The organism is Microcystis sp. M061S2 (assembly GCF_020245605.1).
In the GTDB taxonomy this organism is placed as follows: Bacteria; Cyanobacteriota; Cyanobacteriia; order Cyanobacteriales; family Microcystaceae; genus Microcystis.
Genome location: NZ_JADBUP010000023.1, coordinates 1 through 57,671, shown reverse-complemented (window position 1 = coordinate 57,671; position 57,671 = coordinate 1). Strand labels below are relative to the sequence as shown.

Genomic DNA, 57,671 nt, shown 5'->3' with positions numbered 1-57,671 from the left:
CTATTTATAATCTAGAGCGAGAATTGATCGGCGAAGCTTGGGGATATATGATGACACCGGCAAAAATAGCTTTTCATGGCGGTGTTTGGCTGCCTTCCGGTTGGTGGACCAGTAGCGATCGAGAATAGGGATGAGGGGGCCGATTCTGTTAAGATATACAAATTAAAAGCTTAATCGTGAAAAAATTATGTATCTACTCCTAGAAGTGGCCAGTGGCAAATTCCCCGTTTATTTCGTGGCAGTTTATGTGGTCGGTTTTCTCGCTGCTGTCACCATCGGTTCGATCGCTTGGTACAATTCTAAACGTCCGGTTGGTTGGGAAGATGCCCAAAGACCGGATATTATCCCCGAAGTGAAGACAGATGTAGATTCTGATTCTCAATCCTAGAAAAAGGCAGTTATCAGTTATCAGCTTCTGAAGGCAAGGGGCAAGAGGCAAAAGACAGAATCTGGCAATTCTCCTACCTAAAAAGAAGGTTAGAAACTAAGCACATCAAAGCTTTTAGCTTAACGAATTAGGTTTTAGATTCGGACTTTGTTATCAGATGTGGGTTTTCAGTTCACTGATTACTGATTACTATTCACTGACAGAAATCCCCATTCCCTTCCATCTTCCCTATTCTCCATTTTGCTATGAAACTAACAGCGATGTCCTTTAATATTCGCTACGATAAACCCGATCCTGATGAGCGTAATTGGCGAGTAAGAAGGGAAGCAGTCGCGGCTTTAATTGCTCACTATTCTCCCGATATAATTGGTACTCAGGAAGCTCGCGCTAATCAATTATTGGATCTACACCGTTTATTGCCAAAATACCAAAGTTTAGGAAGCGATCGCAGGGGAACAGGATTAGATGAACATTGTGCGATTTTGTATCAACCAAGTCGGTTAAAATGTTTAGAAATTTACGAATTTTGGTTATCAGAAACTCCCGATATTATTGGCAGTATTACCGAAGCTTGGGGTAATCCCTATCCCCGCATGGTAACGGGGGCTAAATTTCGCACTCTTGAGGGGCAAACTTTGCAGTTTTATAACACCCATCTCGATTACTATAGCGACAAAGCTAAGGACTTAGGTGCGAAGTGCATACAGGAGCGTTTTTGTCAACTAGATTTAACAGAAGATTACCTATTTTTAACGGGGGATTTTAATGTTAATTCTCAGCAATTACCCCGTCAGATTTTAACTCAACCTCTGCAGCCAGAAATTAAATTAAAGGACGCTTTGGCCGATTTGGAATTAGCGGAACAAATGAGCTTTAATAATTACACCGATACCCCTTATTTAGCCATCGATACAATTTATTATGATAGCCGTTTGCAGTTAGATTGGGCCAAAGTCGATCCTTCTCGTTGGTTGAATCTTATTCCTTCCGATCATTATCCCGTAATTGCTGCTTTTACCTTGCCCTAAAAATAGATGATTTCTGTATTTAGCAAATATATAGAGGGTGAAAGCTTCAGCAGACTCTGGTGATTCGATGGTTAAATTTGTTCAGTGTTTTCAACAGGAAAAAATTCAATATCTGTTTATTTTCCTACCGGGATTAGTTACCAATCCTCTGTTTATTTGATTAATTCCACCCCATCTTTGCCGTCAATCTCCTGTAGATAAACTCTTACCTGTTCCTCGGCTGCGGTGGGGAGTTTTTTGCCCGTAAAATCTGGGTGAATTGGTAATTCCCGATGACCACGATCAACGAGAACTAATAAGCGGATTTTTTGCGGTCTGCCATACTCAATAATAGCATTAAAAGCGGCGCGGATTGTGCGACCTTTATAGATAACATCATCGACTAAAATCACGGTTTTTCCCGTGACATCTAGGGGCATTTTGGTTTTAGCAGGAGTGCGGGTTTTAATGCGATCGAGATCGTCGCGATAGAAGGTAATATCGATCGCTCCCACGGGAACTTTTACCCCTTCTAAGCTCTCAATTTGACTAGCAATTAAATTAGCTAAAGGCACTCCTCGCGTGTAGATACCGATCAAAATCAAGTTATTTAAATCGCCACTTTTTTCGATAACTTCGGAAGCTAAACGGGTAAGGGTGCGACGAATTTCGTCAGCCGAGAGAATTTCAATTAACTGTGAGGTCATAATTTTCTAAGAAAAGGGGGGATAGGGGATAGGGAAATTTTTACGGCAATGGACTTTTTTTTACTTTTTCTTTTTTCCTTTAAAACCATCTTCCCACTAACGAATATAATTATTTTCACTTACCTATTTTAACTCGATCGCTCATGAGTGATGAATTATTACAAAAATCTGCCCTAGAATTAGCCCAACTGATTCGCACTAAACAAATCTCCCCCCTAGAATTAACCCATTTATACCTCGACAGAATTGAGAAATTTGACTGTCAAATCGGTAGTTTTGTCCATGTCGCCGGGGAAAGCGCCCTAGCAACCGCCAGCGCCCAAACGGAACAATTAAGTCAAATCGCCGCTACTGCCGAATTACCGCCTTTTTTTGGAGTTCCCACCGCCATTAAAGACTTAAATGCCGTCGCCGGAATGCCGGTTAGTTACGGAGTCGCCGCCTTACAGGGAAATATTGCCCAATACGACGAAGGAATCGTCACCAGAATGAAAATGGCGGGTTTTATCCTTCTGGGCAAAACTGCCACTTCCCAGTTAGGTTCCTTTCCCTACACCGAAAATCCGGGTTTTTTGCCGACTCGTAACCCCTTCAACCGCGATTATACCGCAGGCGGTTCCAGTGGCGGTGCGGCGGCGGCGGTAGCGGCGGGTTTCTGCCCGATTGCCCAGGGTTCCGACGGTGGCGGTTCCATTCGTACTCCGGCGGGTTGTTGCGGTTTGGTGGGGATAAAACCCAGTCGCGGGCGCGTTTCCTATGCCCCGGTGGGGGAATTTCAAAGCGGTATCGCCACTAACGGCACTCTTTCTAAGACGGTGGCAGATGGGGCGGCACTGCTTACCGTGATTTCGGGCTATACGACGGGCGATCCCTACTGGCTACCCGATCCGCCCTTTTCTTTCCTAGAAGCCACTCAGAGAGGCGTAAAACCCCTAAGAATCGCTTTTTCTACTTCCGTATCCCCCTTCGGCGAGGCAACTTCCGTTTATAAAAATGCTGTCCTCGCTACGGCTAAAATTTTAGAGGACATGGGGCATCATTTAACCGAGTATTCCCCCGATTTACAGGCTTTAATCGCTCCTTTTCGCCGTATTTGGCAAGCGGGGACGGCAGCGACGGGAATTCCGAAGGAGTTATTAAGTCCCCTTAACCAATGGTTATTAGAGAATTCTGGCAGCGCGGGGGAATACCTGCAAGCAGTGCAGCAGATGCACGTTATTTCGCGGCAAATTGTGGCGATGTTTGATAATTTTGATGTCTTACTTTTGCCAATTTTTCTACATCAACCCCCTGGAATTGGTGAGTGGGAAAATTTACCACCGGAAGCAGCGGTTAATAAGATGATTGGTTGGATTGCACCTTCTCCTATTGCTAATGCGAGTGGTTTACCCGCGATTGCTTTACCCACAGGAGTGGATAGTCAGGGTTTACCCGTGGCAATTCAGTTAGTAGGTAAACCTGCTGATGAAATCACTTTGTTAGGTTTATCGGCACAGTTAGAGGCAGCTAATCCTTTCGGTTTGATGGCTAATTTTAACTAGCAAGACTTTGGGTAAATTGGGGAATGGAAGCGATAAGTTTACGGGTGTAATCGCTTTGGGGAGAGTTGATAATTTCGTTAGCTGTACCGATTTCCTCAATTTTACCTTTATTCATCACCATAATCCGATCACTCATAAATCTGACAACACTTAAATCGTGGGAAATAAAGATATAAGTGAGATTAAATTCCTGCTGTAATTCTTTGAGTAAATTTAAGACTCCCGCTTGTACAGAAACATCTAAAGCAGAGACAGATTCATCACAGATAATAAACTGAGGATTTAAGGCTAAAGCGCGGGCAATACACACCCTTTGTCGTTGTCCTCCTGATAATTGATGGGGATAGCGATCAAACCAATTAGGATCAAGTTTAACTCGTTCTAATAAATATTCTACTCGTTGCCGTCGCTTTTGAGAATTGCCGCCAGTATGATGAATAACCATCGGTTCTAAAATTGCTTTACCGATGGATAAACGGGGATTCAGGGAGTTGTAGGGATTCTGAAAAACTATCTGTAATTCCCGTCGCAGTAGTCTTAATTTTGGATCGCTGGGGTTTAATTTAGCGAGATTTTCTCCTCGGAAATAGATATTTCCAGAAGTGGCAGGAATTAAGCGCAGAATTGTCCTTGCTAAGGTAGATTTTCCGCAGCCAGACTCACCGACTAAACCGAGGGTTTCCCCTTGTTTAACGGCAAAACTGACCTGATCTACGGCATTAAAAAAGGTCTTGACTTGCCCGAAAACTCCCTTAACTGGAAATCTAACCGATAAATTTTCTACTGATAAAATATTCTCGTGATTCTGTAAACCTGCGATTCTGCTTTCTTCTTCTTGGAGAGTAATAAATTTAACTGCTGGTGGAGTAATTTCCTGTAGTTCAATAATCTTACCTTGAGAGTCTTTTTCCACTTGTAAAAAATCGCTGACGGTGGGTAATTTTTCGGGACGAGAGTTTAAGCGGGGACGACAGGCAAGTAAACCTTTTGTGTAGGGATGTTGGGGATAATTTAATACTTCTTCTTTCGGTCCCTGTTCGACAATTTCTCCTTGATACATCACGATAACTTGATCGGCAATTTCGTTGATAACTCCCAGATCGTGGGAGATAAAAACCATTGACATTTCTCGATCGCTTTTACACAAATCGCGTAATAATCTTAATATTTCTGCTTGGACAGTCACATCTAAAGCGGTGGTTGGTTCATCGGCAATTAATAGAGTAGGATTACAAGAAATCGCCATGGCAATCATTACCCTTTGTAATTGTCCCCCCGATAATTCGTGAGGATAACGCTTGAGAATTGCCTCTTTTTGTTCCTGAATATAAGTTCTAATTTTTTCTCTAACATGACCCTTATTTTCTAGGGAAAAAGTTTCTATATACTTCTCCTCTAACTGTTGATCACTGGGTAATAAGCGCACTTCTTGCAGTAGAGAGATTGCTTGATTTTTTGCCTGTTCGGGTGTGACTTTTTGATGCAGTAAAATTGCTTCTGTGAGTTGAAACTCGATGTTATAGACTGGATTAAGAGAACTCATTGGTTCTTGGAAAATCATCGCCATTTCTCCCCCGCGATAATAACGCAATTCTTCCCGGGGAATAGATAATAAATCTACTGCTTGCATTGACTGACCTTTTGCCGGACGAAAGCAAATTTCTCCCCGGGTAATTTTCCCCGGAGAGGGAACCAATCCCATGAGTGCGAGGGAGGTGACGGATTTTCCTGAACCCGACTCCCCCACACAACCGAGAACTTGACCTTTCTGCAAGCTAAAACTAATGTTATTAACGGCGACTGTTGTTCTTTTCTGATTGGAAAATTCAACGGTGAGATTATGAACGTCGAGAACTTTGTTATCCATGGGTCTTTAAATAGAAAGACAGATTCGATTTACTTATAAATATAGCTTTTTCTGTTCCCAGTAGCTGGGTGCAATTAATTCGTAGATAGCTGGGGGAATCTCCCTTGTAAGGGAGAATTTTGCCAGCATTAGTGAATATTTTCGTCTCGCAGCGATCGCCATTTACCGGAGACTGGTGACTTTTTTAAAGAAAAAATTTTCTTTCCTGTCTCCCCTTTTCGATTAAACTGGCAATTGAGAATAATTAGCATTTATTTAAGCGATCGCAAGTCTTAGACAGTTTCAAAACCGTTGACTGAGGCTGATAGTAGTGCAGTTCTCACCCTTTGGCTACTTCAGTAAACTCGATGAGCTATCAAGGAATTATTATCACTCTTGAATGAAAGACCTTCTTTGCCTTTGGAGATAAGAAAAGCATGGACGATAAAATTAGACCTAATGAACCAGAAGAACCAGAAAAATCGCCAAATAAAGCCCAATTTTCTCCTTGGGGTGGTACAGAGGCAGCCTCAGAACGTACTAGCTACATGGATACTGATCTAACAGCCACCTATCCCCTCGCACAAGTGGAAATGGGAAAAACCGTCTGGTTAGTGGGATTTCAGGGGACAGGAGGGATCAATCGACTCCTAGGTATGGGATTAAACCCCGGCATTCAATTACAGGTAATTAGCTCCCAACCGAGGGGATCAGTTTTAATTGCCATTCAAGACAATCGTATCGGTATCGGGGCGCAAATGGCCGAAAAAATCCTCGTTAGTGACAGTCAACCGAAAAAACTGGAACCCAAAAAAGACCTAACTGAAGTAAGAACATTTCTGCGGAAGATACCCATAGGAAAAGCGGGTAAAGTCATCGGTTATGACCGAGCATTGCGCGGATACAAAGGAAAATTGTTATCAATGGGATTAACTCCGGGGACAGAGTTTACCGTTATTCGCGTCGCACCTTTGGGGGATCCCGTCGAGATTCGAGTGCGGGGATTTCATCTCAGTCTGCGTAAACAGGAGGCAGACGCTTTAATCGTCGAAGAAATAGACCCAAAAAGCTAAATTTAATCATCTAAGCTTATTCATCACTCAATATCCTAAATTATGGTCAAACCCATTATCGCCTTAATCGGCAATCCTAACTGTGGCAAAACTACCCTTTTTAATGCTCTCACCCGGTCCAATCAACGGACCGGCAACTGGCCGGGAGTAACAGTTGATCGCAAGGAGGGACAATTTCAAGTTAACGGGGAAGATATCACCCTTGTGGATTTACCCGGAGTCTATTCCCTCGATGTGGAAGAAGGGGAGACGGGAATGGATGAATTAGTCGCTAGGGACTATCTGCTGTCAGGAGAAGCGGATTTAGTGATTAATATCGTCGATGCTGCTAATTTAGAGCGCAATCTCTACCTGACTACCCAAATCATGGAGATGCGTTTACCGATGTTGATTGCCCTGAATATGATGGATGTGGCCAAAACTAGGGGTATTGTGGTTAATCCGCAACTCTTAAGCGATCGCATGGATGCAATTGTCGTGCCGATTAGTGCGGTTAAAGGGGAGGGAATCGGAGAATTAAAGCAAAAAATTGGGGAATTAGTCGACGATATTAACCATACTGCCGCTTATGTGGCTTATCCTGCGGTAATTGAGGAAGCTCTTAACGAGATTGTTGCCTACATTAACGACCATAGCAGTAAAAGGATCGTTGAGCCAAGATGGACCGCTTTAAATCTACTGCAATACGAGGATCGCATCGTCCCAGAATTGCGCTCCCAGGAACTATTAAGCATTATCGTCAAGCATAGACGACAAATACACCAAGTTTTAGGGGAAGACCTTGATATTTTAATTGCTGATACTCGTTATGGCTTTATTCAACAAGTTACCCAGGGAGCCACTCAACGGACTGGACAGATAAATGATACCATGTCCGATAGCCTAGATCGGATTGTTCTCGATCGCTGGTTAGGAATTCCGATATTTTTGGGCGTAATGTACCTAATGTTCTTGTTTACCATCAATGTTAGTGCTGCCTTTATCGATTTCTTCGATTTAACTGCCCAGACTATCTTTGTCGATGGTTTGTCCCAAGTTTTACAAAAAATCCATACCCCCGGTTGGCTAATTGCTCTGCTCGCTGATGGAGCGGGGGGAGGTGTGCAAACCGTCGCCACTTTTATCCCCGTAATTGGCTTTATGTTCCTCTTTTTGTCAATTTTAGAGGATTCCGGCTATATGGCCCGGGCAGCCTTCGTCATGGACCGATTGATGCGTTTGGTGGGATTGCCTGGTAAATCCTTTGTTCCCATGCTAGTGGGATTTGGTTGCAGTGTACCGGCAATTATGGCCACCAGAACCCTAGAAAATTCTCGAGATCGTTTAATGACGATTATGATGAACCCTTTTATGTCCTGTGGGGCCAGATTACCTGTTTATGCCCTATTTGCGGCGGCTTTTTTCCCCATAGGAGGTCAAAATATCGTTTTTGGTCTTTATATCTTAGGAATTCTCGCCGCTATTTTGACGGGATTGGTGATGAAAAAAACCCTACTCAAGGGAGAAGTCAGTCACTTTATTATGGAATTGCCTCCCTATCATCTACCGCGTCTGAAAGGGGTTTTAATTCGCACTTGGGAACGTCTGCAAGCGTTTTTATGGAAAGCTGGACGAGTTATCGTTTTAATGGTGATGATTTTGGGACTACTCAACTCCCTCAGTTTTGATGGTTCTTTTGGTAATCAAGACAGCGAGCGATCGGTTTTAAGTGCTACCAGTAAAGCTGTAACTCCTATTTTCTCACCCATGGGACTAGAACCGGAAAATTGGCCAGCAACGGTGGGAATTTTTACGGGAGTTTTTGCCAAAGAAGCAATGGTAGGGACATTAAACTCGATTTACAGCCAACTAGCAGGGGAAGATAACCCGAATAAGGGGGCAACAGCCGAAAAATTCGACTTTTGGGGGCAAATTCAGGAAGCTATCGCCACTATTCCCGCCAATTTAGCGGAATTACCCAATCAATTACTTGATCCCTTGGGTTTAAATATTGGTGATTTGCAAGATCAAAAAACGGCTGCCGAGAAGCAAGAGGTAGATTTAGGAATCTTTGGCGCAATGGTGAAAAGATTTGATGGTCAAGCGGGTGCTTTTGCCTATCTGTTGTTTGTTCTGCTCTATTTTCCCTGTGTTTCGGCCACATCGGCAGTATATCGCGAAACTAATGCCGGTTGGACTGCTTTTATTGCCCTCTGGACCACAGGAATGGCCTATATTGTTGCTACTTCCTTCTATCAAATCGCCACTTTTTCTCGACATCCGGGATTTTCTCTCTTTTGGATAGTCTTGATGGGTTTAACCGTAGTCGGGGTTTTATTCACCTTAAAAAATCTCCGTCCCCGAAAAATCAATCGTCCGGCAATTTAAAAGTAGGGTGGGTTAGGCGACAAAAAGCTAGGCAACTAACAAATTATTTAGATTCGCCGTAACCCACCGCAATCAAGCAACTTTTCTCGATTTTTTTCGCTTATAAACCATGATTTTAACCGATATACAGGCTTATCTTGCCAAAAATCAGAAAGCATCTCTGTCTGACTTATCTACACACTTTCGGATGTCAGCGGATGCCTTAAGTCCCATGCTCAATCGCTTGCTGAAAAAAGGGCGAATTCGCCTGATTTCCCTAGAAAAATGCGGAGGATGCAGCCGTTGTTCCCCGGAATCTATGGCTTTTTACGAATGGATTGAGGGCAATTCCACAGGGACAAATAGATAAAAGTTTAGTACTACAGAAGTGATCTCACTATCAAGATAACTGCTGTATTACCAGTCGCTTTCAACTGGGATAGTTAATTTCTGGCGAGGAACCAAAGTCACTCAACCCTGTTAGACCTCAGCCCGCAGAACCTCAAGGTTGTATAATTTTTAAGAGTTATTAAGCTTTGTATCAGTTTGCCCGGCAGCATTTAATGAATATACTTTTGCTGACATCATCTTTAGGTTTACTCCTAGCGATCGCTATCGTCGTCTATTTTGTTTCCTCTCGCAAGTACCAATCGTCGGACTCGGTGGCCAACTCCTACGACCAATGGACCCAGGACGGGATTTTAGAATATTATTGGGGCGAACACATCCATTTAGGTCACTACGGTTCCCCACCAGAAAAAAAAGACTTTCTAGCGGCAAAAGCCGACTTTGTGGCGGAAATGGTCTCTTGGGGAGGTTTGGATAAACTACCCACCGGTGCAACTCTCCTCGATGTCGGTTGTGGTATTGGTGGCAGCAGTCGCATTCTGGCCCGCGACTACGGATTTGCCGTTACCGGTGTCACCATTAGTCCCAAACAAGTGGCACGGGCCAAAGAACTAACACCCCCAGATGTAAATGCTCGCTTTTTGGTCGATGATGCCATGGCCCTTTCTTTTCCCGACGAGAGTTTTGATGTGGTCTGGTCAATCGAAGCCGGTCCCCATATGCCGGACAAAGCCGTTTTTGCACAGGAATTACTGCGAGTTCTCAAACCAGGGGGAGTCCTGGTGGTAGCGGACTGGAATCAGCGAGATGACCGTCAAAAACCGCTCAATTTCTGGGAAAGTCCTGTAATGCGCCAACTTTTGGATCAGTGGTCCCACCCCGCTTTTGCCAGTATCGAAGGTTTTGCCGAACAGTTAGCGGCCACAGGATTGGTAGATGGGGAAGTGATGACTGCTGACTGGACAACAGCCACTCTACCCTCTTGGATTGATACCATTTGGCAAGGGGTGATTCGTCCCCAAGGTTGGTGGCAATTTGGTCTGACTGGGTTGGTTAAATCCGTCCGAGAAGTGCCGACAATTCTGCTGATGCGTTTGGCCTTTGGTACGGGTTTATGTCGTTTTGGGATGTTCCGCGCTGTTCGCGCTCAATCCCATCTGCAAGCAAGTCAGCAAGAGTCTCTTACCTCAGTTATCTAGCTGGTTATAATTAAATTGAAGATAAATCCCCCCTTGATCCCCCTTGATAAGGGGGGTGTCTGATAATTTTTAACGCCTACCTACTTAAATTAATCTTGAATATTTAATTAATCTCTGAAAGATTAATAAGGTACGGTTCTAAACTCCACGCAATTATTACTAGGATTATAGAGAGTGTAAACTGCTTTATTTAATTCTTTACCAACGCTACCAACCCCAATTAAACGCTTATCTTGAATCGTCAAAGTTTCGCTTGGTTGCCGTTTATCTAAAGTAGTAACAGTGCTAGTTAAATTAGCGGACTGTAAAGAATAATCAAAAACTTGTCCTGCACGACCACAAAATAGATTATTAACTCCCACCCGTTGCAGTCGATCTAAAATTTGCCATGGGGGAGTATCGGGGGTTAATTCTTCACTAACACTGACACTACTGCCATGAATTAATAAACAATCCAACTCGACAAAACCAAAATCGAGATTTCGTAACCATTGCACCGTTTCTAAAGAAACTGCGTCCCAGAGTTGTTTAGTGCTATCAATTCCATGTTTATGGATTAATTCCGTCGGTTCTCCTGTGGCTCCTAAACTGTGTAGAATTAAACATTGTTCTTCCCACCATCCCCGACAAACCTGCGGATATAAGTTATTTTTAGTGGGATAACGTATTTGTTCTACCAGCATTTCACTATCGGGATTAACACCGATAAAATCTCCTAAAATATATAAATTTTCTACAGTAACCGACCGTTGCTGAAGATCTTCCAAGACCGCTTGATAGGCTGGTAAATTGCCTTGAATACCGCTTAAAATCGCCCACATAATTTCTTGATTTATCACAAATTAACGTTCGCAAACATGAGTCGGATCATCGGCTTTTTCTGCATATTCTAGACCCTTAGCCAATCGCCAAGCGAAAATAGGAGGTAAACCCGATGCTAAAATAGCCTGACAGGTTTCCTGATAGTTATAGGCCACTTCTCGCAGTTGTACCGCTGCCGTTTCTCGATCGTAAATCACATAGGTGGCATTTGGACGACCGTGACGTGGTTCTCCCACCGATCCCACGTTGATGATACGTTTAACCGGTGTGGTAAATTGCCGCGACTGTTCCCCATCGGGTTGATACACTTTTATTTGCAAGCTTCCCGCGTCGAGAGTGCGAATGTAGGGGATGTGGGTATGTCCACAGAATAAAACCTCTGTATCTACCGATAAAACCCGTTCTAAAGCCGTAAAAGCGTCCATTTCGGCTAAAAGATACTCATGGTTACTTTGGGGACTACCATGGACAAAACAGAGGTGATCTAGCTTAAAAATTTCGGGCAGTTTTGACAAATAATTACGGTTTTCTGGGGTGATTATTTGATTTGTCCACTCATGAGCTAATCTACCGCGTTTTTCTGCTAAAAGCGACGGATAACTGCACTCACAGGCATTTAATCCCTCGACGATATCCTCATCCCAACACCCTTGTACCGTGGTAATCCCCAGTTGACGGATTTTTTCCACCACTTGGTTAGGATGGGGTCCATACCCAACCAAATCCCCTAAACAGTAGATTTCTTGACAACCCTGTTGGTCTAAATCTTGCAAAACAGCATTAAAAGCGGGCATATTGCCATGAATACAGGATAAAACGGCTATTTTCATCAGATTAACTCCATTTCTGGCTCTAAAGATTCTTGAAATTGTTGTTGATAATAAAAAAGTGCCTCATCGGACAGACAACAATCACTCAGGGTATCGGCAATTGTCGGTTTATCGAGATTGCGACCGACGATTTCAATCCCACTGAAGCGATTCGGTCTCCCATCGAGATTTAAGGGGAAATTTAAGCTTTGAAAGTCTTTTTCTGGCCATTCATCCATAAATTCCCCATAAATACACTGACCATCGATGATATCGAAGATACTTTTAACCCGCAGCACTTCCCCATAGGCCCCTTGGGTTAATTCTGTCCAAAAGGTGGTTAAACTGGAAAAATCGAGGACTTCTCCCGTTAAAACAGCTCTATAAATCTGTATTTCCCGTTTTTTTAACCATTGATCACCTTTTATGGTTGTTTTGACGGGACTGATGACTATTTCATCGACGGGAACTTGTCCTTCGGGGATTTCTTCGTCTGGAGACGTAATCGCTACCCGATGACAATTGAGGGGTTTTAGAAAGCTTTCGAGGGATTGCGTGTCTAAATGCCATGGTACTTCCATATAGACCCTGTTTTTCATGGATAAACTGCTCAAAAGGTCTTCTTCTTCCCTAGAAATAGAGGACAACTGGGGAAAGTCACTCTGTAAAGTGAGGTGATCAATGGGAAAAGTTTCCGTCTGGGGACTAAAATATAGACTTGGCTGCTTGCTTTGGGCGATTTGTTGGCGAATCCAATGGGTTTTTCCCGCAGCTATACCCCCCGTCACCACGATAATCATTTTGCTCCTTCTTTATTGTGGTAATGATAATCATTCTAGCATAAGTTAGATTGGGGCAAGTAATCTTCCTTAACCAATCTTCTAGACTTAGCAAGGTTATTTTGGGAAAAATTGGCGGTTTCTTGGGATATTAATCATGGTTATGGCTCTTTTCTCTAGGATACCATTGGCTTTGTCCATCGGGTAAATCAACTAAGATAATTCCCCTCGTTTTTAATTGTTCCCTTAATCGATCGCCGCTTCCGTAAAGTGCAAGGGTTTGCGATAATGAGCTTGGAGAACAAAGAGACGTAAAACCATGGGATCGAGGGTTCGTTAAATTTTAAAGTTTTTATCCATAAATTATTCATAAGTAGCTGGTTATAATTAAATTAAAAATGGATTTTAGGTTCGATCCCCCCTGCCCCCTTGATAAGGGGGGTGCCGATCCCCCCTTAGTCCCCCCTTGATAAGGGGGGTGTCTGAAAACTTTTAACACCTACCTACTTAGTTTGTCCTTTTTAATTTTTTGAGAACTAGCCAAGCATTCGTTTAGTTGTGTCAAGATTTCCTCTTTATTTAAATTTCTGCCGATAAAAACTAACTGATTTTTAGGAGATGTATCCCATTCTACCGCTTGCAGATCGTAACGAGGGCCGCTCAATTGAAAAATATGTTTTAAATCGCTTTGTTGAAACCAGAGAATCCCTTTTGCTCGAAAAACATTTATCGGCATTTTTTCCGTGAGAAAAGGTTCAAATTTATCTAGATTAAATGGTTTATCGCTAACAAAGGAGACAAAATTAAAGTCTTCAGGAGATTGGTTATCATTGGAGCTTGGGCGATTTTTTTGAAAGTCTCTCAACTGGACTTTATACAATTCTTCTTTAGTTAAACCTAGGTCTAACAATAAACCCAAAGGAACCTGACCATAACTACTTTTTAGGAGTCTTATACCCTCTTTTTCTCGACGAATAAACTTTTCTAAATTATCTAATTTCTTGGGACTGACTCGATCTATTTTATTGAGAATTACCACGTCACCATAACGAATTTGACTAAGGGCAATATTACTATCAAAATGATCGGCAGTAAAGTTTTCAGAATCCACGAGGGTAATAATAGAATCTAAGCGAGTCAGATATTTTAATTCCGTGGCCAGGAAAGTGAGGATAATTGGCAAAGGATCGGCTAATCCTGTGGTTTCAATAATTAGATAGTCCACGGGTATTTCTTTTTCTAAGACCTGAGAGACTGTCTCAATTAAACTATCATTAATCGTACAACAAATACAGCCATTACTCAATTTTACCATATCTTCATCGATGGAAACAAGCAATTGAGAATCAATATTAATATCCCCAAACTCATTGACTAAGACGGCAACTTTTAACCCTTCTTTATTGTCAAGAATATGATTTAGTAAGGTAGTTTTTCCACTCCCTAAAAAACCAGTAATGATCGTCACAGGCATTCCCGATTTAGGCAAGCAAGGGAGGGAATCGGAGAGAGGAATTATCAAAGAACTCATGGCAGCTAACCCACTTTTAAGTTAATTAATTGGCAGAAAATAGGCTTTTCTCAACCCTGTTAAATTCGCCTGGAAGGGATCAATATCCACTATTTGCTGGTTTATACAAAAGTTTCAGAGATTAGTTTTAGATAGGATCGCTGTTTGCATTTTTCCTAATAAATCTGCCAGCGTCATCGAACCTAAATCACCCCCTTGTCGAGTGCGAACACTTAGAGTTTTACTGCTAACTTCTCGTTTTCCAATCACAGCTAAGACAGGGATTTTTTCTAGTTCTCCTGTACGAATTTGTTTACCTAAACGCTCACCACTTTTATCGATTTCCACTCGATAACCAGCTTGTTTTAACTGCATTGCTACCTCTAAAGCATAATGATGCTGTTCATCACTAACGGGTAATAAACGGACTTGAATAGGTGCTAACCAGAGAGGAAAATCTCCTGCATAATTCTCGATTAAAATGCCAAAAAATCTTTCCAAAGAGCCAAAAATAGCTCGATGAATCATAATCGGTCTTTCCCGAGTACCATCCCTAGCGACATATTGCATATCAAAGCGTTCTGGCAAGTTAAAATCGACCTGAATCGTGGAACATTGCCACATTCTACCGATCGCATCTTGAATTTTTATATCAATTTTCGGACCATAAAAAGCCCCACCTCCCTGATCCTCAATATAATCCCACTTTTTAGCATTTAAGGCCTCAATTAAAGCTGCGGTTGCCAATTCCCAAACACTATCACTACCCACGGATTTACTGGGACGAGTCGATAAATTTATCTGATAATTAGTAAAGCCAAAATCGGAGAGAATTTTCTCGGTTAAGTTCAAAACTCCTAGAATCTCTGCGGCAATTTGTTCGGGTAAACAGAAAATATGAGCATCATCTTGGGTAAAACCTCGCACCCGCATTAATCCGTGTAAAACCCCCGAGCGCTCGTAACGATAAACTGTGCCTAATTCTGCCCATCTGAGGGGAAATTCTCGATAGGAATGCAGGTCATTTTGATAGGTTAAAACATGAAAAGGACAATTCATCGGCTTAATTTGATAGCTTTGCTGTTCTAACTCGATCGCCTCAAACATATTGTCGCGATAAAAGTCCCAATGTCCAGAAGTTTTCCACAGATCTAAATTAGCTAGATGGGGAGTATAAAGAAATTGATAACCCGCTTCTAAATGAGCTTGGCGCCAATAATCTTCGATTAAATAACGCATTGTTGCACCCCGGGGATGCCAAAAAACTAAACCGCCACCGGCATCTTCTTGGATGCTAAATAATTTTAATTGTTGTCCCAATTTGCGATGATCTCGTCGCTGCGCTTCTTCTTTTTGTTGGAGATAATTTTGTAATTCTGCGGGGGTTTGCCAAGCTGTGCCGTAAATTCGCTGTAATTGCGGCTGTTTTTCATCTCCTTGCCAATAAGCACCCGCTACACTCTCCAATGCGAAAGCATCTGGGTTAATTTCCCCCGTCGAGTTGAGATGGGGTCCCGCGCACAGATCCCACCAAAATTCTTCCGGGGGAGAAACAGCGCCATCAATTAACGAGGGTTCTCGATCGCTCCGTCCTGCGTCCGGACTACCGATAAAATAACGGGTAATGGTTTCTTCTGGGGGAATTCTCTCTAAAATTAACTTTTTGTAGGGTTGATTAAGGCGTTCAATTTCTGCCGTAATTTCGCTTCTTTCCAGCACTTCTCGGATAATTGGCAGGTTTTTCCCGATAATTCGCCCCATTTCTGCCGCTATTTTCTCCAAATCTTCGGGGGTAAAGGGTGTTTGGCGATCGAAATCGTAGTAGAATCCCGTTTCTGTCCAGGGACCAATAGCGACTTTGGTTTCAGGAAAGAGAGTTTGTACAGCCATCGCTAAGATATGGGCGCAAGTATGGCGTATTTTTACGATTTTTTGGGAATGTTCTTCGATAACGGGGCTTTCTGCTCGGGGGGACTTAATTTGATTGACCATTGCTAGTTAAAATAATAATGATTATCATTTTAGCAAAGGAGGGCTGATGTCTGAGAGAAAAATGCGCTCAAATCCTCTAGCGGCAAGCTCAACGATAATTAATTTTTGAGAGTTCAAAAATGAGAAAAATAGGCATAAAATCTCTAAATAGAGAATTTAATTGATTAAAGCTCATTTTTGATTCTCCTGACGACCGAATACTGGCTACTTACTCCTCAACCAAGGGAAGATTTTTGATTTTGACAAGAGGTCTATACTTAATAGAGCCGTAGATTAATAACATTGCCGTTAAAGTCATGGCCATAATTAGGGGGGCAATTTTGGCTAACCAGAAAGCCACGAAGATTATGCCGATTCCGTCAGCCAGTAAGATGGGTAAACGTGGCCCTATGCCATGGTCAATAATTTTTTCCGTGCTTGGCTGCAGTTGAATCTTGGCTAAACAATGAAACCAAATTTGACTGACCAGAACTATTAAGGACCCCCATCCTATCCAGAGGGCAGCCACATAAAAGCCCGCTAATTCTAAAACAATTGTACTAATTGTGACCATAAAAAAGCGATCGAGGCGAGGATCGCTGGTTTTTTGCTGAAATTGGGCAATTTCTCCCAAGTCCACCGCTGCCATGCGTGCCTGTTCCATGCACATCACCAGGGTACCTAGGGCAAGAATAGCAGCGGATAGGTTTTCCGGTGAGAAGATTTGGGAGATTATGCCTAAACTAGCCGGAAAAAACAGTAAAAAAAGGATCGTTCGTCTCATCTATTCGGGGTGGGGTCGGATTAAGATAAGAAATGCTCTTGACTTGATCATTTCTGTAATGTCTTGTTTGCCTCCTTTTCAAAATGCTCTCCTTCTCACCCAAGCTTTAACCCATCGTTCCTATGTCAATGAACAGTCGGAATTGACGGAAAATAACGAGCGCCTAGAATTTTTGGGCGATGCGATTTTGGCTTTTTTGGTGGGCGAACTTTTGTATCAGAAATATCCCGCCATGAACGAGGCAGAATTAACCCGTTTGCGGTCAAATTTGGTCAAAGAAGAACAATTAGCGCAATTGGGCCTTGAAATCGGCCTGGGGGAGTTAATGCGTTTGGGTAAGGGGGCAATTAAAGATCGGGGGCGATCGAATCCTACCCTATTAGCGGACACTTTTGAAGCGATAATTGGGGCTTATTATCTAGATTCGGGGTTAAATGCGGTTAAAAACTATCTGCACCGGCTTTTTATCCCTGTAGCCTCTCATTTAGTCTCTCAACAATCGGAATCGCCATCTTTTATCGATGCCAAAAATCTCTTTCAACAGTGGGCGCTGGCCAATTTCGCCTCTAATCCAGAATATGCGATCATCGATGTGACAGGCCCCCCCCACGCTAGGGAATTTACTGCCGAAGTGCGGGTTAATCATCTTCTCTACGGTACAGGTAAAGGTAAACGGAAACAGGATGCCACCAAAGCGGCTGCCGAAGATGCCTTAAAGCGCTGTCAATGGCAATAATAAATAAGGCCAAACCTACTTATCTGAGGGGCCACCAATTAACTTTATCCCTGGTGGCACTGTACACTTCTTTTAAACCCTCGGCATCCAGTACCCGAATTAAATCCCCCGTCGATTCTGAGGCAATTAATCCCACGTTTTGCAATCCTTTTAATACCTGTTCGACGGTGCGTTGATTGAGTTGACAAGCGCGAGCAATCATATCGACGGATAGATCAAAAGTATAGATATTTTCGGCACTCGGTTGACTGCCTAATTCTCTTTCTTGATAGATTAAAGCTCTGAGTAAAGTGGCTACAGCTTGGGGTGGATAGCTACTGCAATTAAGCAAATGATACTCGAATTTTTGCTGTAATTCAAATAACAAACAGTACCGTTGACGAAAACTTTCGTTATCGTTGTAAATCTTTTCTAGCGCCGATAAGGGAATTTTCAGGACGTGGGTAGTTTTATAGGATTCCACCAAACAGGGAAAGGCGCGACTGGCTAAACCATAACTAAAGGGTAAACTCCTCATGCCAAAACAGCCGCCGGGGTAGGTAATGGCAATAATCCGGTCGAGGGGGGTGCTGCGGACGACGATTACACCCTCATTCAAAATCACATACAAAACATCTAGAAATTCATCGGGGAGAAAAGCCGTATAGACGGGACGATTGGAAAATAGCGTCTCTAGCTTGAGGTTCTCGGCATCGAGATACTGACTTAACCAAGCTTCCTCTAGTCCGCGAAAGAGAAAACTCTGGTTAATCAGTTGTTGTAGGAGGGTTGTTTTTTTGGCTTTGACGCTCTTGCCCATAGTCTCAAACCTAGATGTAGCACTGATTCCATCTTCTCACAGTTTCCCTTGTTATCACCTTATTTCCAATTTGTTTTATAAATGTATTGAAATTTTGTTTCCTGTGCTGTAGGATTAAACTACACCTGAAAACAGATACAACCTCAGAGTAAAGCTTAGGAGCGCCGCCGATGCAGTCATCCCAGTCTTGTTTATCCCTACTCATGGCAACTGTCCTGACGGGAGGAATGCTGGCATCTTGCACCCCATCCCCCACCAATAGCGGCAATGACAGCCAAAAACCCGTGACTGTGACGCTTGTTTCCTATGCTGTCACCCAAAGTGCCTACGAAAAAATCATTCCCAAATTTGTCGAGGAATGGCAACAAAAAACGGGGCAAAAGGTAACTTTTGAACAGAGTTATGGTGGTTCCGGTTCCCAAACTCGTGCCGTTATCGATGGTTTAGAAGCGGATGTGGTAGCGTTGGCTTTAGCTTTGGATACCAAGAAAATTGAGCAAGCGGGATTAATTCAACCCGGTTGGGAAAAAGAAGCTCCCAATGACTCTATTGTTCATAAATCTGTAGTGGCTTTTGTTCCTCGTGATGCCAATATTAAAATTAATAAATGGTCAGATTTAGCCAAGGATAATATTAAAGTTATTACCGCTAATCCCAAGACTTCTGGCGGAGCGCGCTGGAATTTTCTCGCTCTTTGGGGTTCGGTGACGCAAGCGGAGGGCAGTGAACAAGCGGCGCAAACTTTTGTCGAAAAAGTGTTTAAAAATGCGCCAGTTTTACCTAGAGATGCTCGTGAATCTAGTGATGTATTTTTTAAACAAGGCCAGGGAAATGTGCTAATTAATTACGAAAACGAGATGATTCTCGCTAACCAAAAAGGTGAGAATTTAGCCTATACTGTTCCCACTGATTATAATATTTCTATTGATAATCCCGTGGCGGTTGTTGATGCCAATGTGGATAAAAAAGGTACGAGAAAAGTGGCCGAAGCTTTTGTGCAGTTTTTATTTACCCCAGAGGCACAAAGAGAATTTGCTAAAGTTGGTTTTCGTCCCGTTGAGCCGACGGTAGCTAAAGAGTTTGAGAGTAAATTTCCTCAGATAAAAAATCTCTTTACCGTGCAGGATTTAGGCGGTTGGGATCAGGTACAAGAGCAATTTTTTGATGATGGAGGCTTGTTCGATAAAATTCTGACTAAAGCTGGTAAATCCTAAGGAGAAAAACCATGGATAATCAACCTCAATGGCAAACTATTAATCATCCCCAAAGTGACTTACATCTCGATCAATCTGGACTTGATCGCCCCACTTCCCGACGGATAAAAATTCGGGTTCCTAAACAGTATATTAACGAGCCAATCATAGCACGTTTAGGGTCTTTTCCAGGTCTAAAAGTGAATATATTTTCCGCTTTGTTAGCTGCCAATAATAATCAAGATGGCTGGTTTGATCTACAACTACAAGGCAACTCCCAAGGGATAGAAAATGCCCTTTCCTATCTGGCAGATTTAGATGTAGAAGTTTGGTATGATTCAGCACAAGTTCTTGAAGAAGCGGACAATTGGTAATCTCTAAAAATAATTAACAATGGCTAACCCACAATTATCTTTATCGCCCAGTCAACCCCAGAAAAAAGTTTCTATTCCTTGGATAATTACCATTAGTTATTTAGTGGTTTTGTTGGTTTTACCAGCAGCGGCACTATTTGCTAAATCCCTAACCCTTGGTTTTGCTGAATTTTGGCGTGTTGCCACTTTACCGATTTCTTTATCCGCTTACCAAGTCACTTTTTTGACTTCCTTAATTGCTGGATTAATTGACGGAGTTTTCGGCACTATTATCGCTTGGGTGTTAGTGCGTTATCGATTCCCGGGTAAAAAAATTGTCGATGCTTGTGTGGATTTGCCCTTTGCTTTACCCACTTCTGTTGCCGGTTTAGTCCTAGCCACAGTTTACAGTGATAACGGTTGGCTCGGTCAATTTTTTGCCCCCTTTGGCATTAAGATATCCTTTACCATTTTAGGGGTTTTTGTGGCGATGTTATTTATCGCTTTACCCTTCATTGTCCGCACCTTACAGCCGGTTTTACAGGAAATGGAAAAAGAGGTAGAAGAAGCGGCTTTATCCCTCGGTGCTTCCTCTTGGCAAATCTTCTGGCGAGTTATTTTTCCCACAATACTACCCGCTATTTTAACAGGAGTTGCCCTCGGTTTTGCCAGAGCGATCGGTGAATATGGTTCCGTAGTTATTATCTCCTCTAATATTCCCTTTAAGGATTTAATTGCCCCAGTTTTAATCTTTCAAAGACTAGAGGAATATGATTACACAGGGGCGACAGTAATCGGCATGGTTTTATTACTGGTTTCTTTATTCATGTTAGTAGTAATTAATTTCCTGCAGCAATGGGGGCAAAAATACAGAGTTAAGTAAAGAGTAAAAAATATTAGGGTATAACTGGAGACAGATCAAAAATGCTGAGTCTAAAAAAATCAACTAAACCGAAAGAGTGGGATTACAAACCCCTACTAATTATCATCGCCCTTGTTTATCTGGCACTATTATTATTTATTCCGGCGGCGGCAGTATTTTACTATGCTTTTCGCAATGGATTCCAAGCTTTTTTAGAAGCGGCGGGAACTTCTGACTTTATCGAAGCGGTAAAATTAACAGTAACTATTGCCCTAATTACTGTACCTTTAAACACAATTTTTGGACTTTGTGCAGCCTGGGTAATTGCTCGCAATCAATTTCGTGGCAAAACTTTATTAATTAGTTTAATTGACTTACCTTTTGCCGTTTCTCCCGTGGTAGCGGGTTTAATGATTGTACTGCTCTATGGGCGCAATGGTTGGTTAGGTTCTTTTCTAGAACTTTTCAGTATAAAAATACTTTTTGCTTTACCCGGAATGGTATTAGCAACTATATTTGTTACTATGCCTTTTGTGGCTAGAGAAGTTATCCCAGTCTTAGAAGAAATTGGCTTAGAACAAGAGGAAGCGGGGCGCACTTTAGGCGCAAATGATTGGCAGATTTTCTGGCGCATAACTTTACCCAATATTCGTTGGGGATTGATGTACGGAGTGCTGTTAACTAATGCCCGGGCGATGGGAGAATTTGGGGCGGTTTCTGTGGTTTCTGGCAGTATTTTAGGGAGAACTGCCACCCTGCCAATTTTCGTAGAACAGGCTTATAAAAATTATCTAACTCCTGCCGCTTTTAGTGCGGCGGCTATTCTCGCCTTACTAGCGGGAGTTACTTTAATTATCAAAGAAATTCTCGAACGTAAAACCGCCCACAAAATTCACACTACTTAACTACAATTAACCTAAATGAGTATTACTATCCAGCAAGTTTCTAAACGTTTCGGCAATTTTCAAGCCTTAGATAATATCAGTTTAACCATTCCTGAAGGCAAATTAGTCGCCCTCCTCGGACCATCGGGATCGGGAAAATCCACCTTATTACGTTCAATTGCGGGATTAGAAACTCCCGATAGTGGCGCAATTATCATTAACGGGCAAGATACCACCCATCTGGATCCTAGACGGAGAAATATCGGCTTTGTTTTCCAACATTATGCCCTATTTAAACATTTAACTGTTCGTCAAAATATTGCTTTTGGTCTAGAAATTCGCCAGCAAAAATCGCCAGTAATTAAGAAAAGAGTTGAGGAACTGTTAGAATTAATTCAATTACAAGGATTAGGCGATCGCTACCCCGCCCAATTATCGGGAGGACAACGGCAGCGAGTAGCTTTAGCCCGCGCTTTAGCCATTCAACCGAATGTATTATTATTAGATGAACCTTTTGGAGCTTTAGATGCAAAAGTCAGAAAAGAATTAAGGGTATGGCTGAGAAATTTACACGAAGAAGTTCACGTTACCAGTGTTTTTGTTACCCACGATCAAGAGGAAGCAATGGAAGTGGCCGATACGATTGTCGTGATGAATCATGGTAAAATTGAACAGGTGGGTTCTCCTGCCGAAATTTATGATCATCCGGCCACACCTTTTGTGATGCAGTTTATTGGGGAAGTGAATATCTTACCTAATCTAGCAGGATTAGGAAATGGGCATCATCAGGGGCATAATTCCACCGTTTTTATCCGTCCCCACGACCTGGAAATTATGCCCAATCAAGATGGGTTGAATAGTTGGGCAGTGGTAAAAAGAGTTATTCATTTAGGCTGGGAAATACAAGTAGAATTAATGTTAGCCGATGGGGAAATGGTGGTGGCTTACCTCAATCGTGAGGAATACAAGCAATTACAGTTACAACCAGAACAAACGGTACATTTAAAACCGAGAAAAGCGACCTTACTCACTGATTTTGACAATAAAAGTGAGAAAGTTATCGATTATTCAATTTAAAAACTTTAGTTGTGTTACAGCTTTTCTCATCAAGATAAAGTTTAACCAGAGGTTCATCGACTAGGGAAGACAATCTCTCGGCTGGCTGTAATTCTGGCGAAAGCGATTGTCAAGGATTGAGATGGCCCTGTGTTTGTTGTGGGAAAAGGGTTTTATCAGTTATGCAGGGCTGATTTGTAAGTAGCTGGTTGCGGGTTCAAATCCCATTTAACAACTTTTGAGTCAAGGGCTAATTTAGTAGTGTGATTGCTCTAAAATAAGGTCATCGCCTGATCAGTATATAGCAATGACCTTAATCGCTGTCATCGATTACGACATGGGAAATCTGCACTCTGCCTGTAAAGGACTGGAAACCGTGGGTGCAGTGCCGAAAATTACCGATTCTCCCCTAGATCTGGAAAAAGCTGACGCTATTGTGTTACCCGGAGTCGGTTCTTTTGATCCTGCTGTCCGGCAAATTCGCGCTCGTCATCTCGAAAAACCGATCAAAGCGGCGATCGCTAATGGTAAACCCTTTCTCGGTATCTGTCTCGGTTTACAAATTCTCTTTGACTCATCGGAGGAAGGACAAGAGGCGGGTTTAGGGATTATTCCGGGGACAGTGCGCCGTTTTCGCTCGGAACCGGGCATTACCATTCCCCACATGGGTTGGAATCAATTAGACTTCACCCAGCCGGATCATGCTCTTTGGCAGGGATTACCCCCCCATCCTCACGTCTATTTTGTCCATTCCTATTATGTCGATCCCCTTGATAGTCATCTGACTGCCGCTACCGTCACCCACGGCAGTCAAACGGTGACAGCAGCGATCGCTCGTGATCGTTTGGTAGCGGTGCAGTTTCACCCGGAAAAATCCTCGACTAATGGCTTAAAAATTCTGGCTAACTTTGTTGAACAGGTGCAAAAATTAGCTTTAGTCTCCTAAATAAGCCTTTAAAACCCGCTCGTTTTTTTGGATTTCGCTGGGAATGCCATCGGCTAAATTTGTCCCTTCTGCTAATACCCAAACGTAGTGACAAAGGGACATAATCACATCCATATTATGCTCGATAATTAAAAAGGTAATTCCCTGACGATTCCATTCAATAATATGGTCGCTGATTTGACCGATTAAAGTGGGATTAACTCCGGCGGCTGGTTCATCTAATAAAATTAATTTTGGCTCGGTCATTAGCGCTCGGCCAATCTCTAATAATTTCCGCTGTCCTCCCGATAAAGCTCCCGCATAATCCTGCGCTTTCTCTACCAGACCGATCGAATCTAATATGTCCAAAGCTTTGTCACGATTTTCCTGTTCCTGTTGGCGAATTTTTGCCCCCTGAAACCAGACTTTCAGAAAATTTTCTCCCGTTTGTCCAGGACTAGCTAAGAGCATATTTTCTAACACCGTTAATCGGGATAATACCCTGGCGACTTGAAAAGTTCTCACACATCCTTTCAGGGCAATTTGATAGGGAGGCAGCTGATGAATGGGCTGACCATCAAGAAAAACTTCTCCTTTATCCGGGCGAATAAAATTAGATAAAAGGTTAAAAAGTGTAGTTTTGCCGGCTCCATTTGGTCCGATTAACCCGGTGATGCTGCCCTGCGGCACCTCCAAATAAGCATTATTGACGGCGCGAATGCCCCCAAAACTTTTCGATAATCCTTTGGCAGAAAGTAACATATATGAATTATGAATTATGAATTATGAATTATGAAGTGTTTTCAGTAAACAGTGAACTGATAACTGATAACTGATAACTGAAATTATTTTCCCAAAGTTAACTCCTCTTTTTTGCCGAGGATACCCTGGGGGCGCCAGATCATTAAAACCATGAGCAGCAGACCGATAATCATAATCCGTAAAGCCCCTAATTGGCTATCATTAAAAATATCTAATTGGGGTAGAATAAAGCGAGTCAGGGAATCGTAAGCCCAGAAAATTATTGATCCTAGTAAGGTGCCGGCATTGCTACCAGAGCCACCGAGAATGATAATAATCCAAGCGTTAAAAGTCAATAACGGTTCAAAATTAGTCGGGTAAATAGTGGTTAATTGCCAGGCTAAAAAAGCCCCGGCCAAACCAGCGATCGCACCGCCTAACATCAAAGATTGTAACTTATACCAAAAGACATTTTTTCCCAAAGCCCGGGGAATTTCTTCATCTTCCCGAATCGCTTTGAGGATGCGACCCCAAGGCGATCGCAAAAGTAATTCTAAACCAGTATAAACGAGAGCGAGGAGGACTAAAACTACCACCATCAGCCCCGCTTTGTAATTATAGTCATTCAAGGCAATTACACCGTTTATATACAGAAAAAGCAGTATTATCGCCCCTAACAACCCCCAAAAGATTAAAGCTCTCTTTTGCGTCGGTTGATAGCTTTTACCGCTAATTTGCCCAGCTTCGCGCCATTGTCGTTGCAGATTGCGCCCCAATTGCCAGAGAGCAAAGATAGCAAGCAGGGTAAACAGGGCAATAATTAATAATTTAAAGGAAAAACTGGGATTTATATCCAAAGGTAGGGGATAACGTTGTAGTCCGAAACTGCCTTTCGTTAACCAATCCTCGTTAAGCACCAGCAAACGAATTAACTCAGACACCCCGATGGTGACAATCGCTAGATAATCGGCTCTTAATCTCAGGGTGGAAAAACCGATAGCCAATCCCAACAATGCCCCTAGGATCGCCCCGACAATGGCGGCAAAAATCATCGGTACACCCTGTAAAGTTAATAAAACCGTTGCATAAGCCCCTAAAGTGGCAAAAGCAACGTGACCAAAGTTAATTAAGCCAGTAAATCCCCATTGTAGATTTAAACCGAGGGCAAAAATTGCGTAAATACCCGCCCAAATTGTCAGGGAAACTAAATAATCTGTCATCTTAAGTAAAAAGTAAACAAGGGGTTGGGGGAGTGGGGAGATGGGGAGAAAAAAGCTAAAAACTCACATCTGATCACTGAAAAAGCTGGTTACTGCTAGTATAATATCAGTTGCAACCGCCTCTGTAGCTTGATGGACAATTGTGACGAGCGGAGGGTGCTAGGCTATCAATACTGAAAAAACCTTGTCCTGTTAATTTCTATGCCTCTTTTGATTCTAATTGCCGATGATGACCCCGGTATCCGCCTAGCGGTCAAAGACTATTTAGAATTAGCAGGTTATAGTGTGGTGGCGGCGAGCAATGGTTTGGAAGCTTTGAATTTATTGGATACCTATCATCCCCATCTTTTGGTATCGGATATCAAAATGCCGCGTTTAGACGGTTATTCTTTGGTGACTAAGGTGCGGCAACAGCCAGAATTTAGGTTATTACCAGTAATTTTTTTAACCGAAAGAGGGTCAACAGAGGAAAGAATTCGCGGTTATCAAGTGGGTTGTGATATCTATCTTCCTAAACCTTTTGAGATGGAGGAATTAAAAGCGGTTATTCGCAATCTTTTAGAGCGAGCGCAAATGGTGCAAAGTGAACGTCAATATCAGAAATTAAAACCGGAAGAAAGCCCCAAAACTAGGGATGTTTTAACTTCTTCTTTACAGGACGATTTTAAGTTAACTAATCGCGAGCGGGAAGTGTTAGAACATTTAGCCCGGGGACTTTCTAATAGTGAAATTGGGCAAAAACTGCATCTTAGTTCTCGCACGATCGAGAAATATGTTAGTAGTTTACTCAGAAAAACAATTACTAACAATCGGGCCGAATTGGTTCGTTTTTCCCTCGAACATAGATTAATCGATTAGCTGAAAGAAAAAACTTAAATTTTGTTTTTTACTTCCTCCAAAAGACTGCCACAGGAGTCTAAAAGTAGCTCGATTACGCGGTCAAAACCTTCACGACCACCGTAGTAGGGATCGGGAACTTCTTTTTCTGGGTGATAACGGGAATAGTCACACATTAACTTGACCTTTTCTTGATATTTTCCTGTCCAATCTAGGGATAAAATATCTTGATAATTTGATTTATCCATGGCTAGGATTAGATCAAAATTATCGAAATCCTCGCGGGTAAATTGTCTGGCTGTCCCTTGCAGAGGAATACCTCGTTTTTTGGCCGCCGTATTCATGCGAGAATCAGGAGGAGAACCGATATGATAACCGGCAGTCCCCGCAGAATCACAGAGGATTTTATTGCCTAATCCTTCTTGTTCAATCAGATAATTCATGATATTCTCGGCAGCGGGAGAACGACAGATATTGCCTAAACAGACGAAGAGTAGTTTATAGGGCATAAATTCACTGGTAGAATCATCACTAAATTGCCAATTATAGGGCATTTTTAACATCCCGATAAAGATTTATCCTCAAAAAACTCCTCGCTGTCCATTAACCTAATTTTGGCTAATCCCAAGCTTTCTAAATAATCTTGCCACCCTTGAGGAGTATCTTCGATCGCTAATAATCCTAATACCCTAGCTACGTCTGCTACCCAGGGTAGGGTGTGAATTCTATAACCCTGCCAGTTTACTTCTAAGGATAACCAAGCGGGAATCTCTTGGGGGTTAAATTGTTGGGAGGCAAGATAATCAGCTTGAAAGCAGTAAATCCGAGGGGGTTTTTGACTCTCTAACAAGGTTAAACACTCCTTCTAATCTGGACATTAATCTCTTTCCCCATATTTTAGGGGAACCTCAGCATAATTTCTGTTAAATATGAACTTCTCTTGTCAAGAAATAGTTAAGTTTGCTCAAGACAATTTACCCTTAATTCTCCCCTAAGCGAGGACGAATAATTAAATAAATTGCCGGACCGATTAGAGGCAAAAGGGAAATTACCGGCAACAGGAAAGGATTTTTTAACCCCCGTCGGGTTAGATCATCTTGCAGCAAAATTGGACATAATAGGGTTAAAAGACAGAAATCTAAACTCATAACATGAATAAAACGGCTAGTTTGCCACTGATGCCAAAAATCAGACCAATTGCCGTTAATTAATCCGTAAGCGATTAAAATTGCCGCAGTAATTAGGGCAATTACTCCCAACCAAGGTGAGTCTAAAAGTTTAATGACCAGATTTTTTTTACCGGTAAAATTGCTGTTGGGTTGACGGAGAGTTAGATAGGGTAAAATAGCGAAAGCACCCACGGCAAAGGAGGCAAAAGTAAAGGGCCAAGCGATGATTTTTTGGTCACGACCATCGATAATTAAAAGGCTAGTGTAGATAAGTGGCCAAACTCCCATCAGGTTAAAAAGAGCGATAATTAACGGGTTGATATCTTGCCATTTTCCAGTGCAAAGATCGATAATTAAATTTATTGTATCTGGTTGATCGGGTGGTGCTAGTAAAAAAGCGTATAATCCGAAGCCTAACCAAAGTAACCCGAGCATAATTTTTCTTGACATGGGAGTAGATAATTAGGTTAATTGAGTCATGGGTGTTTCAGCAGAAATTCTAGTACAAAAGTGATCAAAATGTCAAGCAAGATTACCTAATCAATGATCATTAATTTTTAGGGAAGACGACGAGGATTCATAGTTTCTACTGGGGGAATTTCTGCACTTTTAGAGTGGAGTAAGCGAGTTTGTTCGAGGATAGTTTCTAAGTCTTCATCCGAGAATTCTTCTACATAGTTTAATTTCACTTCTTCTAGGAAGATAATTAATAACATCTCGATTCTTTCTAGACTGTGACGGGATTGTAATTCCCCAGCGAGAGATTGCCCGAAACGCTGGACTAATTGCTGAACTAAACGCTCAAAAACTTCGTCTTCCTGGGTAATCTTTTCCGCTATATTAACAAAGGATTGATACAATTGACTAGATAGACGATTGCTCAAGTCAGTTTTTAATCCTTTCATCCCGGGTAATCGCAATAAGCTTTGATAAGCGGGAGTTTGACTGAGAATTTTCTCGATATTGTATTTAATTAAAGCTTCTGCTTCTGGTTTAACTTGCGGTAAAACCTTGTTAACGGTGCTATTAACTACTAACTGAAAAATTTCAATAACTTCATTAGTATCATTGAGATTATTATAGCCGCCATTGAGGGATCGATCGAGAAATTTCTCCACTTGTCCCCGTCGAATATATTCCTGAATTTTATTAATAATTCTCAGGACAATTATCTCAGTAATATCTTTAGAAATTAGCGCAACTAAACCTTTAACTGCCTGTTCTTTAATCAACCTTAAGTTAATAATTTTAACTTGATCTAGGCGAATAACGGTAGGAATAAATCGCAACCATCTCCAGATAGGAATAAACAGAAAAATATCGTACCATCGCCATAACATAGCCTCGCGCCAACGCAGGCCTTTATGAGTGCGAGCAATCCACCAAGTTCTCAGCATAAATTCCCAGAAAAAGATGGTACCAAATAAAAAATTGATCGCCTCAAAGTTATCTATCGGTCTCCCATCTTCTCCTAGGGGACGAAAATAATTAGTTTCTATTAAAGGTTGAATTTCTTGATTAAAAAATTTCAACTCTTTTTCCCAGCCATTTTGACTGAGATAATCCCAAGTCCAAAACTTCTGAAAGGCTGCTTTTGCGGAAACATTTTCTGTTTTAAAAACCCGCAAGCGCATTTTATTTTTAATCTTCTCTAAAGTCCCAGTTTTCTCCGCCGAGGCAAAGGGATTATTATCGACCATATTGACACTCTTCTGGCGCAAATTTTCTAAAATTTTCTCAATCTCTTGGCGATATTCTCCCAGATTAAACTCTGGGTTAAAGAGTTTTTGATTAATTATTTGATTAAGTTTATTAACCGTATCTAAATATTCACTGGTACTGCGATAGGGTTTAATCCCTTTCACCACATCATACTTAGCGATTCCTTTAACAAAGGGAATTTCTAGGGGTTTATCGGGAGGTATTTGTAATTCTTGAAAGGAAATCGGCCCGAATTTTATTGGTTCATTAAATCTTAATAAAGTTATTTGCAAGCGTCCCTGTAACCAAAAATCTCGCAGGGGAATATAGGTTAAATCGAAAATAACCAGAATATAATTACATAATACCAACAGGGCCATGCAAGTCTCAAAGAGATTGCGCGGGGAAAAACGACGGTTTCTGCTCACGGGGTTTTTAGTCAAAGTCATTAGCCTAGAAAGCACACTTTGACTATGGTAAACCAAAACGCCTAATTTTTTGCCTGAAAGCGATATAAGTAGTTAAAAAAGGAGCGGTTAAACTTAGTTCTGCCTCAGCAATTAATAGATGTAGTCTTCTATTCTGTAATAGCATCCTAGCAGATTCAGTTAAGCAGTTAGCTACAACTTCTTTGGCAAGAACATTTTTATTATAAGTCGGTAAGTTGCAGATTAGCATAAAATCACCCTGAATTGATTTTTATCTGTCAATAAGCCTAGAGCCTCGTAGGGTGTTTTTCCTTGCGTCAACCCAACCTATAATAATTGCTGCTCTCGTAGGGTGTGTTAATAAAGTATTGACAATGTAAATACATCCTGCCTATACTACAAGTATGGATGTCTATTTTGTCCTCAGTGGCATTACTTTTGTTTGGAATGACGAGAAATCTAGGATTAACCCGATCAACCATGACGGTATTACGTTTCAGCAAGCAGCAGAAGTCTTCTTCGATCCACTGCTGGTTGTTGTTGATGCAAGTCGCAATGATGAGGCACGAGATGCGATCATTGGGTTAGATAGACGGTGGAATCTCCTGTACGTCGTCTATATTGAGCATGAAAACGACATCATTCGGATCATTTCGGCTCGCAAAGCCACACGCAAGGAACGTGAGTATTATGAAAGTTGAGGCATTAAAAAAACGACTGGAGAAAAATCGCCCTATGACTACAATCACGATTCGTATTCCCGAAGATGTGATTGAAGATTTAAAGCGGGTTGCACCGTTACTTGGTTTCTCAGGTTATCAACCTTTGATCCGTGCTTACATTGGACAAGGGCTGCGTGCGGATTTGGAGCGTCTAGAGGGAGATACAATTTCTGCTCTCGTTGCTAGTTTGAAGCGTCATGGTGTAAGTGATGAAGTGCTGCAAGAAGCGTTGAGTGAAGTTACTCCGCGTTAGTCTAGGTTTTTAGTTGTAGTGCGATCGCTTGTAGAACGTAGAGTTTTATTGAAGATATTCTCATCATAACCCCCCTTAGATATTCTTCAACAGCTTATCCCTACCTAGGATGAAAATAATTATAAATTTCCTTAGCTAATTGTTCCCCAATTCCTGTCACCTGTTGCAATTGTTCTAGGGAAGCTTCGCGAATATAATCCAGAGAATGAAAATGAGCTAATAAATCTTTTTGTCGCTTAAAACCTAACCCCGGTATCTCATCCAAACGGGAACGGCGACTTTTTTGCATCCTTTGTTGTCGGTGAAAGCTAACAGCAAAGCGATGCGCTTCATCCCTGACTCGACGCAATAATTGCACTCCGGGTTGTTCCTTATCCGTCTCTAAAGGAGAGGATTCCCCTGGTAAAAAAATCTCCTCTCTCTGTTTAGCTAAACTAACAACTTTTACCTGTTCTAATAAATTCATCTCCCCTAAAACTGCCACCACTGCCGATAATTGTCCTTTTCCCCCATCAATCATAACCAAATCGGGAAAATCATCACTTTCGGCAATATTATCGGGATTTTCGACATAACGACGGAAACGCCGGCGAATTACTTCTGCTAAACTGGCAAAATCATCGGAATGGCCGATTTTAACTTCGGGATTTTTGATTTTATAGTGACGATAATGTTGATTAGCGGCCACCCCATCGATAAACACCACTCCCGACGCGACTGCATTAGAACCCTGAATATGAGAAATATCATAACCCTCGATGCGGTGGGGTAGTGCCGGTAAATCGAGAATTACCGCTAAATCCTGCAAAGACTGTAAATCTCGTTCGGCGCTTCTTTTCGTCTTTTCTAACTCATAAAGAGCGTTTTTCTCGACCATAGCTAATAAATCCGCTTTACTTTGCCGTTGGGGAACAGTTAACTCGACTTTGCGACCTTTTTTTTCCCTTAACCACCCCGCTAACACCTCACCTTCCGGTAATTCGCAGGGTAACAGGATTTCGCTGGGAATTTCCACCCCTTCCACCGATAAATAATGTTCTTCCAGGACTTTTTGCAGGATTTCTCCCTCGTTTGCTGACTGACTATCGGCAAAAAATCCTAAACGTCCCACCAAACGACCAGAACGCACTTGGAATAATTGTATGCAACAATGCTGCTCGTCCTTAGCTAAAGCGATTGCGTCCCGGGATACGGTATCATCAGGTAAAGAGACCTTTTGATCGGTATTAAGGGCCTGTAATCCGCGAATTTGATCCCTAATCGTGGCCGCTTGTTCAAAATCTAGGTTTTCCGACGCTTCTAGCATCTTTGCTGCTAATTTCTCTAATAATTCCCCCGTCCTTCCCTGAAAAATCATCGCCACTTTCTGCAAGGTTTCTCGATAATCTTGGGGACTGATTAATTTTTGACAAACCCCCGGACAACGACCGATATCATAATTTAAACAGGGACGGTCTTTAAACAGAGGTTGGGGACGTTGACGCAGGGGAAAAGTGCGTTTAATTAGGTGTAAAGTGTGGCGCAGCAGCCTGGTATCGACGTAGGGACCATAATAACGGTCTTTTTGGTTATTTATCCTACGTTTGCGGGTGATAAAAATGCGCGGGTAGGTTTCCGACCAAGTAATACAAATGTATGGATATTTTTTATCGTCCTTGAGGAGAGTATTAAAATGGGGCTGATGTTGTTTAATTAGATTAGCTTCCAGGGCCAAGGATTCTGCTTCTGTGTCGGTGACGATAAATTCAATTTCCGTCACCTGTCGCACCATTAAAGCAATGCGGGGACTGAGGGGTTGACTGGGACGAAAATAGGAACGGACTCTAGACCGGAGTTTTTTGGATTTACCAATGTAGAGAATTTCGCCATTTTGGTCGCGCAGGAAGTACACCCCCGGTTCGAGGGGAATTTCCCGAAGACGATTTTCTAGGCGATCGAGGTCTTGGATTAGGGTAGAGTTAAGATTATTCCCGAACATTCTTTTATATTAGACAAAAAATTACGCCAGTGGGTATTAGCTGACGTTTGGCAAGATATTCGGGGCAAATCTTCACAAAAATTAATAGGCTTCTGATTCGATTTGCTTAATCGGGACGAAACATTCCCCGGGGAGAAGAATCGGTTTATTGTTAAAAATCAATTGGCCGCGATGATTGTCGCGGTTAATAGCGACACCGAAAGGACGTTTACTAACTCGGCTATTGAGGGTACAGTAGATGCGATAAATGCGTCTGGCTGCCCTTAAGACAGTAGGATCTAACAAAATTGGGATTTCCATATCGACACGTTGTTGTTCTGTTTTCTCAGATAGGGCTACCATAGCACTCGTCTCCCCACGATTAAATTGAGATATTTATTAAATCAATGGTATATGACGATTTCGGAATTTGTCACTTTTGTTAGGATTCTAAAACTTTCAGGATGGCCTGGCCCATAGCTTGGCATCCCACTAAGGTCATACCTTCCGAGAAAATATCTCCGGTACGATAACCGAGGTCTAAGACTTTTTCCACGGCTTTTTCCAGTGCTGCTGCCGCTAAAGGCTGATTTAGCCCATATTTTAACATCATAGCAGCGCTGAGAATTTGGGCGATCGGATTGGCTTTATCTTGGCCGGCGATATCCGGGGCCGAACCGTGGACGGGTTCAAAAACTCCCACCCCGGCAGTCCCTAAACTAGCGGAGGGTAACATTCCGATACTACCGGTTAACATGGCCGCTTCATCGGAGAGAATATCACCGAATAAATTGCCCGTGACAATAGTATCAAATTGTTTGGGGGCCCGGACTAACTGCATGGCTGCGTTATCGACGTAGAGATGGGAAAGTTCCACATCGGGATAATTAGCAGCCATTTTCGTCATCCGGTCGCGCCAGAGTTGGGAAACATCAAGAACATTAGCTTTATCGACGGAACAGAGTTTATTGCCGCGTTTTTGGGCAATTTCAAAGGCCACCTTAGCGATGCGGTCCACCTCCGATTCCAAGTAAACCATGGTATTTACACCGCATTTTTCTCCCGTTTCCGTCTCAAAAATCCCCTTCGGTTGACCGAAGTAGACACCCCCGGTCAATTCCCGGACGACCATGATATCCACTCCCTCGATAATCTCCCGTTTGAGACTAGAAGCGTCGATTAATTGCGGAAAAATGGTGGCAGGACGCAAATTAGCAAAAAGACCTAAGCCGGATCTTAAGCCTAATAATCCCGTTTCTGGCCTTTGCTGCCGGGGTAAATTATCCCATTTATAACCCCCGATAGCGGCCAAGAGAACAGCATCACTATTTTTACAGGCGCTCAGGGTTGCTTCGGGGAGGGGATTGCCGGTTTCATCAATGGCTGCCCCTCCAATTAAAGCGGTTTGGAAGTCAAACTGGAGGTCAAATTTTTTAGCGATGACTTTCAGTATCTCTACGGTGACAGCGAGGATTTCCGGCCCGATGCCATCGCCGGGTAGTAGGGTAATGCGATACTGTTGCGTCATAGTTCTAGAACGGTAAAATAGGTCGGACTCTTGATTATAACATAGTTAGGGTTGGCTGAATAAATCTAAAAACCTTGTTGGATAAGGCTTTTAGAATTGTTTCCCAGCAAAAAGTGCCAGGGATTGGAGTGATTGGGGGGAAAATTCAGGTACTTTTTCCCTGAAAATCGGTAAAATCCTACAGCCTACACCTAGGAAAAACTTTTTGCCGCAAACCCTAATTAAAGGGGTAGTTAATCCCTGATAACTACACTAATTCTACATGGGAATCATCCCCGATCATAAAGCGTAAAGCTTTTGGACGTTGGGGAGCGATTTCTAATTTTGCCCGTCGTCCGATAACACTATCAACTATGCGCTGATGAATGCCAATAATCGTGGCATCTTTGAGAATAACACTGTGTTCTATGTCGGCATCGATTAATTTTACTCCATTAGCCACACTGCTATAGGGACCGATAAAACAATTCTCAATGTGACAATTTTCTCCGATAATGACAGGGCCGCGAATGGTACTATTAATAATTTTACTACCCTGACCAATTTGTACCCGTCCGATCACCTGACTATTAGCATCAATTTCTCCCCGCAAAGCGATTTCTAGACTGGTATCAAGGATAATCCGATTGGCTTCTAATAAATCATCTTTTTTACCCGTATCTAACCACCAACCCAGTAGTTTATTGGCTTCTACTGCTTTATTTTGATTGATTAATTCTTGGATAGCGTCGGTAATTTCTAACTCACCCCGGCCCGAAGGTTGAATAGATGCGATCGCTTGATGAATGGTGGGGGCAAAAAAATAAATCCCCACCAAAGCTAAATTTGAGGGGGGGTCTTTGGGTTTTTCGACTAGGTATAAAACCTTGCCGGTTTCATCTACTTTTGCCACCCCAAAAGCACTAGGATTAGACACTTTTCGCAGGAGAATTAAAGCATCAAGGGACTGTTTGTGGAAAGAGTCTAAAAAGGGCGATAAATCATCCTCAATTAGGTTATCACCCAAGTACATAATAAAGGGGGAATCTCCTAGGAAAGATTGGGCAGTTTTAACCGCGTGAGCTAATCCCGCCGGTTGGTCTTGACGAATATAAGTTATCTTAGCTCCAAACTGTTCACCACTGCCCGTGGTCTGACGAATTTCTTCCCCAGTTTCGGGACTGATAATAATGCCAATATCGGTAATTCCTGCGGCCACAATTGACTCGATTCCATACCATAAAATCGGTTTATTGGCAACGGGAACTAACTGTTTTGCCCCGGTATAAGTTAGGGGACGTAACCTCGTACCTTTACCACCGGATAAAATTAGTGCTTTCATAGTTTTAAAGATTAAATAGTTGGTTGAGCATAGCTTTGAGAGAATCCCGCCAATAGGGAGGAATATAACCCAATTCTTGCGAGATTTTTTGACCGGAAAGAACCGAGTAGGCCGGACGCACCGCCGGGGTAGGATATTCAGCAGAAGTAATCGGAATTACTCTCTGAATTTTTAGGGGAATACCGCTTATTTTTGCCTCCTCAAAAATTGCTTTAGTTAAATCAAACCAACTGGCGACACCGCTATTAGTAAAATTATAGATTCCTGCGGGATTATCGGCATTAATTAAAAGCTGAGTAATTGCCGCGGCGATATCTTTTGCCCAAGTGGGACTTCCCACCTGATCAACAACTACTTTTAACTCCTCTCTTTCCTTGCCTAATCTCAGCATGGTTTTAACAAAATTACTTTTGCCATAACTGCCGTAAACCCAAGCAGTCCGCAGGATAATTGCCTGAGAATTAACAGTTTTAATCTCCTCTTCTCCCCTTAACTTTGATTGTCCATAAACCCCTAAAGGATTAGTTAGATCGGTTTCTAGATAGGGGGTATTTTTTCGACCATCAAACACATAATCGGTGGAAATATGGAGAAATTTAGCTTTAATTTTTTCGGCAGATTCCGCCATGATTTTTGGGGCTGTAGCATTGATAGAATAGGCTAAATCTGGCTCGGTTTCGGCTTTATCCACTGCCGTATAAGCGGCGGCATTAACCAGATAATCGGGGTGAATTTCCCTAATTAACTGGCCGATTTTTTCCGAGTTGGTTAAATCTAGTTCTTCTCGACTGATACTAATAACTTCACCTAACTGCGGTAAAGTTACTTGTAACTCTTGTCCTACTTGACCTTTAGCACCAATTAATAAAACTTTTTTCATCGTCTTTAGGGGAAAACTTCCACGGATTTAAAGGGTTGTCCAGCTTGGTCTTTAGGGGAGAGAATCGGCGGAGTCTCTAGGGGCCAATCAATCCCTAAATCGGCATCATTCCATAAAATAGTTTTTTCGTATTGGGGATAATAATAATTAGTGGTTTTGTAGAGAAATTCTGCTCGGTCGGAGAGGACTAGAAAGCCATGGGCAAAACCTTCAGGAACCCAGAAAATACGTTTATTTTCCGCACTTAAAATACAGCCTACCCATTGCCCAAAAGTGGGGGAACTTTGACGCGCATCCACTGCCACATCAAAAACACTACCGCTCACTACTCGCACCAGTTTACCCTGGGGATTGGGGATTTGATAGTGCAATCCTCGCAGGACATTTTTTAAGGACATAGAGTGATTATCCTGGACAAAAGTGGTATTAACCCCAGTTTTTTCTCGAAAATCTTTCTGATTAAAACTCTCCAAGAAAAAACCTCGATCGTCTCCGTAAACTTGCGGTTCAATAATTAAAACATCAGGAATTTCCGTCGGAATAACTTTCATAAAATCGGAGACAAGATAACTTTTGCGGGTAGTCTAGCACAAAAGGGTATTTTTTTCTAAAGTTTTTTATTAATCTTTCCTCGGTAACTGAATAATGATAAGATGAGCCTAACTTAGTTAGAGCATAAACGACGTGGTACAAGTCTCTACACACACCGCTACTCAATCTATCCCCGTGGAGGGAGAAGCCTTAAAAAACTGGTTACAGACTAGGGCTAATCAGATTATCGCCGGCGATCGACTCAGTAAGCAAGAGGCCCTAGCTTTAACTGCGATCGAAGGTCAGGAAAATATTTTCAGCTTATGTGAGGCTGCCGATCTCATTCGTCAGGCCTGTTGTGGCAATACGGTGGATTTATGTAGCATTATCAACATAAAATCGGGAAGTTGTTCGGAAAATTGCAGTTTTTGTTCCCAATCCGCCCACCATCCCGGTCAAGATTCGCCTATCTACGGTTTAAAAAGTCGCGAGGAAATCGTCAGCCATGCGAAAGCGGCAGCCGAAGCGGGGGCCAAACGCTTCTGTTTAGTTAGTCAAGGTCGGGGATTAAAGTACAATAGCCCTAAATCGCAGGAATTCGAGGAAATACTGGCCACAGTTCAAGAAATCATCGAAACGGCCAAGATTAAACCCTGTTGCGCCCTGGGAGAGTTAACCCTCCCCCAAGCCCAGGCCTTAAAAGAAGCCGGAGTTACCCGTTATAATCACAATCTGGAGGCTTCCGAGAATTTTTATCCTAACGTCGTCTCCACCCACAGTTGGCAGGATCGGGTAGAAACGGTAAAAAACCTGAAAGCGGCAGGAATTCAGGCTTGTACGGGCGGAATTATCGGTATGGGGGAAAGTTGGACCGATCGTATCGATTTAGCTTTTTCCCTGGCGGAATTAGAAGTGGAATCCGTGCCGATTAACCTATTAAACCCCAGAAGTGGCACCCCTTTAGGTCATTTACCCAAACTGGATCCCTTGACTGCCCTAAAAGCGATCGCTATTTTCCGGTTTATTTTACCCCAACAAATCCTCCGTTATGCCGGGGGACGAGAGGCGGTGATGGGAGAATTGCAAAATCTGGGGCTAAAATCGGGAATTAATGCTATGCTGATTGGACATTATTTGACCACTCTAGGACAACCGCCCCAACAGGATCAGGCGATGTTGGCTGATCTTAGTTTAATAGGAGGAGAAGCCCCCATCCCCGGTGAATATCAACCCCAACAGGCAACCTAAATCACGTCGAGGACGAGAATCTCCGCCCCGGCGCGCTTCCTCATCGGTTCCCAATGAGTTACTCTGGGCCTTGATTGGTTTGTTGCTGACAATTTTCAGTACATTTGTTCCAGTCAGTCTAGCTAGTTGGTCGGCTACGGGTCTATCTTCGCAAAAACTAGGCATAACTTACCAAATTGGCGCAGTATTATTAACGGGCTGTCTGGGGGGCAAAAATGCTGGGCTTCTCGCCCAGGTGGCCTATATTTTTCTCGGTTTAACTTGGTTGCCCGTGTTTGCCCAGGGTGGGGGAATGGGTTATCTGAAAGAAGCCAGTTTTGGCTATATTTTAGGCTTTATGCCGGGGGCATGGCTGTGTGGTTGGCTGGCTTTTCGCTGGCGGGCCAAGATAGAAACTCTGGCTTTAAGTGCTTTTGCTGGTTTGTTAGTGATTCATCTGTGCGGTTTATTATATATGCTGGGATTGTCGATTTTTCAGCCCCAAGCCGGTCAAATCACCTTTCCCGATAGTTTGCCCACCCTATTTATGAATTATTCAGTCTGGCCATTTTTAGGGCAGTTAGTAGTAATTTGTGTGGTGGCAATTATTGCCTTTTTCTTCCGTAAATTATTATTTTATTGATGCCACAGCCAATGTTAAAAAAGAATCGCTGGTTTTGGATAGTGGCGGTGCTTGGTCTAATTTTAGACCAATTAACTAAGTATATAACCGTGCAGAGTTTTGAGCAAATTGGTGATACTTTCCCGATTATTCCGGGGGTTTTTCATTTTACCTATGTGATTAATACTGGGGCGGCTTTTAGTGCTTTTCGGGGCGGTGTTGGTTGGCTAAAATGGCTATCCTTATTAGTTAGTTTGGGATTAATGGCTTTTGCTTACTTTGGACCGCATTTAAATCGTTGGGAACAATTAGCCTACGGTTTTATTTTAGCAGGGGCTTTCGGCAATGGCATTGATCGCTTTTTGTTTGGTTATGTGGTGGATTTTCTCGATTTTCGATTGATTAATTTTCCTGTTTTTAATCTGGCCGACGTTTTTATTAATATCGGGATTATTTGCCTATTAATTTCTACCTTTCCCCACAAGTCAAGGGTCCCGTAGGGGCGAAGCATTCGAGCGATAACCTATCGCTGAAACCGTAGATTTCCTATCCGAATGCTTCGCCCTTACTTTTTCTGTTCAAAAAAAATGGGGATTTAGTATTATATTCCTGGAGTCCTGATCATTTAAATATTTTGTAAATCTAGATAATTCCTGTTGAGTACCAATCATAATAAATCTGTTGAGTATAAGCTACATATCAGCAGAGGCACTCATGCAAAAGGCAACCCCCCGACATCGGGGGGGGTTGGGGAGAATAGATAATCAGTTTTTAATAACTGGATTTAGTATTACATATTCGTGTGCTTGTTCAAGCAAATAATAAACGTCCTTTAGGTTCAGGAATTTCTCGGCCTAATTCCTGTGCTGTTTCAATCCATTGTTGAATAATGATTTCAGCATTTTGCACAGCTTCTTGATAAGTTTCTCCATCAGCCATACATCCTGCCAGTTCTGGAACTTCAACGATAAATAGTTGATCCTCATTACTCCAGTAAATAATCAGTTCATAACGAATTTTCATCTTGATATCCTAACTTATATTTTAAAATCAGACTACGAATTTGCTTAACTTGATAGACTTTGGCTTTTCCTTGTTTGGGTTGCAGATTTAAAATTTATTCAACTCCTTCTTTAGTAAAAATATGATGACTTCCTCCTATTCGTTGATCAAATCCTAATTTCCTCAGTAGTTGACAAAGTTGCTCGAAGGGAATGTTAGCATCAGAATTACCTAAAAGAATTTTAATCAATAATTTATCCTGTTTACTCATACATCCAATATATATACAAGCAAAATAGTCGGCTCTCTCAACATCATGGTATAAAGTGTTTGTAAATGTGAAATTTTGGGCGTTTACTCTAGCTTTCTCCCTAACTTTAATCCCTAACCTAATCTTAACACGATTAGTTATCCTCGATCGGGTGAGCATTGCCCACCCAAAAAACTATGCTTCTGTTGCAGAATTAGAGCGATCAAATTTACTAACTAACTGAGGATTTTCTGACCAAGCATCGATAATACTCATATTACCATTGAGAAAATTCTGTTTAATAGCGCGACGTTGAATTTTGCCGCTGGCAGTTTTGAGAATTGTTCCCGATTTAGCCAGGACAATCGCATGGGTCATAATTTCGTGTTCTTCGGCGATTTCCTGACGGATATCAGCAATTAATTTGGCCGTATCTAATTCGCCGCTGCGACGTTCCAATTCCTGGACAATAACTAACTGTTCCTCGCCATTATCTTCAATGGAAAAAGCCGCACCATAATCGGGACGAAAAACCTCATTAAGATGCTGTACTGACCATTCTAAATCCTGGGGATAATGATTACTGCCACGGACAATAATTAAATCCTTAATCCGTCCCGTGATATACAATTCCCCATCGAGAAGAAAACCTAAATCTCCGGTGCGTAAAAACGGTCCTTCTCCTGTATCAGCAAGATAAGCTTGAAAAGTCTCTTTGGTTGCGTCTTCCCGTTGCCAATATCCAGCGGCCATACTGGGGTCACTGGCCCAAATTTCGCCCACTTCATCAGCTACACAAAGGGTGAAAGTATCGGGATTAACGATAGCTATACGGGTATCACAGACGCGACGACCACAACTAGGGACGGATCTAACTCCCGTGGTTCGATCGGAGCCTACAGGGACAATTTTACCGCGTTCGTAGGCGGTTGCATCCAAAGCGGTGATAATTGGGGTGGTTCCCTTGGGTTTATTGGAAATCAAGAGGGTATATTCAGCTAATCCGTAGGCAGGGGCGAAAGTTTGCCAAGAAAAGCCGTAATCTGCAAAAGTATCGACAAATTTGGCCATGACCTTCGGATTAATCGGTTCGGCGGCATTTCCCGCCGCCTGCCAACTGCTCAGGTCTAATTCCGCTAAATCGGCAGCTTTAATCCTGCGAGTACAAAGATCATAGGCGAAGTTGGGGGCCTGACTATGAGTAACTTTGTACTTAGTAATATTTTTTAACCACTGCATCGGACGCTTAATAAAAGCAAAGGGAGACATGAGATAGCAGGGTGTACCGTTGTAGAGGGGGACGGTGATACCTTCCACTAACCCGTAATCGTGGAAATAGGGCATCCAAGTTAGGGTAACGCTATCCGGTTCGTAACCACAAGCTTTTTGCAAGTAACCGCAATGGTGCATCAGGTTAAAATGACTTAACATCACTCCTTTGGGGATATTAGTCGAACCGGAGGTATATTGCAGATAAGCAAGCGCCGATTTATCCACCTGGGGATCTTGCCATTGGTTCGCGAGGGAAATATCAATACTTTCGGTAGTAATCCATTTCATTTGGTCGAATTCAGGGAATTCTTCCTTAACGCCTTCAATAAGAGTCAGAATACTTTCGGTAACTAGAGCAAAGGTGGCATTAGCATCCTTGACAATTGCCCGTAAACGGGGCAAAGTGCGCTTAAGTCGTCCCGATTCCGGTGGGGGGACGGGAATGGCAATCACTCCCGCGTAGAGACAACCACAAAAAGCGGCCACTACTTCTAAACTTTGAGGATAGAGTAATAGGGCGCGTTCCCCTTGGGCCTGGTATTTTTGCAAATAGGCGGCGATTGCTCTTGCTTGGCGATCGAGTTCACTGTAGGTTAAAGGTGGGGTTTCTTTTCTACCATCGATAAGAAAAGTGTAGGCATGGCCCTCTGGTTGTGCCGTGGCGCGGTAACGTAAGAGTTCTACTAGGGTGGCAGGTTGAATTAAGGTTTCAGTCATCGTTGTTATCGGGCTTATTGGCGCTATTGTATAGAAGTTTTAAGATATTTGCCCATGGCGCTAGGATAAAGTGCGAAAGGCGATCGGTCAAGGTATAGGATTAAGTTATTGGTTAAAATCCCGCCCGCCTTATCTGTGCAATTGTGGTAAAAAGCTATAATTAATCAACCCTAAAATATCGGGAAAAAGTCATGACAGCCCTAGACATTATCCCAGATGTCACCTATCCCCCCACAGATTTATGGAGTGATGAACCACCATTGGAAAGTGATCTACACCTGCAACAGATCATCATTCTCCTTAGTTGTCTAGAATTATTATGGCGCGAGAGGAGTGATTACTACGCTTCGGGAAATCTAACCATCTACTACAACGAGGAACAACTAAAAAAGCGCGATTTCTGGGGTCCCGATTTTTTTGTGGTTTTAGATACCGAAAAACGTCCCCGCAAAAGTTGGGTAGTTTGGGGAGAACAGGGTAAATATCCGGATGTAATTGTCGAGATTCTCTCCGATTCTACGGCCAATATTGACCGCAATAACAAGAAAATTCTCTACCAAAATACCTTTCGCACTCCTAATTATTTTTGGTTCGATCCCAATAGTTTAGAATTGCAAGGATTTAGACTAATTGAGGGACAATATCAAGCCATTTCTCCCAATGACCAAGGTTATTTATGGAGTGAACAGTTAGGATTATATTTAGGGATATTTGACCGTAAACTGCGTTATTTTACCGCCGATGGTCAATTAGTCCCCACTCCTCAAGAAGCTGAGTTACAGCAACGACAGGCAAAAGAACAGGCTCTTTTAGAAAAAGAAAAGGCTCTTTTAGCCAAAGAACAGGCTCTTTTAGAGAAAGAACAGGCTCTTTTAGAGAAAGAAAGGGAACGTCAGGCTAAGGAAAAATTAGCACAAAAACTACGAGAATTAGGCATCGATCCCGATACAATTTAACTGAAGTGGCAAAAGTCCTAAATAGTTAGGTGTTAAAATCAGACACCCCCCTTATTAAGGGGGGATTAAGGGGGGATCAAGGGGGGATTTATAACCAGCTACCTAGAGAAAGTAAACCTAAATGAGAGGTCGTGAGAAAACTTATGAGTGATATTGAACTTCGGCAATCAGTTTATGACCTTCTTTCATCCCTGAGAGGATTGGATGCGCTCAAAAAATTATTCTGGTCTGAGTTAAATTACGAGCGAGAAAATCAAACCCTGTCCCGACGCAATTGGCCGGATAAAGCAGTAGAAGCATTAGCAGAAGACCCAATTTTATTGGCTTCTGGGGGGGAAGATTTTCAGGTTATTTATGCTCGTCTCAACTCTAAGCAACTGCTGCTCAATTTAGAGCGTCTTGTCGTCACTCAACTGCTAAAAAACCATCCCTACACTCTCTTTGTTTTCTCTGATTTTCACCAAGAACGGTGGCATTTTATCAATGTTAAATATGATGTTAAACAAGAAAAAAGGCAAGTCTTGCGGCGAATTACAGTGGGGCCGGGGGAACAGTTACGAACCGCCACAGAACGCCTAAGTTTACTAGATTTAGATAATATTAGTTCCGAGTCTCCTTTAGCGATTCAGGAACGTCATGATGAAGCTTTTGATGTTGAGAAAGTTACTAAGAAATTTTTTGAACAGTATCGCTCGGTCTTTGAAAAAGTTGAGCAATTAATTACTAAAACTATCCCTAATGCTGACCAGAAAAGACTATTTACTCAGAAGCTATTTAATCGCCTGATGTTCATTGTTTTTATCCAGAAAAAAGGTTGGCTGAAGTTTAACGAACAAACAGACTATCTAGAAACATTATGGCAGGATTATCAGAATGATAACAGCACCTCGGACAAAAACTTTTATCATAATCGCTTGACTCATCTGTTTTTTACGGGACTAAATAATCCCCAACAAACGGATATTATTAGTATCAATAACGGTGGTTTTCTTCGGCAAATAATCGGCACAGTTCCCTATCTTAATGGGGGATTATTTGAACAGGATGAGGATGACCGCAATCCTAATATAATAGTACCCGATCAGGCGATCGATGTTATCTTACAGGGCCTTTTTAGTAATTTTAATTTCACTGTAACTGAGAGTACACCCCTTGATGTGGAGGTAGCAGTGGACCCAGAAATGTTGGGAAAAGTGTTTGAGGAATTAGTCACGGGAAGACATGAATCAGGCAGTTATTACACACCTAAACCGATAGTTTCTTTTATGTGTCGGGAGGCTTTGAAGGGATATTTAAGCAGTAAATTAACTTCTGAAAACAAAGAAGCGATTGAGCTTTTTATTGACGAATATAATGCTATTAATTTAAAGAATCCAGAGGCAGTTTTAGAAACCTTAAAACAGGTCAAAGTCTGTGATCCTGCCTGTGGAAGTGGAGCTTATTTATTGGGAATGTTGCATGAGTTATTAGATTTGCGTCAGTGTTTATTTGCCACTAAAGGTATTGATTATAAAACGGTTTATCAGCGCAAGTTAGAGATTATTGAAACCAATATCTATGGAGTTGATATCGATCCTTTTGCGGTTAATATTGCTCGCTTAAGGTTATGGCTTTCCTTAGCGGTTGAATATGAGGGAGACAATCCGCCACCGCTACCCAATTTGAAGTTTAAAATCGAAACAGGAGATAGTCTAACTGCTCCTAATCCCCAAGGTTCTGGGATGGTGCGCGAGGAGTTTATCCATCGGTTTAGGGAAGCTAAAGCGAAGTATTTAAGAGCGCATTTAGGCAGTGATAAACAAAGTCTTGAACAGGAGATTAATGAGGTTAAGAAACAGATTGCTTTATTAACCCATGGCAGTGCTTCTGTGATTGCGAGTGATAAGGAAGCTATCTCAAAAGGGTTTGATTGGGTGGTGGAGTTTGCCGAGGTATTAGCGGAGGGAGGTTTTGATATTCAGGTAGCAAATCCCCCCTATGTGAGACAGGAATTGATTAAGGATTTAAAACCAACTTTAAAGCAGGTTTTCCCGGAAGTTTATACAGGAACATCGGATTTATATTGTTTCTTTTATGCGAGAGCTTTACAATTACTTAAAACTGGGGGAATGTTAGCTTTTATTTCTTCTAATAAGTGGTTTCGGGCAAAGTATGGGGAGAAGTTAAGAGAGCATATCGCTGATACTTGTCAGGTGAGAAGTATTACCGATTTTGGGGAGTTGCCAGTTTTTGCAACCGCAGCCACTTTCCCAATGATTTTTATCTCTCAAAAGAGTAGTAAAATTAGTAATTTACCGATTTTTACTCAAGTTAAATCCTTAGAAGAACCTTATCCTGATGTCTTAGCTATTATTAAAAAGACTGGACAGAATTTACCAAAAGATGCGATTAAGGGAGCAAATTGGTTATTAACTGATGCGTCCTCTGCTAACCGTTTACAGAAAATGGCAGCAGCCGGTATTACTTTAGGTGAGTATGTTAACAGACAGATTTATCGAGGTGTATTAACTGGTTTTAATCAAGCTTTTGTGATTGATGGTGCAAAACGAGCAGAATTAATTGCTAAAGACCCGAAAAGTGCAGAGATTATTAAACCTTTAGCTGTGGGTGATGATGTGCGTAAATGGCGGATTAATTATCAAAATAAATGGTTGATTTTTACAAGAAGGGGAATTAATATTAACGACTATCCGGCTATAAAAAAATATTTAGAGCAATGGAAATTAGATTTAATGCCTAAGAGTAGTAGCAGGGAATCAAGAGGACGTAAACCGGGCAGTTATCAATGGTATGAAATCCAAGACAATGTGGCTTACTATGCAGAATTTGAAAAACCTAAGATTGTTTATCCTGAAATTGCTAAAGAATCAAGATTTGCTTTTGATAATAAATCTCTATTATTTAACAATAAAGCTTTTATAATTCCACTCAACGACCTATATCTTCTTGGCATTTTAAATTCAGAAATTGCTTGGAAATATACTCAATCAATTTGTACTGCTTTAGGAGATGAAAATAAAGGAGGAAGACTAATGCTTCAATGGGTTAATTTTAAACGACTTCCCATCCCTCCCGCTTCTGAATCTGAAAAAGAACCCATCATTAAATTAGTACAAAAATGCTTAGATGCCAAAGGAGTTAACTGTGAAGAATGGGAGAAAGAGATAGATGAGAGAGTAGCGGCATTGTATGGATTGTAAGGGGTTAGATACCCGAATTATTAAAGAAGTCGGGTATCTGAAATCATCACAGCGAATCTGTTAAAATAGAGGTAAATAAACCAGTCGTCAGATGAGAGAGTAGCGGCATTGTATGGATTGTGAACCTTAAGATTGTTACAAGATGCTAAAATTAGGAAAACCTGCTAAAATTAGGATATGCCAGCTAGGGATATCACAGAGAGGAGATCGTAGAATGGCAATCAACTACAGTGAATTAGTTAAATCCCTCATTGAGGAACAAGCTAAAATTCAGCAGTCTAGTGAAATTTCCCTAGAAATAATCTTTGACGATCTGAGAAAACATTATTTATTAGTACAAGTTGGTTGGCATAATAATCATTGGATTTATGGATGTCTTTTACATTTAGATATTATTAACAACAAAGTTTATCTTCAACAGAACAACACAGAAATTTCAGTAGCTGAAAAGTTAGTTAAACTAGGAATTCCTAAAACAGATATTGTCATCGGATTTCACTCTCCATTTAAACGAAAATTCACAGAATATGCCATTAATTAGGAGTAAAAATAATATGGAAAAACAACTTATCAAGCATTACAATTACCGATTGAATTAATTCAGAAAACTCTCTCTATTCTAGATCGTGAAACTGCCGTCTTAGTTGAGCAAGCTTTATCCTAAACTACTATGAAAATACAAGGAATTATCAAAGGCAATACTATTGAGCTATTAGAGGATTTATCTCTTCCTAATGGCGTAAAAATTTCTCTAGAAATCCCCGATAATTTAATTCAAAAAAAATTATTGTGGGAAGACTTAGAAACTCTTATTGGAGTATGGAAAAATCAACCAGAACTCGATGATATTTTTTCTGAAATTGACCAAGAACGCCATGCCGATCTAGGTGTGGAAATTAAATTCGATGATTAAGCCGAAAATTCATGTATTTACTGGATACTAACATCTGTATTGCCATTCTCAAAGGGAATCTGACGGTCGTTTCACATTTTAGACTTAAGTATCAGGAATCTTACCTGTCCACTTTAGTCTTAGGGGAGCTATATAAAGGAGTTTATTGCTCAACTCAGCTAGAACGTAACTTAGATACATTAACTAGATTTGCCAACCAGTTACCGATAATAGCTTTTGATGAACAAGCTGCAATCGAATTTGGCAAAATTCAATCTGAACTTAGAAAAATTGGCAAACCAACAGGACAGTTAGATGCTTTAATCGCAAGCGTTGCTCGTTCTCGGCAGGATGTTTTAGTAACCGATAATACTCGTCATTTTGAAAATATTTCTAATCTAGTAATAGAAAACTGGTTACAGCCCTAAAATTAAAAAATCGAACTATGCCTACCCACGACATCATCGACAATCGCCAGCAAAAATTAGTCGATAACATCAACCAAATTCTTCACTCTTCAGAAGCAGCTCATTTTGCCGTCGGTTACTTTTTCCTCTCCGGCTTTACTGCGATCGCACCTCGTCTCGCCACCATCCAACAAATGCGCCTCCTGATTGGCAACACCAGCAGCAGGGAAACCATCGAACAACTAGCAGAAGGCTACCGCCGCTTAGAACTAATTAAAAACCATCTGGAAGCACAAGAATACCCCAAACGGACAGAACGCAAGCAGATGGCAACAGAAACCGCCGACAATATTCGTTCCAGCGTCGAACTAATGGACCAAACAGATGAAGCAGAAACCTTAGTAAAAAATCTGGTTCAAATGATTGAAGAAAAACGCCTTCAGGTGCGAGTTTATACTAAAGGGCGACTCCATGCTAAAGCCTATATCTTCGACTACGGGACAATTTATAACCAGCAGGGACAACCTTTGGAACGTCAAGAAAAAGGCCTTGCTATCGTTGGTTCTTCTAACCTTACTTTATCAGGAATTTCCCACAATACCGAACTTAATGTTATCGTTCACGGTAATGAAAATCATGCCAGTTTAACAGAATGGTTCAATCAACTTTGGCAGGAAGCAACAGAATTTGATGAAACACTGATACAGTCTTTAAAACAGTCTTGGGCGATGATGCCAGTACGTCCCTACGACATCTATATGAAAACTCTCTATATGCTCGTGCGCGATCGATTGACAGAAGAAACTGCCAGCGAAATGATGATAGATAACGAAATTACCGAGAAACTAGCAGACTTTCAAAAAGTAGCAGTTAACCAAGCTGTTAAACTCATCCGCGAGTATGGAGGTTGTTTCGTTTCCGATGTGGTAGGACTAGGAAAAAGCTTTATTGGTGCTGCCATTGTCAAACGCTTTGAACAAGTAGAAAAAGCCCGCCCCTTAATTATTTGTCCAGCACCACTGGTGGAAATGTGGGAACGCTACAACGAAATTTATCAACTTAACGCCCGCGTTTTATCGATGGGATTGCTGCGGGAAGATGAAACCAGTGGCATCAGAGTTTTATTAGAAGATTTTAAATACAAAGATCGAGATTTTATCTTAATTGATGAAAGTCATAACCTGCGGAATGCCGCAACCCAAAGATATAAAATCGTCGAAGCCTTTTTAGCAGCTGGGAGACAATGCTGTTTTTTAACAGCAACTCCTCGCAATAAAAGTGCTTGGGATATTTACCATCAGATTAGGCTCTTTCATCAAGATGATAAAACAGATTTACCCATAGATCCGCCCGATCTAAAAGAGTATTTTCGATTAGTAGAGAAAGGAGAAAAACAGTTACCTGACTTGTTATCTAACATCTTGATCCGGCGCACCCGCAACCACATTTTACGCTGGTACGGCTTTGATGCCAAGACTCATAAACCCGTAGATGCAGACAATTTCAAGGATTATTTAAACGGAAATCAACGCGCTTACGTTATTGTGGGTGGTAAGCATCAGTTTTTTCCCAAAAGAGAACTACAAACCATTGAATATAGTATTGAAGATACCTATCAAGGACTTTACCAAGAACTGCGCCAATATTTAGGGAAATCTCGCCAACAGCAACCAGCTAACCCTCGTAAAAATGAACTTTGCTATGCTCGTTATGTTTTGGGAAATTATGTATTACCAAATAAGCGCAAACAAGAACCATTACTCAGTTTACAAACTGGGGGAGCAAATTTAAGAGGACTGATGCGAGTCCTGTTATTCAAACGCTTTGAATCTAGCGTTTATGCCTTCCAACAAACTGTTAAGAAATTACTGCAAGTCCATCAACGCTTTCGAGAAGCTTTACGCCAAGGAATTATCCCCGCCGGAGAAGAAGCTCAGGCAATTCTCTATGAGCCAAACAATGGGGAAGAACAAGACATTATGGATGCTTTGCGTCAGGCATCTGGGAAGTATGATCTAGCTGATTTTGATGCCACAATATTGCAGAAACACCTCGAACATGACATCCAATTGCTAGAGAAAATTTTGCACTTAGTTGAGCCAATTACTCCAGACAAAGATGCGAAATTACAAACTCTCAAAAATTGGTTGAATAAACCTCCGCTGCAAGATAGCAAGTGCCTCATTTTTACTCAGTATGCTGATACCGCCTCTTACTTATATCAAAACCTCAATCCTAACGGCGATCGAGACGATCTAGAAGTCATCTACAGTGGCGATAAAAATAAGGCGCAGGTAGTGGGAAGATTTGCCCCCAAAGCCAACAAATACTATAAATTACAACAGGGAGAGTCGGAAATCAAAACTTTAATTGCTACCGATGTTTTAGCCGAGGGTTTAAACCTACAAGATGGCAACCTGATTATTAATTATGACCTGCATTGGAATCCCGTCCGACTTATTCAAAGGTTTGGTCGGATTGATCGGATTGGCAGCGAGAATGATGTGGTTTACGGCTTTAATTTTCTCCCAGAGACGGGATTAGAGCGTAATCTAGGATTACGACAAAAACTCAAAAACCGCATTCAAGAAATTCACGAAACCATCGGTGAGGATGCGGCAATTCTCGACCCCACAGAACAGCTTAACGAAGAGGCTATGTATGCAATTTATGAAAAAAGTGGTAGTCATCAATTAAGTTTGTTTGAAGATGAGGGAGAATTTCTCGACCTCAATGAAGCGGAAGAAATTCTCAGACAACTCCAGCGAGAAAATCCGGCTGAATACGAACGGATAGCTAACCTGCCTCACGGCATCCGAACGGCTCGCTTTTCTCTCAATAAGGGCATAATTGTCTTCTGTGAAGCTTCTTACCCTAACCGCAAAGATTGGAAGGGCTACCAGCAATTATATTGGCTCGATGAACAGGGAGAGATCATATCAAAAGATACTGCCCGCATTTTAGGAATGCTCAAAACTAACCCAGAAGAAGCAGCACTGCCGCTGCCCAAAAATTACAACCAAGCAGTCATGCAAGTCAAGGTTAAATTTGCCCAAGAAGTCCAACACCGCCAATCGGAACGGGAGTACAGCCGTTCTCTGACTCAAGCACAGCGCTACATCTTGCGAGAATTGGGACTGCTGTTTAAAACCACTCAGGATGAAGAAATCCGTAAGCAGGTTAACCTATTAGAACAGGCCTTTCGCCAACCGATTACCACTGTACTGAAGCGCGAGTTAAACCTGATTAAGCGCCGTAGCCTGACAGGAGAAGCTTTGTTTAGCGAACTGAAGAAATTATACAGCCAACATGAGATGCGGGACTGGTTAGATCGCCGCCGCTTGCAAGGTGAGGAGCAACCAATTCCCATCATTATTTGCAGTCAGGCTTTAGTTTAGAAACGGCGATCGGTCAAGGTCTAGGATTAAGTTATTGGTTAAAATCCCGCCCGCCTTATCTGTGCAATTGTGGTAAAAAGCTATAATTAATCAATCCTAAAATACCGGGAAAAGTCATGACAGCCCTAGACATTATCCCAGATGTCACCTATCCCCCCACGGATTTGAAGCTGAGTTACAGCAACGACAGGCAAAAGAACAGGCTCTTTTAGAAAAAGAACAGGCTCTTTTAGAGAAAGAAAGGGAACGACAAGCTAAGGAAAAATTAGCCCAAAAATTGCGAGAATTAGGCATCGATCCCGATACAATTTAGGGGAAATATTATTTTCTAGTAACTATGGTGACAGCAGCGCCCCTAGTGGGTGTAATTATGGGCAGTGATTCCGACTTACCCACCATGAAAGAAGCGATCGCAGTTTTAGAGGTTTTTCAGATTAGCCACGAAGTCGCCATCGTCTCGGCCCATCGTACCCCCGAAAAAATGTTTGAATACGGCAAAAACGCTCATTTAAGGGGAATAAAAGTGATTATCGCTGGAGCTGGCGGCGCTGCCCATTTACCCGGGATGGTGGCATCTTTAACCCCCTTACCCGTGATTGGGGTTCCCGTAGTCACGCGCACTTTACAAGGGTTAGACTCTCTCTATTCAATTGTACAGATGCCCGCAGGCATTCCCGTGGCCACGGTGGCGATCGGTAATGCCAAAAATGCCGGACTTTTAGCGGTTCAAATTCTCGCCACCGGTAATGCTGAGCTTTTAGAGCAAGTTATCGCCTATCGTCAATCCCTCAGCGATTCCGTCCTCGAAAAACAAAGCAATCTTCAACGACTAGGCTATCAAGACTATCTAGAGCAGAGTTCACCTAAGTAGGGTAGATTGAGAAAAGATTAAGTAACAAATTATGAAGTAATTATGCGTTGGATCACCGCTTGTGTATTGAGTCTATTGCTCTTTTTTGCCCTACCCATAGCGGCTTATGCCGATAGCCCGACTATTAGCGAAGAACAGATTAGAGAAGGGGAAGTTATCGCCGAAAAAGCCCTAGAAGCCACAGAAAAAGGCGATTACGCCCAGGCCGAAAACTATTGGACCCAATTAGTCGCCAAATTCCCCACTAACCCCGCCGTCTGGAGTAATCGCGGCAATGCCAGAGTTAGTCTCAATAAATTAGAGGATGCGATCGCTGATTTTAACCAAGCGATCGCCATTGCCCCCGATGCCCCCGATCCCTACCTCAATCGCGGCACCGCTTTAGAGGGAGAAGGCAAATATCAAGAAGCGATCGCCGATTATAATAAAGTTTTAGAACTAGATCCCAATGATGCCTTTGCCTATAACAATCGCGGCAACGCTGAGGGCGGTTTAGGGGACTGGGAAGCCGCCGTCAAAGACTATCGCCAAGCCACTCAACTGGCCCCGAATTTTGCCTGGGCGCAAGCTAATCTGGCTCTGGCCCTGTACGAATTGGGCAGATATCCGGAAGCAGTCCAAAAAATGCGGAATATTGCCCGCAAATACCCCATGTTCCCCGATGTCAGAGCCGCCTTAAGCGCCGTTTTATGGACCCAAGGACAACAGGGAGAAGCGGAAAGCAATTGGGTAGCCGCCGTCGGCATGGATACCCGCTATCAAGACCTTGATTGGGTAAAAAGCGTGCGTCGTTGGCCGCCAAATATGGTTCTAGCCTTAGATAAGTTTCTTAACTTAAAGTAAAGAATTACTAAATAGTAACTTTTCTAGCAGTAGCGGGGCTGAGAGGCCAATTATCCTAAAATCAGCGACTAAGATACAATTGAGGCCTGATAGTTCCATTATCCTCGATCGAATAACCAGGCTCTGGAAAGGAAAAGGAATAGCTAGAGCGGGTCGATGGCCCAATGCTATAATCCAATCACAGGGATAGATTGGACTCTATCAGTATCCGCCGCTACTGTACACCTTAAATCTTAGCCAGAATGCCAGATTTACACTTGCTTAATTCTCATCCACAGGCCCTAGAAACCGCCTTCATCGCCACTGCCGACCGGTCTTTTTCCTACCCTCTATCCCTCGACCTGGCCACAATTAATCAACGTTTTGACTCCGCTAACGCCGCAGAAATCGTCGCTTGGGCCGCGGCCACCTTTGGGGAAGGTTTGGTGATGAGTACCAGTTTCGGCATTCAAGCGGCAGTAATGTTGCACCTCGTCACCGCAATTATCCCCGATATTCCCATCATTTGGATCGATACCGGCTATCTTCCTCCGGAAACCTATCAATTTGCCGAAGACTTAAGCCAACGCCTCCATTTAAACCTGAAAGTTTATCAATCTCCCCTCAGTCCCGCCCGCATGGAAGCAATCCACGGTAAATTGTGGTCAAATAACGATCTCGACTCCCTCAATCTCTACGACAAAATCCGCAAGGTGGAGCCGATGCAACGGGCCCTGAAGGAATTAAAGGCCACCGCTTGGTTAGCCGGTTTACGTCGCGACCAAACCGACCACCGCAAAACTCTCCAATGGGTCAATCAACAGGGCGAACGTTACAAAATATTACCGATCCTTGACTGGAATGCCAAAACCATCTATGACTATCTGACTAAATACGATCTTCCCTACCATCCCTATTTTGATCTGGGTTATGTCTCCGTCGGCGATTGGCACTCCAGTCGGCCTTTAACCGCCGATGATAGCAACGAACGAGACACCCGTTTCAAGGGTTTAAAACAAGAATGCGGTCTTCATTTACCCTTAACCCCCGGAGAAGCACAAAGTCTCGACGCAAGCTCCCTATAACTGCTGGGGTGGAAAATTTGCCGGTGCGATCGGTTCCTAGACGTTAGACAATGGTTAATGATTATTAATCCCCCATTAACCATGGCTATTTTAGAAAGTTTTCTCGAAGTCGGCTCTCTCAAGTGGTTTTATCGACAGGTTAACCCCGCTCAACAACCGGATACAACCCCCGTGATCCTACTCCATGGTTTACCCGCCCATGGCTATATTTGGCGAGAATTATTGACCAGTTTAGAAGAATATAACATTAATGCCATTGCCCCCGATTGGATCGGCTCCGGTTTATCCGCTAAACCCGATGCCAGAGAATTCGCCTACACACCTAGCGCTTTTTGTCAAGCTTTGGCCGATTTTATTCAAGCTCTCCAATTGCCGAAAATCTCCCTCATTGTCCAGGGTTTTTTAGCCTCCGTCGGTTTACAATACGCCCTAGAAAATCCCGATAAAATTGAGCGTTTGATCATCTTAAATACTCCCCTCTCCAGTGATGTCAAATTACCCTGGATAATGAAACAATGGGGGCTACCTTTCCTCGGAGATATGGCAACTCAAGACCCCTTATTAGTCGATCGTACTTTAGAAACTGGTAGCGGTTTTGTGATTAGTGATGCAGATCTGGCTATTTTCCGTCAACCTTATCTAAAAACTTCGGCAGTGGGTCGCGCTTTACTGGCCACGATTCGCAATTTAAACCTATCGAAAACTATGGCAGAAATTGAGACAGGTTTAGAGAACTTTGAAAAACCTATCCTTTTTGTCTGGGGAATGGGGGATCCTTGGTTATCTTCTGTCACCGTTGAAAAATTAGCTACTAAATCAGGAGTGGAATTAATCCCCCTCGCGGAAGCAAAACACTATCCCCAAGAACATTGGTCAAAAGAAATTAGTCCCCAGATTATTAATTTTCTCGGACGCAAAACCTAAACCTCGATACTTTCTGGGAATTGATAGCAAAATCTCCCTAGAAAGTATTGATCAAGTTATCCTTAGTATATCACTGTAGTTCTGCACTGGCCACCGCCTATGGAAATACCAGCTTTAGGAAGGATAAATATAACAAATAATCCCCCAGATATTAATAATTTAACCGATTGGGAGCGAGTTAAATCGATGGGTGATGCAGAAATCGAGGCTAATGCTTTGTCATACTAAATCTGGTTATTAAAGACTGATTATTTATTCCCCTTTTTGCATGAGTGGATGAGGAGAAAACGGGTTTCTCGGAGAAACCCGTTTTCTGTGCGTTATACCAAATCCCTTTTTAATAGTGTGATTAACTCTCAAGTTATGAATTGTTTCTCCCCACACCCCACACCCCACACCCCACACCCCACTATCCTATACTTTTTAAACAGGATTTAGTATTACTCAACGGATTTAGTATAAGCTGCACTGCATTTAAACTGCCTACTGAGGAATTTTAGTACAAGGGCCAGAAATCTCAACCCCAGAAACCTCTCCTCCCCACTCTCCTATACTTTTAAAGTGGAAGAAAGTTTTAGCTTAATTAATCTGGCTACAGGCCTGTTTTTGTCGTTTCTAAATACCCCTGATAACTTGACCGGAACTGTTCGATCGATAGGTTCTTTGTCCAATATTCTACCAGAGCATGACCCCAGGCCCAAGCTTCCTTGTCGGCAGTGCTAGAATTCTCTAATAGTATTGGCCAAAGTGCCAATAAATCAAAACTTTTATTCTCTGGATTCAAGAGAGAATAAAGCTCGTAGGCCATCTGTAATTTACCGATCGCTACTGGTAATTGTTCCACAGGAATTTGTTCAGCTAAAAGATAGGCTAAAGTCGGTCTTCCCGTGGCTAAAGTGGAGATAAAACCTAGAATAGGACTTTTTAATAGGGCCGTTAAACCTTGCCCCGTGGCCATCTGTAAAGTGTAGCGATCAATTATTTTCGCCGCTGCCAGGGTTCGAGTTTCTAAATCCGCTAAAAAACGGGCTAAACGCAACTGTTTTGCGGGTGAAATTGCCCCCAGCAAAGCGATTGATAACTCCTCATCCCCCCAAGCTTCTCTATCCGGCTGTTGACTGACCATCGGCAAAATGCGATCGCATAGATCCTCGAATAATTCCGCCCGATACTGCAAGCATTCGCGGATATTGACTTCTTTAGGACTTTCTCCCGTCAGCCAATTATAGGGAGGTTGCCACTCTCGCAGCGGACGCAGGCGATCGACTTGAGAAACACAGACTATAACTGGTAAATTGTCAATAGTTTGTTGCAAATCTTTAAGAAAAGCCTCATCCATGGCTAGAGCGGGATCGAGGGCGGGAGTTACCAGAATCAATAAATCGGCGTTTTTGGCATAATTAAGAACCTTTTGCCGATCATCAGCCCGATTTGCCTGTTCGTAGCCCGGGGTATCCCAGAGGATTAACTCGTCCCCTTCTGGGGTTTGCCAATGGTAGGATTGGATGGCATCGGTACTGGGCAATAGATCCACTTGGGCTAAATCGGCCCGAAAGAGAGTATTGATTAAACTGCTTTTGCCGGCCCCGGTGCGTCCAACCAGCAGAATGTTAACCGGTTGGCGATCGATTTCCGTGATCGGTTCAGCTTGGGCGAGAATTTCCTTGAGAGTAGTGGTGGCGATTTTGGTCTTGGTGGGGAGAGTTGGGGCGAGATTGCCGCCACTGTAGAGTAACACCGCTTGGCGAGAGAGGTTTCTTAGGGCATTTTCCCGCAAAACTTGCCCTAAATTGACTAATAATTGCTGATCCGCTCGATCGCTGTACTTTTGACTGGCAACTTTAGCCACAGCCGCAGCGGGATTGATCACCCATTGCGCCCAATTCCAGACTTGCCAAAGTTTCCGGGCTGAGGGTTGCAATTTTTGATAAACTTCGTAGGCCTGATAGGCTTGGCCGATGGTGATTTGATTCAAGGCCGGGGAAAGATTCTGCATCCAGCGATCGCTATCATCGACGGTTCCCCGAATTAAACCGTAGGCCTGGGGAATGTAAATATTTAATAAGGGGTACTTGACATCGGGGTAATATATATGAGCGATGGCACTGACCAAATCCTGACAGCGTTGCCAAAAAGTCGCCCAATCTTCCCAAACCGGGCGATCATTGCGGGCCTCGACGATAATCCTCTCGATAATTTCCTCGACATTGCCCCCGGAATCACCCTCAGGAGGGGTTAATTCTGCCTTAATTTCCCCGATGGCGGCTTCAATTTCCCCGACTGCTGGGCGCGTCCATTTGACCAACAGGAAGCGCCAAGGGACAAAAATCAGGGTAAAAACTGCCCAAATCCAATTCAAACCCCATTGATTGATCTGGACACTGGCGGCCACGATCAGAAAGATGACCACAGCGGCGATCGGAACTGCTAAAATCAACCCTTGCCAAGTTTTTAACCGTAACATTGCTCGATCTGGTTTTTTTCCATTCTACCGATCTCTGATTCTCGGTTAGGGGGGCAGAAATTAAGCTCTCTTGGGTTTGGTGGGTAAAATGTATTCTAAGATACAGTACCGCCGGCGAAGGACTAGAACGAACCACAAAGACACAAAGGACACAAAGATTGATCGCTCCTATATAAGTTAAACCGATCACACAAAAGACCTCTCCATAATTTAATTAAATCACAATAATAGGATATAATAAAACAAATAGTAAATCAAAAAAAGCCATGAAAAACTACACTTGGGAATACATTCAAAAATATCCGAAACAAACTAAAAGACTATTAGGAATTGACT

Annotated in this window: 57 protein-coding genes (1 of these 57 running past the window's edge); 32 read left to right on the top strand and 25 right to left on the bottom strand. The window is 42.3% G+C overall.

The annotated features are described in order from the left end of the window. The 3 genes from IM475_RS04975 to IM475_RS04965 all read left to right on the top strand — a co-directional run. On the top strand, window positions 1-128 hold the 3' portion of the coding sequence (locus tag IM475_RS04975; protein WP_287726874.1) for a gamma-glutamylcyclotransferase family protein. Its footprint begins 280 nt before the window's first position; only the last 128 of its 408 coding nucleotides appear in the window; its start codon lies beyond the left edge, outside the window; it ends in the stop codon at window positions 126-128. A gap of 59 nt (window positions 129-187) precedes the next feature. Then, window positions 188-388, top strand: a complete 201-nt coding sequence (gene psb35, locus IM475_RS04970; RefSeq protein ID WP_287659178.1) for a photosystem II assembly protein Psb35 — start codon at window positions 188-190, stop codon at window positions 386-388. A gap of 245 nt (window positions 389-633) precedes the next feature. Next, window positions 634-1,416, top strand: a complete 783-nt coding sequence (locus IM475_RS04965) for an endonuclease/exonuclease/phosphatase family protein (protein ID WP_287659179.1) — start codon at window positions 634-636, stop codon at window positions 1,414-1,416. Between the two features lie 152 nt (window positions 1,417-1,568). Here the strand turns inward: IM475_RS04965 and pyrR are convergent, their stop codons facing one another. Then, the gene (gene pyrR / locus IM475_RS04960) at window positions 1,569-2,102 is read right to left on the bottom strand and encodes a bifunctional pyr operon transcriptional regulator/uracil phosphoribosyltransferase PyrR (RefSeq protein ID WP_287659180.1); all 534 of its coding nucleotides are present in this window, start codon (window positions 2,100-2,102) and stop codon (window positions 1,569-1,571) included. Window positions 2,103-2,245: 143 nt separating this feature from the next. Between pyrR and IM475_RS04955 the strand changes: the two genes are divergently transcribed. Beyond that, complete coding sequence (locus IM475_RS04955) at window positions 2,246-3,643, top strand: amidase (protein WP_287726873.1); 1,398 nt, start codon at window positions 2,246-2,248, stop codon at window positions 3,641-3,643. On the opposite strand, the gene IM475_RS04950 is transcribed toward IM475_RS04955, so the two are convergent. Beyond that, window positions 3,636-5,510 carry an ABC transporter ATP-binding protein gene (locus IM475_RS04950; RefSeq protein ID WP_287726872.1) on the bottom strand — a complete coding sequence of 625 codons (1,875 nt, stop codon included), beginning with the start codon at window positions 5,508-5,510 and terminating at the stop codon, window positions 3,636-3,638. The genes IM475_RS04955 and IM475_RS04950 overlap by 8 nt on opposite strands. Window positions 5,511-5,926: 416 nt before the next feature. Between IM475_RS04950 and IM475_RS04945 the strand changes: the two genes are divergently transcribed. From IM475_RS04945 to IM475_RS04930, 4 genes are all read left to right on the top strand, one after another. Then, entirely contained in the window at window positions 5,927-6,562 is a 636-nt protein-coding gene (locus tag IM475_RS04945; RefSeq protein ID WP_287726871.1) for a FeoA family protein, read from the top strand. 42 nt (window positions 6,563-6,604) lie between these two features. Further along, window positions 6,605-8,929, top strand: a complete 2,325-nt coding sequence (gene feoB, locus IM475_RS04940) for a Fe(2+) transporter permease subunit FeoB (RefSeq protein WP_287726870.1) — start codon at window positions 6,605-6,607, stop codon at window positions 8,927-8,929. A gap of 109 nt (window positions 8,930-9,038) precedes the next feature. Then, window positions 9,039-9,278 carry a FeoC-like transcriptional regulator gene (locus tag IM475_RS04935; protein ID WP_287726869.1) on the top strand — a complete coding sequence of 80 codons (240 nt, stop codon included), beginning with the start codon at window positions 9,039-9,041 and terminating at the stop codon, window positions 9,276-9,278. Window positions 9,279-9,471: 193 nt separating this feature from the next. Next, window positions 9,472-10,455, top strand: a complete 984-nt coding sequence (locus tag IM475_RS04930) for a methyltransferase domain-containing protein (protein ID WP_287726899.1) — start codon at window positions 9,472-9,474, stop codon at window positions 10,453-10,455. 122 nt (window positions 10,456-10,577) lie between these two features. Here the strand turns inward: IM475_RS04930 and IM475_RS04925 are convergent, their stop codons facing one another. The 6 genes from IM475_RS04925 to IM475_RS04900 form a co-directional block, all read right to left on the bottom strand. After that, complete coding sequence (locus IM475_RS04925; RefSeq protein ID WP_287726868.1) at window positions 10,578-11,276, bottom strand: metallophosphoesterase family protein; 699 nt, start codon at window positions 11,274-11,276, stop codon at window positions 10,578-10,580. Window positions 11,277-11,297: 21 nt separating this feature from the next. Then, on the bottom strand, window positions 11,298-12,107 hold the full coding sequence (locus IM475_RS04920; protein ID WP_002742233.1) for a metallophosphoesterase family protein: 810 nt from the start codon (window positions 12,105-12,107) through the stop codon (window positions 11,298-11,300). After that, window positions 12,107-12,886: a hypothetical protein gene (locus IM475_RS04915; protein WP_287726867.1), complete on the bottom strand. Its 780-nt coding sequence runs from the start codon at window positions 12,884-12,886 to the stop codon at window positions 12,107-12,109. The genes IM475_RS04920 and IM475_RS04915 overlap by 1 nt, the downstream gene beginning before the upstream one ends. 478 nt (window positions 12,887-13,364) lie before the next feature. Beyond that, window positions 13,365-14,396, bottom strand: coding sequence for a CobW family GTP-binding protein (locus IM475_RS04910; RefSeq protein WP_287726866.1), 1,032 nt, complete (start codon window positions 14,394-14,396; stop codon window positions 13,365-13,367). 114 nt (window positions 14,397-14,510) lie between these two features. Then, window positions 14,511-16,367, bottom strand: a complete 1,857-nt coding sequence (gene thrS, locus IM475_RS04905) for a threonine--tRNA ligase (RefSeq protein WP_287726865.1) — start codon at window positions 16,365-16,367, stop codon at window positions 14,511-14,513. A gap of 208 nt (window positions 16,368-16,575) precedes the next feature. After that, complete coding sequence (locus IM475_RS04900) at window positions 16,576-17,130, bottom strand: hypothetical protein (protein WP_287726864.1); 555 nt, start codon at window positions 17,128-17,130, stop codon at window positions 16,576-16,578. Window positions 17,131-17,188: 58 nt separating this feature from the next. Here IM475_RS04900 and rnc point away from each other — a divergent pair, with 58 nt between their 5' ends. Further along, on the top strand, window positions 17,189-17,866 hold the full coding sequence (gene rnc / locus IM475_RS04895; RefSeq protein WP_287726863.1) for a ribonuclease III: 678 nt from the start codon (window positions 17,189-17,191) through the stop codon (window positions 17,864-17,866). Window positions 17,867-17,885: 19 nt separating this feature from the next. Here rnc and IM475_RS04890 read toward each other — a convergent pair whose 3' ends face one another. Then, window positions 17,886-18,665 (bottom strand): Crp/Fnr family transcriptional regulator, encoded by a 780-nt coding sequence (locus IM475_RS04890; protein WP_287726862.1) that lies wholly within the window; start codon window positions 18,663-18,665, stop codon window positions 17,886-17,888. Between the two features lie 170 nt (window positions 18,666-18,835). Between IM475_RS04890 and IM475_RS04885 the strand changes: the two genes are divergently transcribed. From IM475_RS04885 to hisH, 6 genes are all read left to right on the top strand, one after another. Continuing rightward, entirely contained in the window at window positions 18,836-19,879 is a 1,044-nt protein-coding gene (locus IM475_RS04885; protein WP_287726861.1) for a sulfate ABC transporter substrate-binding protein, read from the top strand. Between the two features lie 11 nt (window positions 19,880-19,890). After that, on the top strand, window positions 19,891-20,232 hold the full coding sequence (locus IM475_RS04880) for an NIL domain-containing protein (protein ID WP_002802587.1): 342 nt from the start codon (window positions 19,891-19,893) through the stop codon (window positions 20,230-20,232). 19 nt (window positions 20,233-20,251) lie between these two features. Next, on the top strand, window positions 20,252-21,094 hold the full coding sequence (gene cysT, locus IM475_RS04875; protein ID WP_287726860.1) for a sulfate ABC transporter permease subunit CysT: 843 nt from the start codon (window positions 20,252-20,254) through the stop codon (window positions 21,092-21,094). Between the two features lie 41 nt (window positions 21,095-21,135). Continuing rightward, a complete protein-coding gene (gene cysW / locus IM475_RS04870; protein ID WP_287726859.1) occupies window positions 21,136-21,978 on the top strand; it encodes a sulfate ABC transporter permease subunit CysW in 843 nt (280 codons plus the stop codon). A gap of 15 nt (window positions 21,979-21,993) precedes the next feature. Continuing rightward, entirely contained in the window at window positions 21,994-23,034 is a 1,041-nt protein-coding gene (locus IM475_RS04865; protein WP_287726858.1) for a sulfate/molybdate ABC transporter ATP-binding protein, read from the top strand. Window positions 23,035-23,320: 286 nt separating this feature from the next. Further along, window positions 23,321-23,959 carry an imidazole glycerol phosphate synthase subunit HisH gene (gene hisH, locus IM475_RS04860; RefSeq protein WP_287657678.1) on the top strand — a complete coding sequence of 213 codons (639 nt, stop codon included), beginning with the start codon at window positions 23,321-23,323 and terminating at the stop codon, window positions 23,957-23,959. Here hisH and IM475_RS04855 read toward each other — a convergent pair. Both IM475_RS04855 and IM475_RS04850 read right to left on the bottom strand, forming a co-directional pair. Continuing rightward, a complete protein-coding gene (locus IM475_RS04855; protein ID WP_287657680.1) occupies window positions 23,948-24,700 on the bottom strand; it encodes an ABC transporter ATP-binding protein in 753 nt (250 codons plus the stop codon). The two genes, hisH and IM475_RS04855, sit on opposite strands and share 12 nt — an antisense overlap. A gap of 83 nt (window positions 24,701-24,783) precedes the next feature. Further along, window positions 24,784-25,899 carry a branched-chain amino acid ABC transporter permease gene (locus IM475_RS04850; RefSeq protein ID WP_287726857.1) on the bottom strand — a complete coding sequence of 372 codons (1,116 nt, stop codon included), beginning with the start codon at window positions 25,897-25,899 and terminating at the stop codon, window positions 24,784-24,786. Window positions 25,900-26,100: 201 nt separating this feature from the next. On the opposite strand from IM475_RS04850, the gene IM475_RS04845 reads away from it, so the two are divergent. Beyond that, complete coding sequence (locus IM475_RS04845; protein WP_130756602.1) at window positions 26,101-26,757, top strand: response regulator transcription factor; 657 nt, start codon at window positions 26,101-26,103, stop codon at window positions 26,755-26,757. A gap of 14 nt (window positions 26,758-26,771) precedes the next feature. On the opposite strand, the gene IM475_RS04840 is transcribed toward IM475_RS04845, so the two are convergent. From IM475_RS04840 to IM475_RS04825, 4 genes are all read right to left on the bottom strand, one after another. Continuing rightward, window positions 26,772-27,290, bottom strand: a complete 519-nt coding sequence (locus tag IM475_RS04840; RefSeq protein ID WP_287657683.1) for a low molecular weight protein-tyrosine-phosphatase — start codon at window positions 27,288-27,290, stop codon at window positions 26,772-26,774. A gap of 2 nt (window positions 27,291-27,292) precedes the next feature. Then, window positions 27,293-27,586, bottom strand: a complete 294-nt coding sequence (locus tag IM475_RS04835) for a hypothetical protein (RefSeq protein WP_002733401.1) — start codon at window positions 27,584-27,586, stop codon at window positions 27,293-27,295. Between the two features lie 130 nt (window positions 27,587-27,716). After that, window positions 27,717-28,355: a DUF2834 domain-containing protein gene (locus IM475_RS04830; protein WP_287726856.1), complete on the bottom strand. Its 639-nt coding sequence runs from the start codon at window positions 28,353-28,355 to the stop codon at window positions 27,717-27,719. 107 nt (window positions 28,356-28,462) lie between these two features. Then, window positions 28,463-30,055 carry a DUF445 domain-containing protein gene (locus IM475_RS04825; RefSeq protein ID WP_287726855.1) on the bottom strand — a complete coding sequence of 531 codons (1,593 nt, stop codon included), beginning with the start codon at window positions 30,053-30,055 and terminating at the stop codon, window positions 28,463-28,465. A 383-nt stretch (window positions 30,056-30,438) separates the two neighbouring features. Between IM475_RS04825 and IM475_RS04820 the strand changes: the two genes are divergently transcribed. After that, window positions 30,439-30,735, top strand: a complete 297-nt coding sequence (locus IM475_RS04820; RefSeq protein ID WP_287726854.1) for a BrnT family toxin — start codon at window positions 30,439-30,441, stop codon at window positions 30,733-30,735. Continuing rightward, window positions 30,725-31,009 (top strand): hypothetical protein, encoded by a 285-nt coding sequence (locus IM475_RS04815; RefSeq protein WP_287726853.1) that lies wholly within the window; start codon window positions 30,725-30,727, stop codon window positions 31,007-31,009. The genes IM475_RS04820 and IM475_RS04815 overlap by 11 nt, the downstream gene beginning before the upstream one ends. 100 nt (window positions 31,010-31,109) lie before the next feature. On the opposite strand, the gene uvrC is transcribed toward IM475_RS04815, so the two are convergent. From uvrC to rfbC, 6 genes are all read right to left on the bottom strand, one after another. Continuing rightward, window positions 31,110-32,987 carry an excinuclease ABC subunit UvrC gene (gene uvrC / locus IM475_RS04810; protein ID WP_287726852.1) on the bottom strand — a complete coding sequence of 626 codons (1,878 nt, stop codon included), beginning with the start codon at window positions 32,985-32,987 and terminating at the stop codon, window positions 31,110-31,112. 81 nt (window positions 32,988-33,068) lie between these two features. Next, the gene (locus tag IM475_RS04805; protein ID WP_002734814.1) at window positions 33,069-33,329 is read right to left on the bottom strand and encodes a hypothetical protein; all 261 of its coding nucleotides are present in this window, start codon (window positions 33,327-33,329) and stop codon (window positions 33,069-33,071) included. Window positions 33,330-33,408: 79 nt separating this feature from the next. Next, window positions 33,409-34,494, bottom strand: coding sequence for a 3-isopropylmalate dehydrogenase (leuB, locus tag IM475_RS04800; protein WP_287726851.1), 1,086 nt, complete (start codon window positions 34,492-34,494; stop codon window positions 33,409-33,411). 247 nt (window positions 34,495-34,741) lie between these two features. Further along, window positions 34,742-35,815 carry a glucose-1-phosphate thymidylyltransferase gene (locus IM475_RS04795; RefSeq protein ID WP_287657692.1) on the bottom strand — a complete coding sequence of 358 codons (1,074 nt, stop codon included), beginning with the start codon at window positions 35,813-35,815 and terminating at the stop codon, window positions 34,742-34,744. A gap of 4 nt (window positions 35,816-35,819) precedes the next feature. Continuing rightward, entirely contained in the window at window positions 35,820-36,695 is an 876-nt protein-coding gene (rfbD, locus tag IM475_RS04790) for a dTDP-4-dehydrorhamnose reductase (RefSeq protein ID WP_287657694.1), read from the bottom strand. Between the two features lie 5 nt (window positions 36,696-36,700). Then, window positions 36,701-37,246 (bottom strand): dTDP-4-dehydrorhamnose 3,5-epimerase, encoded by a 546-nt coding sequence (gene rfbC, locus IM475_RS04785; protein WP_287657696.1) that lies wholly within the window; start codon window positions 37,244-37,246, stop codon window positions 36,701-36,703. Window positions 37,247-37,379: 133 nt separating this feature from the next. Between rfbC and bioB the strand changes: the two genes are divergently transcribed. Genes bioB through lspA form a run of 3 tightly spaced genes read left to right on the top strand, consistent with a single transcriptional unit; the run spans window position 37,380 to window position 39,575 of the window. Beyond that, window positions 37,380-38,474: a biotin synthase BioB gene (bioB, locus tag IM475_RS04780; RefSeq protein ID WP_287657698.1), complete on the top strand. Its 1,095-nt coding sequence runs from the start codon at window positions 37,380-37,382 to the stop codon at window positions 38,472-38,474. Then, a complete protein-coding gene (locus IM475_RS04775; protein ID WP_287726850.1) occupies window positions 38,446-39,096 on the top strand; it encodes a biotin transporter BioY in 651 nt (216 codons plus the stop codon). The genes bioB and IM475_RS04775 overlap by 29 nt, the downstream gene beginning before the upstream one ends. An 11-nt stretch (window positions 39,097-39,107) precedes the next feature. Beyond that, on the top strand, window positions 39,108-39,575 hold the full coding sequence (gene lspA / locus IM475_RS04770; protein WP_287657788.1) for a signal peptidase II: 468 nt from the start codon (window positions 39,108-39,110) through the stop codon (window positions 39,573-39,575). A 310-nt stretch (window positions 39,576-39,885) separates the two neighbouring features. Here the strand turns inward: lspA and IM475_RS04765 are convergent, their stop codons facing one another. From IM475_RS04765 to IM475_RS04755, 3 genes are all read right to left on the bottom strand, one after another. Next, window positions 39,886-40,098: a type II toxin-antitoxin system HicB family antitoxin gene (locus IM475_RS04765; protein ID WP_002776225.1), complete on the bottom strand. Its 213-nt coding sequence runs from the start codon at window positions 40,096-40,098 to the stop codon at window positions 39,886-39,888. A gap of 94 nt (window positions 40,099-40,192) precedes the next feature. Then, on the bottom strand, window positions 40,193-40,348 hold the full coding sequence (locus IM475_RS04760) for a type II toxin-antitoxin system HicA family toxin (RefSeq protein ID WP_108937859.1): 156 nt from the start codon (window positions 40,346-40,348) through the stop codon (window positions 40,193-40,195). A 174-nt stretch (window positions 40,349-40,522) separates the two neighbouring features. After that, window positions 40,523-42,316, bottom strand: coding sequence for a fatty acyl-AMP ligase (locus IM475_RS04755; RefSeq protein WP_287726849.1), 1,794 nt, complete (start codon window positions 42,314-42,316; stop codon window positions 40,523-40,525). Window positions 42,317-42,507: 191 nt separating this feature from the next. Between IM475_RS04755 and IM475_RS04750 the strand changes: the two genes are divergently transcribed. The 11 genes from IM475_RS04750 (at window position 42,508) to IM475_RS04700 (ending at window position 55,099) form a co-directional block, all read left to right on the top strand. Continuing rightward, entirely contained in the window at window positions 42,508-43,272 is a 765-nt protein-coding gene (locus tag IM475_RS04750; RefSeq protein WP_287726848.1) for a Uma2 family endonuclease, read from the top strand. A 143-nt stretch (window positions 43,273-43,415) separates the two neighbouring features. Continuing rightward, on the top strand, window positions 43,416-46,472 hold the full coding sequence (locus IM475_RS04745) for an Eco57I restriction-modification methylase domain-containing protein (protein WP_287726847.1): 3,057 nt from the start codon (window positions 43,416-43,418) through the stop codon (window positions 46,470-46,472). A 214-nt stretch (window positions 46,473-46,686) separates the two neighbouring features. Next, window positions 46,687-47,013, top strand: a complete 327-nt coding sequence (locus tag IM475_RS04740; RefSeq protein ID WP_002791363.1) for a XisI protein — start codon at window positions 46,687-46,689, stop codon at window positions 47,011-47,013. Window positions 47,014-47,142: 129 nt separating this feature from the next. After that, window positions 47,143-47,385, top strand: a complete 243-nt coding sequence (locus IM475_RS04735) for a hypothetical protein (RefSeq protein WP_287726846.1) — start codon at window positions 47,143-47,145, stop codon at window positions 47,383-47,385. Window positions 47,386-47,396: 11 nt separating this feature from the next. Beyond that, complete coding sequence (locus IM475_RS04730; protein WP_287726845.1) at window positions 47,397-47,792, top strand: type II toxin-antitoxin system VapC family toxin; 396 nt, start codon at window positions 47,397-47,399, stop codon at window positions 47,790-47,792. Between the two features lie 17 nt (window positions 47,793-47,809). Further along, on the top strand, window positions 47,810-51,169 hold the full coding sequence (locus tag IM475_RS04725; RefSeq protein WP_287726844.1) for a helicase-related protein: 3,360 nt from the start codon (window positions 47,810-47,812) through the stop codon (window positions 51,167-51,169). Window positions 51,170-51,506: 337 nt separating this feature from the next. Beyond that, complete coding sequence (gene purE, locus IM475_RS04720; RefSeq protein ID WP_287657708.1) at window positions 51,507-52,040, top strand: 5-(carboxyamino)imidazole ribonucleotide mutase; 534 nt, start codon at window positions 51,507-51,509, stop codon at window positions 52,038-52,040. 42 nt (window positions 52,041-52,082) lie between these two features. Further along, a complete protein-coding gene (locus IM475_RS04715; RefSeq protein ID WP_002776201.1) occupies window positions 52,083-52,883 on the top strand; it encodes a tetratricopeptide repeat protein in 801 nt (266 codons plus the stop codon). A gap of 242 nt (window positions 52,884-53,125) precedes the next feature. After that, entirely contained in the window at window positions 53,126-53,947 is an 822-nt protein-coding gene (cysH, locus tag IM475_RS04710) for a phosphoadenosine phosphosulfate reductase (protein ID WP_066029553.1), read from the top strand. A 57-nt stretch (window positions 53,948-54,004) separates the two neighbouring features. Beyond that, on the top strand, window positions 54,005-54,871 hold the full coding sequence (locus IM475_RS04705; protein WP_287726843.1) for an alpha/beta fold hydrolase: 867 nt from the start codon (window positions 54,005-54,007) through the stop codon (window positions 54,869-54,871). Window positions 54,872-54,970: 99 nt separating this feature from the next. Then, window positions 54,971-55,099, top strand: coding sequence for a hypothetical protein (locus tag IM475_RS04700; protein WP_287726842.1), 129 nt, complete (start codon window positions 54,971-54,973; stop codon window positions 55,097-55,099). Between the two features lie 364 nt (window positions 55,100-55,463). Here IM475_RS04700 and IM475_RS04695 read toward each other — a convergent pair whose 3' ends face one another. After that, the gene (locus IM475_RS04695; protein WP_287726841.1) at window positions 55,464-57,335 is read right to left on the bottom strand and encodes a GTPase family protein; all 1,872 of its coding nucleotides are present in this window, start codon (window positions 57,333-57,335) and stop codon (window positions 55,464-55,466) included. Window positions 57,336-57,671: the final 336 nt, after the last annotated feature.

Bases quoted from the DNA above. Each gene is read 5' to 3' on its own strand.
- psb35 (WP_287659178.1), top strand. From the start codon at position 188: ATGTATCTACTCCTAGAAGTGGCCAGTGGCAAATTCCCCGTTTATTTC.
- IM475_RS04965 (WP_287659179.1), top strand. From the start codon at position 634: ATGAAACTAACAGCGATGTCCTTTAATATTCGCTACGATAAACCCGAT.
- pyrR (WP_287659180.1), bottom strand. From the start codon at position 2,102: ATGACCTCACAGTTAATTGAAATTCTCTCGGCTGACGAAATTCGTCGC.
- IM475_RS04955 (WP_287726873.1), top strand. From the start codon at position 2,246: ATGAGTGATGAATTATTACAAAAATCTGCCCTAGAATTAGCCCAACTG.
- IM475_RS04950 (WP_287726872.1), bottom strand. From the start codon at position 5,510: ATGGATAACAAAGTTCTCGACGTTCATAATCTCACCGTTGAATTTTCC.
- IM475_RS04945 (WP_287726871.1), top strand. From the start codon at position 5,927: ATGGACGATAAAATTAGACCTAATGAACCAGAAGAACCAGAAAAATCG.
- feoB (WP_287726870.1), top strand. From the start codon at position 6,605: ATGGTCAAACCCATTATCGCCTTAATCGGCAATCCTAACTGTGGCAAA.
- IM475_RS04935 (WP_287726869.1), top strand. From the start codon at position 9,039: ATGATTTTAACCGATATACAGGCTTATCTTGCCAAAAATCAGAAAGCA.
- IM475_RS04930 (WP_287726899.1), top strand. From the start codon at position 9,472: ATGAATATACTTTTGCTGACATCATCTTTAGGTTTACTCCTAGCGATC.
- IM475_RS04925 (WP_287726868.1), bottom strand. From the start codon at position 11,276: ATGTGGGCGATTTTAAGCGGTATTCAAGGCAATTTACCAGCCTATCAA.
- IM475_RS04920 (WP_002742233.1), bottom strand. From the start codon at position 12,107: ATGAAAATAGCCGTTTTATCCTGTATTCATGGCAATATGCCCGCTTTT.
- IM475_RS04915 (WP_287726867.1), bottom strand. From the start codon at position 12,886: ATGATTATCGTGGTGACGGGGGGTATAGCTGCGGGAAAAACCCATTGG.
- IM475_RS04910 (WP_287726866.1), bottom strand. From the start codon at position 14,396: ATGAGTTCTTTGATAATTCCTCTCTCCGATTCCCTCCCTTGCTTGCCT.
- thrS (WP_287726865.1), bottom strand. From the start codon at position 16,367: ATGGTCAATCAAATTAAGTCCCCCCGAGCAGAAAGCCCCGTTATCGAA.
- IM475_RS04900 (WP_287726864.1), bottom strand. From the start codon at position 17,130: ATGAGACGAACGATCCTTTTTTTACTGTTTTTTCCGGCTAGTTTAGGC.
- rnc (WP_287726863.1), top strand. From the start codon at position 17,189: ATGTCTTGTTTGCCTCCTTTTCAAAATGCTCTCCTTCTCACCCAAGCT.
- IM475_RS04890 (WP_287726862.1), bottom strand. From the start codon at position 18,665: ATGGGCAAGAGCGTCAAAGCCAAAAAAACAACCCTCCTACAACAACTG.
- IM475_RS04885 (WP_287726861.1), top strand. From the start codon at position 18,836: ATGCAGTCATCCCAGTCTTGTTTATCCCTACTCATGGCAACTGTCCTG.
- IM475_RS04880 (WP_002802587.1), top strand. From the start codon at position 19,891: ATGGATAATCAACCTCAATGGCAAACTATTAATCATCCCCAAAGTGAC.
- cysT (WP_287726860.1), top strand. From the start codon at position 20,252: ATGGCTAACCCACAATTATCTTTATCGCCCAGTCAACCCCAGAAAAAA.
- cysW (WP_287726859.1), top strand. From the start codon at position 21,136: ATGCTGAGTCTAAAAAAATCAACTAAACCGAAAGAGTGGGATTACAAA.
- IM475_RS04865 (WP_287726858.1), top strand. From the start codon at position 21,994: ATGAGTATTACTATCCAGCAAGTTTCTAAACGTTTCGGCAATTTTCAA.
- hisH (WP_287657678.1), top strand. From the start codon at position 23,321: ATGACCTTAATCGCTGTCATCGATTACGACATGGGAAATCTGCACTCT.
- IM475_RS04855 (WP_287657680.1), bottom strand. From the start codon at position 24,700: ATGTTACTTTCTGCCAAAGGATTATCGAAAAGTTTTGGGGGCATTCGC.
- IM475_RS04850 (WP_287726857.1), bottom strand. From the start codon at position 25,899: ATGACAGATTATTTAGTTTCCCTGACAATTTGGGCGGGTATTTACGCA.
- IM475_RS04845 (WP_130756602.1), top strand. From the start codon at position 26,101: ATGCCTCTTTTGATTCTAATTGCCGATGATGACCCCGGTATCCGCCTA.
- IM475_RS04840 (WP_287657683.1), bottom strand. From the start codon at position 27,290: ATGCCCTATAATTGGCAATTTAGTGATGATTCTACCAGTGAATTTATG.
- IM475_RS04830 (WP_287726856.1), bottom strand. From the start codon at position 28,355: ATGTCAAGAAAAATTATGCTCGGGTTACTTTGGTTAGGCTTCGGATTA.
- IM475_RS04825 (WP_287726855.1), bottom strand. From the start codon at position 30,055: ATGACTTTGACTAAAAACCCCGTGAGCAGAAACCGTCGTTTTTCCCCG.
- IM475_RS04820 (WP_287726854.1), top strand. From the start codon at position 30,439: ATGGATGTCTATTTTGTCCTCAGTGGCATTACTTTTGTTTGGAATGAC.
- IM475_RS04815 (WP_287726853.1), top strand. From the start codon at position 30,725: ATGAAAGTTGAGGCATTAAAAAAACGACTGGAGAAAAATCGCCCTATG.
- uvrC (WP_287726852.1), bottom strand. From the start codon at position 32,987: ATGTTCGGGAATAATCTTAACTCTACCCTAATCCAAGACCTCGATCGC.
- IM475_RS04805 (WP_002734814.1), bottom strand. From the start codon at position 33,329: ATGGTAGCCCTATCTGAGAAAACAGAACAACAACGTGTCGATATGGAA.
- leuB (WP_287726851.1), bottom strand. From the start codon at position 34,494: ATGACGCAACAGTATCGCATTACCCTACTACCCGGCGATGGCATCGGG.
- IM475_RS04795 (WP_287657692.1), bottom strand. From the start codon at position 35,815: ATGAAAGCACTAATTTTATCCGGTGGTAAAGGTACGAGGTTACGTCCC.
- rfbD (WP_287657694.1), bottom strand. From the start codon at position 36,695: ATGAAAAAAGTTTTATTAATTGGTGCTAAAGGTCAAGTAGGACAAGAG.
- rfbC (WP_287657696.1), bottom strand. From the start codon at position 37,246: ATGAAAGTTATTCCGACGGAAATTCCTGATGTTTTAATTATTGAACCG.
- lspA (WP_287657788.1), top strand. From the start codon at position 39,108: ATGTTAAAAAAGAATCGCTGGTTTTGGATAGTGGCGGTGCTTGGTCTA.
- IM475_RS04765 (WP_002776225.1), bottom strand. From the start codon at position 40,098: ATGAAAATTCGTTATGAACTGATTATTTACTGGAGTAATGAGGATCAA.
- IM475_RS04760 (WP_108937859.1), bottom strand. From the start codon at position 40,348: ATGAGTAAACAGGATAAATTATTGATTAAAATTCTTTTAGGTAATTCT.
- IM475_RS04755 (WP_287726849.1), bottom strand. From the start codon at position 42,316: ATGACTGAAACCTTAATTCAACCTGCCACCCTAGTAGAACTCTTACGT.
- IM475_RS04750 (WP_287726848.1), top strand. From the start codon at position 42,508: ATGACAGCCCTAGACATTATCCCAGATGTCACCTATCCCCCCACAGAT.
- IM475_RS04745 (WP_287726847.1), top strand. From the start codon at position 43,416: ATGAGTGATATTGAACTTCGGCAATCAGTTTATGACCTTCTTTCATCC.
- IM475_RS04740 (WP_002791363.1), top strand. From the start codon at position 46,687: ATGGCAATCAACTACAGTGAATTAGTTAAATCCCTCATTGAGGAACAA.
- IM475_RS04735 (WP_287726846.1), top strand. From the start codon at position 47,143: ATGAAAATACAAGGAATTATCAAAGGCAATACTATTGAGCTATTAGAG.
- IM475_RS04730 (WP_287726845.1), top strand. From the start codon at position 47,397: ATGTATTTACTGGATACTAACATCTGTATTGCCATTCTCAAAGGGAAT.
- IM475_RS04725 (WP_287726844.1), top strand. From the start codon at position 47,810: ATGCCTACCCACGACATCATCGACAATCGCCAGCAAAAATTAGTCGAT.
- purE (WP_287657708.1), top strand. From the start codon at position 51,507: ATGGTGACAGCAGCGCCCCTAGTGGGTGTAATTATGGGCAGTGATTCC.
- IM475_RS04715 (WP_002776201.1), top strand. From the start codon at position 52,083: ATGCGTTGGATCACCGCTTGTGTATTGAGTCTATTGCTCTTTTTTGCC.
- cysH (WP_066029553.1), top strand. From the start codon at position 53,126: ATGCCAGATTTACACTTGCTTAATTCTCATCCACAGGCCCTAGAAACC.
- IM475_RS04705 (WP_287726843.1), top strand. From the start codon at position 54,005: ATGATTATTAATCCCCCATTAACCATGGCTATTTTAGAAAGTTTTCTC.
- IM475_RS04700 (WP_287726842.1), top strand. From the start codon at position 54,971: ATGGAAATACCAGCTTTAGGAAGGATAAATATAACAAATAATCCCCCA.
- IM475_RS04695 (WP_287726841.1), bottom strand. From the start codon at position 57,335: ATGTTACGGTTAAAAACTTGGCAAGGGTTGATTTTAGCAGTTCCGATC.